A 51,186-nucleotide genomic window follows, 5' to 3' on the forward strand; every position below is an offset into this window, starting at 1 on the left:
GCCGNNNAGGNNGTNGAGGTCNNNCTCGNNGAANGCGTCGCCGACGAGNCCCATCNCGACGTGGNNGTGCTGCTGNAANCCGTCGTGGGTGACGATGCCNGCNGACTCCTGNCCNCGGTGTTGGAGCGCGTACAGCGNGTANTANAGCGGTCGTGCGACGGGTCGATCCTCCAGTGCGATCCCGACGACGCCGCATTTCTCGGTCAGCTCGTCGAGAGACTGGGATGTCGAATCCCGGCCGGGTTCCATACCGTTCCTACTGTCGTCGTTCTCTAAAAAGCCTCGTGTTTGTGTCGTCTCGCCCGTGTCAACGGTAGAATCTATGCACGAACATGAATATTTCCGGCTCTGTCGACCGATTCCATCCACTCACTCGCTGCGTTCAGCGACGAGTGAGATATAGCCGATTCGGCCGTCCTCAACGGCGGCTTCGGCCTCGTGAATCCCGTCCAGGAGTCGCTGGCCGCGGTCGCCCATGAGCCCCAACAGTCCCTCGTAGTCGACACGATCTTGCACTGTTTCCTGCATCGCCAAGAGATCGTCGCGGTGCTCGCGCACGTCGTCGACGACGAAGCCAGCCGCCTCGATTCCGGCGATGGTTTCCTCGCGGCTCCGGCTTTGCTGGAGACAGAGCGCGTTGATAAGTGGCTCAGGCAGGTCAGGGATTTCACCCTCGACGACGACATCCGACAGCGCGAGCCGGCCGCCGGGGTCGACGACGCGGGCGACCTCGCCAAGCGCGCGCTCGCGGTCGGCTGCCAGACACATGACGCACTCGGCGAGCACAACCTCGATACTGTCGTCGGCGACTGGGAGTTGGGTCATCTCCCCGCGGATCGCCGTCGAGTCGCCGGGGTCGCGGTCGAGGCCGACCGCTCGCGCGCCGCGGTCGCGGGCGACCGCCAGCGACTCACCGGCCCCACAGCCGACATCGAGGACGCGGGTGCCGGCATCCACGCCGGCACGATCCAGTAACGCCTCGGTTGCCTCGCGGCCGCCCGGATGCAATGGGCCATCGAGCACCGTGCGGAGCGTTCCCCACGGGTTCGCCAGTGCGGTTTCGGGCAGTCCCTGCATGGTCAGTCGTCGCTGGCGGTCGATTCCTCGGGCTGGTAGGTCGATTCTTCCGTAGGGAGATCGCTCTCGTCGTCGGCTGGCACTGGTTCGTTGACAGCGGGGCGGCCGCCCCAGTCGTTGCGGTTCCGCAGGGCGTACTCGCCGTCGTCGGTCGTCATGTTGTAGCCGCAGAAGGGGACGAGGTCGCCGTCCTCAGTTGGGACCGAAATGCAGCAGTTATCGAGGCGTTCGGCGTCGGCCGCGTCGGCGTCCATGAATCCAGTGAGTGAAATCGGGAGCACACGGTCTAGCATCTCGTCGGCCCCCGCCGGCAGCGAGAGTTCGTCACCGCCGCAGCAACTGGCCGACTTGCAGGCCGCTTCTTCGCCGGCCGGCGTTTTGGCGATCAACTCCATCCAGTCGCTCTCATCGACCATGCCCGAGACGTTGGTGAAGAGATCATCGGAGAGGAACCGCGTTACTGGGATCGGGCCGTCGTCGCTCGGCAGCAGTCCGGTCGCCGACTGGCAGTAGGCCGAACAGCAGGGTACCGGCATCAGATCGCGGGCGTTGAGGCCGTCGAACCCTTCCGCGAGCCGTTTCGCGGCTGTGTCCAGCGAGAATCGGCCCTCGTTTTTCTCGTAGCGACCGAAGTGGGCGACCGGCTGGAAGTTGACCGCCTCCACCACGTCGCGGTTGGCCAGCGCGTAGCGGACGATATCGCCCATCTCGTGGTCATTGGTGCCGGGAACGATGGTTGGGACGAGCACGACCGAGAGCCCGGCCTCGCGGCAGGCTTCGACCGCGGCGCGTTTCGTGTCGGCGAGATCAACCTCGCGGATTGCCTCGTAGGTTTCAGGCTGGAGGCCGTCGAACTGGAGATAGATCGCGGTGACGCCCGCCTCGGCCAGCCGCTCGGCGTAGCCGTCGCGTTCGACTAAGGCGATCCCGTTGGTGTTGACCTGAATGTGGTCGAACCCCATCTCGCCGGCGCGCTCGACGAGTTCGGGCAGGTCGTCGCGGACGGTCGGCTCGCCGCCCGAGAGCTGGATGGGTCGCGGTCCGCCGCTGTCGATGATGGTCTGAAAGAGGCTCTCTATCTCTTCGAAGGGTTTGTGCGTGCCGCCGGGGCCGGAACTCGCAAAGCAGTACGAACACGAGAGGTTGCAGTCCGAGGTGACTTCGACGACGGCCAGACAGGCGTGGTCGTTGTCGACGGTGAACTCGCCGGTGGGGTCGAAGTCGGCGTCGGGCTCGAACCGCTCGGCCCACTCCCAGTGGTCCAGCGAATCCCAGACTTTGCGGGTCGTCTCGCCGTGCTCGTCGCACTCGCGCTGCAGATAGACTGATTCCTCGTCGGTGACGTATTCGCCGGGGACGCGTTGGAGGCAGTCCGGACAGAGGCTCGTTGTTGACGACAGGTGGCGACGCGCGCTCATGGGCCAGCCACAGCCCGGGGTGGCTAATCGCTTGGGCGGTCGTGCAGCGGCGACGCACAGCGACCACACGGGGATATCCGGTGGCGACCTACGTCGTCGCAGATGAGCCAGACTGCAGAGGCAGCCGACGAGTCGGCCGCCTCGATCCCGGTGGCGTCGCTGCTGCCGTGGCGATCGAGCGGCACGGCCGCCGACCTCGAAATCACGGTCTACATCGTCACCGGCTACCACGGCAAACTCCGCATCCCGGAGAGCTTCTGCCGGGAGTGCAATCTGTTCGTTCGCGCGGCCGATCAGGCCGCCGCAGAGGTCGATGCCGACGTGCGCGTGACGGTGCGCTCGTGGTGGACCCACGTTTTGGGCGCGCTCCGCTACGGCGGCTATCACCCGCCGGTGATGGTCGTCGGCGGGAAACGGCTCTGTCAGGGTCACGACGTGCCGACGACCGAGGAAGTCGTCGCGGCGATTGAGGCCGCTTTAGATTGAGAAACACCCGATCAAACACACGATTCTGTGCCGGGAACCAACCGCCTCCTGGCGGACTGAAAGGGCGAGACGGTTTCGGCGAACCCGGACGATGCAAGCACCGCAGGAGTGAGCAGCGCGAACGACGAGGAGCGCAGCGAGTCCCGGGAGCCGAAAGCGTCGAGGGCTTTCTACACCGAAACAGCTCACACAGCTTCTTATCCGAACACCGTCTACAATCACTATGGACAGCCCTCCCACCGATTTCTCGCTGCCGAACGTCGCCAGCGGTCCCGATCCGTTTTCGATCGACGAACTGCCCGATGAGATCGACTTTGTCGTGCTGTTCTTCCAGCGAGATCACTACTGTACGAACTGCCGCAAGCAGGTGCAGACGATCGCTGACCGGATCGAGGAGTTTCACGACCGCGACGCGGAAGTCGTCTCTATCGTTCCCGAGCCGATTGAAAAAGTCGAGGAGTGGCAGGCGAAATACGATCTGCCGTATCCGTTGCTCGCTGATCCCGAGGCAGACGTGGGGGCGGCGTACGACCAGCCCGTTCGCTTCGGGATTCTCGGTCGGTTCAGCGATTTCTTCGGGCGGATGCCCGAGGTCGTGATCCTTGATCGCCGATCATCGCCGCCAGAAGTTGCGTATGTTCACAAAGGGAGTTCGACGTTCGACCGGCCGTCGATTGACGACCTGCTTGGGGAGTTGGATGATTTGCGTTCGGACATGACGGATACCGTAGATGGTGACGATAAAATTTCCGAGCAATAAGTCCAGACGCAGAAATCTCACGGCTGCGAAGATGCGAGGAATTTTCTTTTATTGAATATTTTTGACCCACCCTTTGAGTTCGTCGAGGTGGAGTTCCCATATTCCCTCAGAAGCCTTGAAACGCTTATTTGAAATGAAGTCATTGCCCAACGGGTACCCCTTCCCGGATGCGGTCTGGTCATCAAACGCGTGAGCTGCGAGACTCACTGCTGTGACCGCAGCACTGTTCTTACTGGTCGTGGGGCCCCAATCATGTTTGGGTGTAAATGACCTATCGAGCAACTCAGGACGTGGTGGCACCTTTTCGGCTCCGTGTTTTCCGTAGTAGATGATAACCTGATCCGACGGATCGGGCCGATGGTATCGTGGGACGCCGTAGTAGGCACCTACCCTTAGTTGATAATTACTCAAATGTCGCTCAGGATGCTCTGGACGATCAGCCCGCAATTCGTTTAATCGATCACTCTTATCATACCTAGACCACAATCTCATATCGCGTTTGATTTCTGTTACCTCTGCTGCCCAATTTAACACATCTGTCCGGTCTAATACTCGAACAGAAACGGCGCGATTCGTGCTCGGCCGCTGGTGCCGGTCGGGGAATATTGGCAATCGTGTCGTTGTGAGATCTTCTATAGGGTGGAACCCACCTGTCACAGCACACAAATATTCTCCATCATCACGACGAGCAGCGACTGTTTCCTCATGAAAGCCGTGACCTAGCCAGATTTCAAGGTCGTGTATCCTTTCGGCCGTACAGGCATTGCACTCACCAATACGCAAATTGCGCCTGTCTCTCGGCTCGAACTCTATCCCGCATTCATTACAGTTCCTTTTGGTGTATCCCCACTCGTATAGCAGGATATCAGCGATTCTGGAGGCATATCCTGACTTGGAGGGCAAGATATCTTTTGCTGTTGCGAACATTACTGGGCATATATACAGCTATATTTAAATAACTTATTTACGCTTAATTATATTTCAACCAAAGGTGAGTTGGTCATGTCAGAAAACCACTTGATCTATGCTACAATGTGGATTCGGAGAGCTCTATCTGATCGTATCGAACAATGAGTGATGGGATATGATTGATTAGTTTTAATTAAACGGGGTAAGGCATCGGGGGAAGTCTACACTCTTACTTGATGTAGTGGAGAATAGTCGTTAGAAATACTCAAATCGTCCTTCCCAGCTGTTACAGTATATCAAGACCCTCGTACTCAATAGAATTAGTCAGCTACTGACTCTATTACCGTGACAATGATTACAGCAATAAGCGCACCTACGATGATATTTGGCAGGATTGACGACACAAGATTGATAAATGGACTTGGATCGCCACCAGTTATTGTAGTATAGATGGAGAATATTACAACACCTGCTACTATTAGAGAAATAACATTGACTGCGGCCTCAACCGAATCACTCATTACTTGCTGCTAGTAAGCGTTGATGGAATAATCTACCGCAAGGTGAGAGGAACAGTTTTAGGCGGCTCTACCGTAGATGAGAAGTAATGAGAAAAGATAGTGTTCTATCCATTTCAGCTCACTATCTCAAACAAACGCTTATTTCGACGGTATCGTTAGTTGTATTCTTATTTGTTTTAGGTCTTCCAGTGGTGGTGTTCTCTTCCGGCGTGCCAGAATTCTTCTCATACGTTGTACTGGGAATCGTTGGATGGTCCATATATTTCGGTCAAGAGCTAGCAGTGTGGAGAATGCACACTCCTCCAGAGGAACGCGAAAACACATCTGATGAAGGGTTGTTGACTAAACTGTCTTACTTGCTATACTTCAACGCAGTACTCTTCACTACGATTGTATTCGCCAATACAGCGTACATTGCAGGGAGTGGTCCGGGAGCATTGATAATCGCTCTACTCTATCCTATTTACGAGACAGAGACTGCTTACCATTCCTTGCCAATTAGCCTCGGTGGTCTCGCTTCATTCACTCTATTGGTGACTTCACGACTCTTGAAAGGCCTCGGGAAAACCACCAACGAGATCGATTGGGAGGCTTTGAAACTAGACCAATCACTACTCAATATCTTTCAGACCCTCATTGATGACCTGCGTCCCCGCCCACGATAGGTCCAGAACCTTACGTTTCATTCAGTCTGCGGTTTCGGTTCATCTACAGGAACAATATCACAAAAGCTCTGTTTAAACAGCAGAAGAAATATCCCAATAAATGTTATACTCCCAACTAATTCGGAGGCGAATGGAGAAGAAAAGGAATCCGATATCAGAGTTAGTAGAGCAGATATGATAACTGAGATAATCAAAAATAGACTGCCTTCGACGATTAATTTACCTAAATACCCTACTATCCGATCTGATGGATCTTTTGATGACCAACGCTGTTGTATAATATCGAGATAGGTTCCCATCTACGATAGTTCAAACATTTTGAACATTAAGTAATATTGGTTTCTCTCAGGCAGAAATTCGAAGGGCAAATTGGACACGGAAACCTATTAGCAACAAGACATCAAACAGTAAAATAATCAATGACTGGTGCTTTCTACGGATCTCTCGCCGCCTCCGCCTCCGTCTTTGTAGCTATCCTAACAGCTCTACTCGTGAATAACTACGTACGGATCAAATCCGAACGAAGACAGATCAAAAATGAACTTAAGCGTAGCAGTGAAGAACTGCAAGGACTCAGACCACGTAGAGATACGCATCAAGAAAACGTCGATGAACTTGAAGAAAAAAGAGAAAAAGATTACAACGAACTTGCAGAAGAAAATGTAGATAGTTTCATCGACATCGCCATTCCTCCGACAAATCCGACTCCAATAGAAAATATCACTGTAGATGAACTCTACCAGCAGTTGATAGATTTTGAAGGTAAGGATTCACCGGAGGATCTTGAAAAAGAGCCAATAAAACATCGGCACAGAGATATCTTGGAAGACCGGATGCCGGAGATTGAGGAACAAATCTTGGACAAAATAACCTCTTCATTTGCCGACAAGTACCGAGGAAGAGGTAAAAGCTACGAGGATGACACAGATAGGAAGAGCTTCAGGGAGATGGTGAAAGAAAAAAGACAGGAAAAGCAAGAGGATGGTGATGTCGATATCAATGTTCAATCTGATTTTCCAGAGTCCCTGAGTCTGGAAGAGTTTATCGAGAAATACAAGGAAAAATACGATCTCTCCGAACTGAATGAGAATACTGTAGAAGCATTAGAAACAAAATACGATGAAGTTGTAGATAGTAAGCCCTCGCTTGACACACCTTCTCTATTTGAATCAGACCATGACCCCTCAAAAACATCTTCCTTACTAGAGGATTTATCTGGGCCTGATCCAGTGACCGCCGGTTTAGCTAAAAATACTGTAGGATTGGCAGCTTCGGAACAGAAGAGTCTGGCCGAAGAACAGGATGAGCTTAGGAAATTAGAAACCGAGATCAATATCTTGGAGAACAGAGAAGAACGTCTTAGACGCGATCTGGAAGGCCTGAATCCTGAAGAATTGAAACCTACATTGTGGGCCAACGTAGCTACGATTATTTTCTCAGTCGTTGTACCCATCTTTGCTTACTTAGATACTGTAACAGAGTTCACGATCCCACAGCTTCACTTCATCAATATCTGGATGATAGTCATAAGCTGGCTCCTTGGATTAATCATCGTATTCGGCTCTATTCTCTGGAAGATCAATGAAGGAGACAATGATGACGAAGATGCTCAACAAGAAACGCAGTCAAACGCTTCAGATGCTTCCTCCTGAATACAATTCTGCATGTGAGATGAATTTGAGTTAGAGCACACCCAAACCCCAATTACTAAATAAAAACATCGAACAGGAATTAGATCGGAAATCTCCCAACGTGACGCTTACCATCGATTTGGAACCAACCGGAAGCGACCGGAACAACCTGCGAGAATTTAAACTCTTGATTGGCCGGAGCGGGCTGTATGGCTTCGAACCAACGGCCAGCCACGGTAGTGATACCACTACCGAGTAGTGCGTTCGAAAACCGAGGGAAGAAACAAACCGCGAAAACCGTGGCCGCTTAGTTGTCGCCGGCNTTCNNCTGCCACNCGTAGTCGCGNCGNTTCGCNGANTTNCCGAAGCCNCACGAGGAGCAGACCTTCTTCCGACTGTGGTAGGATTTCTCGCCGCAGCGTCGACACTTGACGTGCGTCGTCTTGTTCTTCTTCCCCTGAGATGGCGTACCNGCNCCGGTCATNGNTNNATCGANACGACGTTNTCGCCGCGNATAATCGTTGTGTCTTCGACCGCCTCGACGGCGATCTCATCGACCGCGCCCTCCGCGGGATCGTCCTCCTCCAGCCCGGCCGGCGGGTCGAGCACGACGTTCATATGCTGGTCGTAGCCCGCAAGCGAGCCGGTGAAGGCGGTGCCGTCCTTCAGCCGGACGGTAACGGGGTCCTCTAGAGACGCCTCAAGAACATCGAGGGGTCGTCCACTCATACCGTCACAGCGTCCGGTTTCGGTATTAAACGTACCGGAACAGTACGCCGGTTGGGGGTTCAATCAGCCGACCAAGCGCGATCCGACGGCCGCCTACTGCCACTCCACGTCCGACAGCGTCCGCTGGACGGCCTCCTCGCCGACCGCGGCCGCCAGCGACTCGAAGCCCGCCCGCTCTGCGCGATCGGAGGCATTGGCGACGAGCCGCGAGACGATGAACTCCGGCGTCGATTTGCCGACCGTCCCGAACCGCGGCTGGTAATCGACGCGGAGATCGAGATCCTGATCCAACCCTTCGGCGAAGATGCCGTCGATCCGGGCGGCCTCCGGCAGCGGGCTCAGATCGTCGGCGAGGTGGGTGACGTAGACGCCGAGGGCCTCGCGGTCAACCGTCAGCGAGACCAGCCCGTNNAGCAGGTCNGCCGCGCGGCCGGGCTCGGTNATCGCCTCGAACTCGTCGACGAGCATCAGCGTCCGNCCNNCNNNNGTNAGCGGCGGCACGANNGANNNCAGCGTCGATTCCANCACGCCGGCGTTGAACGAGGCGTGTCGGCGGTGGAAAACGATCGTATCGAACTGCCCGACTTCGGCCGCCGCCGCGGGAACGGGCAGGCCCATCGCCGTCAGCAACGCGACTTGGCTCAGCGTTTCCAGTAGCGTCGTTTTCCCGCCGGAGTTCGCGCCCGTCAACACGGTCACCCGGTCGCCGGTCGGCGGCGAAATCGCACGGTTCGTGTCGGTGAGGCCGTGGTTCCCGACAGCGTACGTGATCGGCTGCACGTCGCCGTCGAGAAAGAGATTGCGAGCGTTGTGGACGGCCAGTCCGTCGTCGACGAGTGTCGGTCGCTGGAGATCGAAGGCGGCGGCGAACCGACCCAGCGAGAGCGACAATGCGATGTCGCCGATCGCGCCGACAGCCGCGTCAACGTCGTTTTCGGCGTCACCGATCCGCGCGCGGAGGTCGTCAGCGACGGTCGCTTCCCGATCGGCGACCTCGCTGTCGAGTTCATCGACAAGCGAGCGCAACGTCTGGGAGACGAAATCCGCCGCGTCAACGGCGTCGTCGGCCGCAGCCGACCGAATTCGGCTCTGTGTAATCCCGGTTTCGGCCGCGATGTGATCGACCACACCAGCCTGCAGGGCTTCCATATCTCGGACGCCGTCGCTACGAACCGTATCGATGATGTCGAAAGCGGCGTCGTTGAGGTCGGCGGCCGCCTCCCGCTGGTCCCGCAGCCCGTCGAGTTCGTCGTCCGCGCCCTCGATCACTTCAGGGCCGTCATCCGTTTCACGAATATAGCCGAGCGCGCCCTTCGCCTCCCGCAGGGCGTCGTCGTCGATGTCGGCCAATGCGTCAAACGTCGCGCCCGCCAGCCCGACGGCTTTGAGTTCGAGGGCGGCCTCAACGGCCGCGCTGTCGGTGCCGCCGGCCTCGTCGTAGGCATCGAAGGCGTCAGTAACGCGTGCGCGCTCATCATCAGTGAGTGCGAGCCACGCGTCTTTGGCCGCCAGCACGTCGTCCAGCCGGTCGGCCATCGCTTCGCGGCTCGTCAGCGGCGTCATCACGCGAATGCGGTCAGCGGCGTGGTCAGTGACAGCGTACTCACTGGCCAGCGCGAGCAGTTCGTCGTAGACGCTGCGCGTGTCGCTGGTGCCTAACACGTCGATGCCGGCAGTTCCCTTCGCTCGCCGGAGAATCCTGACCGCCCGGCCGCGGGGGAGGCCGGCCGCCGTGAGCGTCCGGATGTCGGCGTCCTCGATGGCCGCGATGGCCTCGGGTTCGCCGAGTGACTCCCGAAGCAGCTCGGCCGTCTTCGGGCCGACACCCCAGTACTCCTCAAGTCGCATACGAGGGAGTCCGACGCCGAGGGCTTAGGGTTTGCCACTCGATTTCAAAAACGGGAAACCTACCTGTCTCGCTACCATCATCCCCTGCATGGAGCCGGATTTCAGCCCGCTGGCCGAGCACCTCGCCGACCGCGGGATCGACGCCTATCTCATCGACGCCGACGGCGACGACGCCAACCAACGGTATCTCTCGGGGTTCGACGCCCCCGACCCGTTTTTGACCTGCTATCGACCCGACGGGATAGCCCTCCTCGTCTCCGGGCTCGAATACGGCCGCGCGGTCACCGAGAGCCGCGCTGACACCGTCGAGCGACCGGCCGACTACGACCGCCAGCAACTCGTCGCGGACCACGGCGCACGCGAGGCCGACCGCCGCGTCCGGGCCGCCTTCCTCGCTGACAAAAGCGTCGAGAGCGTCCTCGTTCCCGAACGATTCCCGCTGGACACGGCCGACGGCCTCCGCGATCACGGGATCACGGTCACCGTCGATAACGACGACCGGCTGATGCAGCTTCGGGCAGTCAAAACACCGACCGAACTCGACTACATCCGCGACACACAGCACGCGAACGAACGCGCGATGGACGCCGCAGAGTCGTTGCTTGCAGCCGCCGACGTCGATGCCGATGGAACGCTCGTCCACGACGGCGAGGCCCTGACCAGCGAGCGCGTCAAACACGAGATCGAGGCAACGCTGCTGGAATACGGCTGCGGGCTCGATTCAACGATCGTCGCCGGCGGGCGACAGGCCGCCGACCCCCACGAGCGCGGCAGCGGGCCGCTGCACGCCGAGGAGGCGATCATCATCGACATCTTCCCGCGCGACAAGGAGACCGGCTACCACTCAGATATGACGCGGACGTTCTGTGTGGGCGAGCCGAACGACACGCTGCAAGAGTGGTACGACCTCACCGAGCAAGCACTCGACGCCGCACTCGATGCGGTCGAAGCGGGCGCGAGCGGCGCGGACGTGCATGCCGCCGCCTGCGAGGTCTACGAAGAGGCAGGCCTGCCGACGTTCCGCACCGACCCGACGACCGAGGTGGGCTTCATCCACAGCACGGGCCACGGCGTCGGTCTCGCTATCCACGAATACCCGCGGCTCAGCCCCGAGGGCGGCGACCTCGAAGCCGGGCAAGTCATCACCGTCGAGCCCGGGCTCTACGACCCCGAGGTGGGCGGCATCCGGATCGAGGACATCGTCATCGTCACCGAGGACGGCTACGAGAACATCACCGACTACAGCCGAGCGTTCGTCGTCGGATAGCCGGATCGAAAGCCACAGGCCCCCCGCGGCCAACCCCAGCATATGACCAGCGAAGGCGAAACGGCGACCGTCCGTGTCGTCGTCAGCGAGGCCGAACGCGGCGTCCAGAAGTACACGGCGCGGGTCGCCTGCGACGCCGCCGACATCGAATCCGTCGAGGCGGGCGCACTCCAGCGATACTTCGAAATCGTCGAGGGCGGCGAAGGCGCGAGTTTCGTCCGCGCGCGAGCCGTCGATATGACGGGCGAGGCCGGCGAGATCACCGATCCAACGGCGTTGTTTACGATTCACTTTACCGAGCCGGTCGCCCCCGCGTCGGTGACACTGACGTTCGAGACGATTCTCGGCCACGACGGAGAGACGATTCCGGACGAGCGACTGCGGTTCGAAGCGGTCGCCTAAGCAGGCGGTATTTCAGTCCTACAGCAGCGTCGAAAGCAGGTTTCGCTCCGCTCGCTGAAGATGTTCAGTGACGGTCGAGGCATCAAGCGCCAATTCGGCCGCGACAGCATCGGTCGAAACCGACCGCGGGACATCGTAGTATCCCATCTCCCACGCCGTCTCGATAACCTCGCGCTGTCGCTCAGTGAGGTCAGCGAGTGGGCTGGCCGTCCCTGTATGATCGGTGAGTCCCTGGAGATCCGGCGAAACGCCGGCTGATTCGTATTCGGTGACCAGCTGCGCAATCGCAGTCTGCGGGCCGACGAGTGACATGGTTGCACCGTCAGCACCAACACTCGGTTCGCACGTCCCAATCAGGGCCTCGGCTGCGTCGCCGACGGCGTCCGGAACGTCCGGTGCGGTGAAGGAGATGACGTACACATGAGCGTCGTCTCGTGCCGCGATATGAGTCCATGTTTCGACGTAGTCGAGATCATCGAGAGCCGCCTCGTCGTACCGCGTTTCGACCGTCGATTGGATGACGGCCCCACCGCCGCGACAGGAAAGTTCCTGCAGCTCAACGAGTCCCGCGGCCCGCGTGAGCGACAGGAGATCGCCGATCCCCATCGCCTCGAACGACGACTCGGGGATATGGAGGTCGGCTTCGCGCATGGATAGTGGCTCGCGTGAGTCAGGCTAAACTCTTGGGTCCGGTGCGGCTGTCGCGTCGCTACTCGACGAGCGCGGCAGCGATATCGGTCGCCCCGGACAACGGGAGGGCGACGGTATCGGCGTCAACGGTTCCGGCCCACTGCTCGTAGGCGGCCGCGTCCGGGAACGCCTTGACGTAGGGACAGCCGGCCGAGTACATCGTCTCGATTGACGGCTCGTCGGGCGCGGCGGTGGTGCTGTACCCGAACGAGAAGACGGCCGATTCGGGCTCGACAGTCAACGCGTCGGTGCCGACGGCGGTCGCTTCGATTCGCTCGCCGCTCGGGCTTTCAGTGTGAATATCGACGGGGTCGTCAGCGAGAGCTGCAAGGATCACAGCATCGTAAAAGCAGATGAAGTGATACCGTTCACCGTCGAGTTCGCCCCAGTGTGGGGTTTCCTCGTCGGCGTGACAGAGTTCATCCATGGAAATCGGCCCCGCATCCGTGTGGGTGCGGACTTCGGTAATCCACGCTGCGAGCGTCTCGACTGAGTCGGTGCCGAGGAAGTCGCCGAGTGTCGTCTGGAGATCGATCGGGAGTTCGGTCGTGAGCGGGTCGTCGCTGATGATTCGGTCGTGGGTTTCGTACATGTCGACACCGAGTACAACGGCTGAAATCGTACTGACCGTTATGCCCAGTATATTGGGTGTGTTTTTATGGCCGATATGAGCCGTCCGATGCAGGACTCGACGCGCCGCGCGGAGCCACTGACTGGCGTCGACGCCCCCATCGAACACCTTTTGAGACGGCGACCGAAAACGCGGGTATGCACCTACTCGTCGTCGGCGCGGGGGAGATGGGTCGGTGGGTCGCCGACACCGTCGACGCCGCGGTCGCGTTCACCGACGCCGACCCCGCGGTCGCCGCCGATGCCGCGGCCGACCGCGAGGCCCGAGCGGTCGATCCCGACACCGACGAGTCCTTCGACGCGGTCTGTCTCGCCGTCCCGATGTCCGCGGTCGCCGACGCGGTCGCCGACTACGCGCCCAACGCCGAGCAGGCGATCTTCGACATCTCCGGGATTATGGCCGACCCGCTGGCGGCGATGGCCGATCACGCTCCCGACTGCGAGCGGGCGAGCATGCACCCGCTGTTCGCGCCGCCGCGCGTGCCCGGCAACGTCGCTGTCGTCACCCAATCCGACGGCCCACTACTGGAATCGATCCGCGAGGACATGACCGCCGCCGGCAACACGGTCTTCGAGACGACCGCCGCCGAACATGACGAGGCGATGGAAACAGTACAGGCCGGCGCGCACACGGCCGTTCTCGCCTACGCGCTCGTCGCTGACGACATCCGTGAGGAGTTTGCGACGCCCGTCTCGGCCCAGTTGACTGACGTTGCGGGGACCGTCACCGAGGGCACGCCCGAGGTCTATAGTGAGATCCAGTCGGCCTTCGACGGCGCGGAGGCCATCGTCGACGCCGCCGAACGGATCGCCGATTCTAACCCCGACGAGTTCGCCGCGCTCTACGACGAAGCGAAGGACAACGTCGGCACCGACGAGCGGGTGAGACACGAGTGATCGACCGCGAGGCCGTCCGCTCGAACGCGAAGTACCTCCGACAGGTCCGACCGATCGACCCCGACGAGATCTGCGAGTACATCGAGGGCCAACCCCACCCCGCAGTCGTCCGCCAGACCCTCCGCGAGGAGGCCTTCGATCTCGGCCTCGTCGAGCGCGACGACGGTGCGTTCGTCCCGGTTGCGGAGGGGCCCGCAGCACACCGCGAGTGGGCACCCGACTCGTTCCCGAATCGCTACAGCATGACCCTGGAAGACCTGCTGGTCGAGCGGTACGGCGCGAACTGGCATCGCGGGGAGTCCGGCAGGAATCTCCGGACGGCGATCCGCGAGCTGAAAGCCGACTACCTCGACCGCGAGGCCGTCGAGTACGACGACCGCACGGCCGCTGGCTACGCGGTCTACCATTTGCCCGCGTACTACGCCACCGTGGGCTACGTGTTGGCGACGCTGACCGAGCGAGGACTGCTACCGCGAACGCTTCGAGTCCTCGATGTCGGTGCGGGAGCCGGCGGGCCGGCTCTTGGCCTGCATGATTTCCTGTTCGGCGTTGATGGCGACAGCGACGATGGTGACAGTGACAGCGACGACGGCGACAGCTACATCGACGACGGCGACAGCTACATCGACGAACTGGCGGCGAGCGTTGACTACCACGCCGTCGAGCCGAGCGGGGCCGCCGACGTGCTCGACCGGCTGCTCGACGAAACAGCCCGTAACTTCCGGCCAACGATTCACCGGACGACCATCGAAGAATTCGACTACGACAGCGTTGAGAGCAGCAGTAACGACGGCGACACCGACGATTCAGGCACCTTCGATCTGATCCTCTTCGGCAACGTCCTCAACGAACTCGATGACCCCGAGAGTGTGCTCGACACCGCACTCGATCAGCTCGCACCTGACGGGAGCATCATCGCCTTCGAGCCGGCCGATCTCAACACAGCCACCGGCCTCCGCGAAACCGAACGGGCGGTCGCCGACGACGGCGACGTGACAATCTACGCGCCGACGCTCCGTCTGTGGCCCGATGAAACGCCGAGCGACCGCGGCTGGTCCTTCGACGTGCGGCCCGACCTCGAAGCCCCACCGTTCCAGAACCGACTCGCCGAGGGCCACGAGGCGAGCGAGGCCGACGTTGAGCCGGACGCCTACCGCAACACCGACGTACAGTTCGCTTACAGCATCCTCCGGACCGACGGCGAGCGTCGCTACCCGTTTCAGGCGAGCCGCGACCGCCACGCGAAGATGGCCGATATGGACGACCATGTCACCGAGCGGATCGACCTGCTGGCGGTCAAACTCAGCCACGACTTGAGCGACGGCGACAACTCTCTCTACCACATCGGCGACGGTAGCCAGGCCACCGATCACTACGCCGTTCTGACGAAGGAATCCGGGCTCAACCGCGATCTGGCGGCCGCGCCCTACGGCGCGGTGCTGTCGTTCGAAAACGTCCTCACGCTGTGGAACGACGACGAGGCAGCCTACAACCTCGTTGTCGACGCCGAGACGGTCGTTGAATCGCTGACCGGTCGGTGAAACAACAGAAACAGTGCCGACCGATTTTTTAGCCGGCGCGTCTATGGAAGGGTGTGAGCGACGACGACGAGAGTCTGGAAGCCAAGGGGGACTACTGGGACTTCGAGGTCGACGACGAACTCCCGGACGCGGTGACCGAGGACGACGATGACGAAGTCACCGAAGCCGACCTCCTTCGCCGACGAGCCGGCGACGAACAGTGGACGACGACCACCGGCGGGCTCGGCGGCTCCTCGCCGACGGTCGTCGGCGGCTCGGTGTTCCTCGGTGGCGACGACGACAGCGTCTATGCGTTGGACGCCGCCACGGGCGAGGAGCAGTGGCGGTTCCAGACCGGTGATTTCGTCGAATCCGCGCCGACAGTCGTCAGCGGTGCCGTCTTCGTCGGCAGCGACGACCGCCGCGTCTACGCCTTGGACGCTGCGACCGGCGAGCAATACTGGGCGTTTCAGACCGGCGGCTTCGTCGAGTCCTCGCCGACAGTCGTCAACGAGCGGGTCTACGTCGGCAGCGGCGACGGCAGCGTCTACGCGATGAGCGCGGAAGTCGGCAACAAACACTGGGCGGTCCCGACTGGGGGCGCGATCCACTCCTCGCCGACGGTCGCCGGCGGCACCGTCTTCATCGGCAGCGACGACGGCTGTGTCTACGCGCTGAGTGCGGACTCCGGCGAGGAGCGGTGGACGTTCCAGACAGACGGCGCGGTGCGCTCCTCGCCGACGGTCGCCGACGGCGTCGTCTACGTCGGCAGCGGCGACGGCAACGTCTACGCCATCGACGCGAAGTGGGGCGAAAAAGAGTGGTCGTACGCGACCGACGATGTCGTCCACTCCTCGCCGACGGTCGCCGACGGCACTGTCTTCATCGGCGGCGACGACGGCACCGTCTACGCGCTGGACGTGAAATCCGGCGACCGGCTGTGGAGTTTCGATACCGACGACCGGGTGTGGTCGTCGCCGACGGTCGCCGGCGACGTGGCCTTCGTCGGCAGCAACGACGGCTACCTCTACGCGCTGGATATCAACACTGGCCGCCGCCGCTGGATGTTCGACACCGGCGACTGGGTTGACTCTGCGCCGACAGTCGTCAGCGAAACGGTCTTTTTCGTCAGCGACGACGGCACGGTCTACGCGCTGTGTGCCGGCATCAAAGGCTCCTCAACGGGCTCGCGCGTCAACCTCGGGACGCTGGGCCATCACGGCGGGTGGACCGGCGGCGACTGATCGAGCCGTTGAGACGACCGTAGCTTTGTAGCCGCCTGAGCCCTTACTGAGACTATGGCCACAGCAACGGCGACGTTCGGCGGCGGCTGTTTCTGGTGTATCGAAGCCCCGTTCAAGGAATTAGAAGGCGTCGAGTCGGCCGTCTCCGGCTACGCCGGCGGCGACACACCCGACCCGAGCTACAAGGAAGTCTGCTCCGGGACGACCGGCCACGCCGAGGTCGTCCAAGTCGAGTACGATCCCGACGTGATCAACTACGGTGACCTGCTCGAGGTCTTTTTCACCGTGCATGATCCGACCCAACTCAACCGACAGGGGCCGGATGTCGGCACGCAGTACCGCTCGGCGATCTTTACCCACGATGACGACCAGCAGGACGCTGCCGAGGCGTTCATCGCTGAACTCGACGCCAGCGACGCCTACGACGACGAGATCGTCACCGAGGTCGAACCGCTTGATACGTTCTATCGTGCCGAAGAACACCATCAGGACTACTACGAAAAGAACCCCTCACAGGCCTACTGCTCGATGCATATCCCGCCGAAACTCGATAAGGTGCGCGAGAAATTCGCCGATCGGCTCCGCGAGCAGCCCGTTCACTGACGCTGTTTTCCTCACACCTCGGCTGGGGACTGTGTCGGTGACGACGACTCCCGCGTCAGCCGCCGCACCGCAGGCAACGCGAACAACGCGATCCCGATCTCAAGCCCGCCGACGACGAGAAACGCCGTCAGATAGGTCGTCGCATCGGCAACGACCCCGCCGAGCAGAAAGCCAGTGAGAAAGCCGAGACTCCCGAAGACGTTGAAGCCGCCCATCGCCACGCCGCGCTCGGCGGGCGCGCAGAGATCCGAAACGAGGGCCATCGTTGCGGGGGCGACGAACGCGCCGGCGACGCCGACCAGCACCATCAACGCCATCGCCACCTCGACGATCGGGGCCGCGCCGACGGCGATGATCGCAATCCCGTAGCCGATCGAGCCGACGACCACGGGGATGAACCGACCGATCCGATCCGAGAGGCTGCCGAGCGGGTACTGCAGGAGCGCGAACGGAAGGAAGAACAGCGCGAGCGCGACGCCGACGCCGGCGGCATCAAGGCCGAACACGTCGCCGAAGTAGAAGACGCCGACCAGCGAGAAGAAACCCGCGGTCAGCCGATCAATAAAGCCGAAGGCGTAGGGAACAGCGAGCGACGGCCGCGAGCGGAGCGTGGCGAGAGCGACACCGAGCGATGGGGCCGTGAGGTCAGCATTGCCGTTTCGGTCGGCGTCGCTGTCGGCTGTGCCGACCGTCGCCTCCGCGGCGACGGTATCTCGCACGGTTGCCGCTACGCCTGCGGCGGCAACGAGAACGACCGCGCCGGCGTAAACGGGCGCGAAGGAATCGACGGCCGCGAGTTGGCCGCCGACCACCGAGCCGAGCGCGGCCCCGAGGCCGATAGCGATGCCCGCCGCACCCATGTTCCGCCCGTTGCCGCCGGCGAGATCCATCAGCATCGTGATCCCCAGCGAGAACGCGCCGATAGTGAACGCACCACCGAGTACCCGCAGCAGGAGGACACCGCCGAAGCCGACGCCGAGTGCGGGCAGTTGCGGCAACAGGAGATAGCAGGCCGCGCCGCCGAGCGCGCCGGCGACGACCAACGGCGTTCGCCGGCCGAGGCTGTCGCTGGCGGCACCCCATGCGACGGCGAAGGTAACGAAGGCGGCGAACTCGGCGACGAGGAACCACATCCCGGCGCGGATGCCGCCGGGCGCGCCGAGGGCGGCGATCAGGCCGTCGAGTCCCGGGTACAGCAACACCTGCGAGACGAGGACCGCCCAGACGACGAGGGCGAGCCTGACGCGTGGTCGGGCGAGCCGGTGACTCATTGGGAAAACGTTGGTGCGGCGGCGGAATAGCTCTGTGGCTCGTGCCGGTGATCGACGACACAGCAGAACGGGGACCGGCGATACAGCAGAAAGCGGGCGATCGTTAGCGGATCGGGTTCTCCGGGCCCCGACCGAGATATTCAGAGAGGAACGCATGCACTGTCTCGGGGTCGTAGTCGTCCATTGTCAGCCGGTGTTGCCACGCCGTGAGGACGTAGTCGGCCTGCGGCTCATCGGCCGGGTTCGGGACGACGATCACGCTGCCCCACTGGTTCGTGTGGGTCGCCGCGAACTCCCGGAGGCTCTCGGTCGGCGTCTCGTCGTCGCCGGCCGTTCCCCCCTCGGCTGCCGGATCGTAGTAGATAACGACCGCGCCGTGTTCCAGCGCGTGAACGAGATTGCCCGCCGATTGCGTCGACTCGTAGTAGCCGCCCGTCGTCGGCGTGTTGTAGTGCGGGCCCGACAGCGGCGGCGTCTGTGCGTTGTCGATCTCGGAGCCCGCTTCGACGTGCTGGGTGCCTTGGCTCTCAAAGGACTCGACAGCCGAGAGCCGGTCGGCGTCACCCCGTTGGTCGAGTGCGGCGGCTTCGATCCCGTCCGGCGAGACGCCGCCGCTGAGGACGACCGCGTAGAACCCGCCGCCAATGACGATCGCGGCGACGAGCCCGACCGCGAGCAGGCCAAGCGGGAGGCCGCCGTCGTCGCTCGTTCGGTTGTCGATCCGGCGTTGGTCGATGAACCCCACCTCGTCGGCGTGGTCGGCGGCGAGGTGATCGAGATAAGCGTCCTCGCCGTCGAAGGAGTCACTGCAGTAGTCGCAGTCGGGCATTGCCGACCGTTCGGCACCGATCGGTTTGAACGTAGTGAAAGGGGTAGCTCTTTGGGCCGGCCGGCCCTATGGCGATATATGCCAACGGTTCAGTTCCGCGGTGAGGAAATCGAGTGTCGGGAGGGCGCGAACCTCCGGGACGTGTTGTTGGGTGCCGGCCTGACGCCACACAACGGGAAGTCGAAGACGTTCAACTGTCACGGCTTCGCCAGCTGTGGCACCTGTGCCGTCCGCGTCGAGGGCGAGGTCAGCGATGTCGGTATCCGCGAGAAAGCGCGGCTGCTCGTCCCGCCGCATCACCCGAACTACCGGCTCCGGTTGGCCTGCCAGACGAAAGTCGAAGGCGACGTGACAGTCGAGAAGTATCCGGGCATGTGGGGCACCGATCTCGCCGCAGAACCGCTGCCGTCGGTCACCGACGACGACGATGCAACCGCGACAGCGAGCGACGAGCCGTCGGCAGCCGACGCCGACGCTGCCGAACCGCAGAACGCCGACTGATCGTCGGCGAAGCCGTCTGTTTTCCTTGACCACACAGTTTTGACAGCCGACGCTGTAGCATCGCTGTGACCGATGACGACTTCCTCGCGTATCTCGATGCGAAGCGAACGGTCGACGACCGCGCGCTCCACCGCCCGACGTTCGATCGGCTAACGGCCGAACTCGAGGGCCGAGCGACCGCCCGCGGCGACGCCCCCGTCCGCATCCTCGAAGTCGGCTGCGGGGTCGGGACGATGCTCGACCGACTCCGCGAGTGGGACGCCCTGCCGGTGGCTGTCGAGTACGTCGGCGTCGATGTCGCCGAGACGAACATCGAGGAGTTCGCCGACCGCCTCCGAGAGGGCGAGTTTCGAGCCGTCGGCGACCGCCAATTCAAATTCGACAGCGACGACGCTGACACTCAAATCGACGTATCGCTGCACGCCGCCGACGCCTTCGAGTTCGCAACCGAGCAGGAAGCAGAAACCGACGACGTGCCAGCGTTCGACCTCCTCATCGGAATGGCGTTCCTCGATATCGTCGCCCTCGACCGTGCGCTCGACGCGTTGCTCCCGCTCATCGACGGCGGCGGCCTCGGCTACTTCCCGATCACGTTCGACGGTGAGACGGCGTTCCGACCGGTCGAAGATGCCGACCGCGAGCGACGGCTGATGGCCGCCTACCACGCCGCGATGGACGCACCGGATCGGCCGGGCGGCAGCACCACCGGCCGCCAGCTGTTCGACCGGTTCAGTGCGGCCGGCATCAACGTGTTGGCAGCCGGCGGCTCCGACTGGGTCGTGACGCCGACCATTGACGGCTATCAGGCCGACGAAGCTGTGTTTCTCAGGCACCTCGTCGAGACGGTCGAAAACGCGCTTCTTCATGAGGCACCAGCGTCGGCGACCGAATCAGTCACTGATACAGAAGTGAGCGAGTGGGCCAAGCAGCGACACGAGCAGATCGACCGCGCTGACCTCGGCTATCTCGCGCACAATGTCGATTATCTCGTCGAAAACCCGTAGAAAATCAGAGAATTAGGCGCGTCGATTACTGGCCCGCGGCGACGTAGAGGACGACGACGAGGAAGATCCAGACGGCGTCAACGAAGTGCCAGTACATCGAGGCCGTACTGACCGAGAGGTGTTTTTCCGCCGAGTACTGGCCCAACAGCCCCCGAAGGAAGACGATACCGAGGATGACCGTCCCGAGCGCGACGTGGAGGCCGTGGAGGCCGGTCAGCCCGAAGAACGCCGAGCCGAAGATGCCCTCGTTCCACGTAAAGCCGTACTCGCCGATGAATTCGAAGTACTCGAAGGCCTGCCCGCCGAGGAAGACGACCGCAAAGAGGATCGTCAGCCCCATGCCGCGCAGGAAGTTGGTGCGATCGTTGTTCCGGAGCGCGACGTGTGCCCAGTGGAGCGTAAAGGAGGAGGCGACAAGGATGGCCGTGTTGGCCAAGATCAGCGAGCTAATCAGATCCGGCGTTGCCTCCGGAAGCGTCCAGCCGGCTCCCGCCCGGAAGTAGAAGTAGTAGCTAAAGATCGCGCCGAAGGTCGCCAGCTCGGAGCCGAGGAAGGCGATCATCCCCCATCGGAGGGAGGCGTGGCCGTGTTCGCTCGTCTCTCGAGTCCAGAACTTCGTGATAAAGGCGTGATACAGCCAGCCGTAGATGCCGACGAGGAAGAGGCCGACGCTGCCGGCGACGGCTGCCGGCCCGGCCAGCGGGCCGACGATGTCGTTCATGATCCAGAGTGCGACGCCGATGTAGATGCCCGCGCCACCCAAGGCGGTCACGAACGGCCACCAGCTCGCCTCGCCGAACCCGCGCGGCCAGTCCTCGACCGCCGGCAGGTGATGGTGGTGGTCGTCGTGGCCATCATCCGTTTCGGTGCTCATACCCTCTCTTGCGAGCGTGTCACTAAAAATCCTCTTACCTTGGCCCACCGCCGCACCGAAACCGATGGCACGCCGAGCCATTGACCCCGTTTCGCAAGCTACTCCTGTCGGCTGCCGTTACGGTCGATAATGGATCGCCGACCCGCTGTGTCGAGGTGGCCGCTCGGCCTGCGAGCCCTGCTCGTCGGGCTGGCCGCCGTACCTGTCCTGCTGGCTCTCTCGGAGACGGCCCTCGCCCACGCGGCCGCGCTCCGTGGCTCGACGACGACCGTCGACGTGCCCACGTGGCTCTTCTTGGCGACCGGCGGCGGAGCCGTCGGTGCCTCCTTCCTGCTCGCCTCGTTCGTCACCGACCGGACGTTCATCAGAGCGATTCACGAGTGGGGCCGAACGCTGCCCGCGCCGGGGCACCTCCTCACGCTCGGCGTCCGGCTGCTCGGCGTTGGGTTGCTCGCCGGCACGGTCGCCGTCGGCTATCTCGGACCGCCGACTGGGTTCCGGAACTTCGCCGTCTTGCTCGTCTGGGTCGTCTGGTGGGGCGGCTACGTCGCCTCGACGTATCTCATCGGGAACATGTGGCCGACGCTGAACCCGTTTCGGACGCTCGCCGGGCTTGTACCGTCGGTTGAGCGACCTTACCCGGATCGGCTCGGTACGTGGCCGAGCGTCGTCGGGCTGTTGGGCCTCATCTGGCTGGAGGTCATCAGTCCGCTCGCCGACGACCCGCGGCTGCTCGCCTCGACGCTGGTCGGTTACACGCTCGTGACCGTCGCCGGCAGCGTCGTCTACGGGACCGAAACGTGGTTCTCGCGGGTCGATCCGATCGCCCGGGCGTTCGCGCTCTTCGGCCGGTTCGCGCCATTTGAGCGGACGACCGAGGGGATCGAACTCCGCCTGCCGGGGACCGCACTCAGCGAGGCCGGCGTCGCCGACGGCCGCGACGAAGTGGCGTTCGTCGTCGGTCTGCTGTACGTGACGACGTTCGACGGCTTCGTCGCCACGGGGCTCTGGAGCGACGTTGCGACCGCGGTCGTCGGTGTCGGCGTGCCGCCGCTGGCGACGTACCTACTGGCGTATCTCGGTGGGTTCGCGCTGTTCCTCGGGGCGTTCTGGTGGTCGATGGGGATTGCCCGACAGTACGGCAAAACGTACATCACTCGCACCGCCCTCGCCGAGCGGTTCGCCCCGTCGCTGGTGGCGATCGCCGCCGGCTACCACGTCGCGCACAACCTCGGCTTCCTGCTCGGGCTTTTGCCCTCCGTCACTGCTGTCGGCGCGGCACCGCTGTCGCCGCCGCAGCAACCCCCCGTTGTCGCCGCGCTGCCGGGGTGGGTCTCGGGGATCGAACTCACGCTCGTGTTGGTCGGGCATTTCGTCGCAGTCTGGGTCGCCCACGCCGCAGCCTACGAACTCCTGCCGGGCCGGCTTGAAGCGATCAAAAGCCAGTACGGGATCACGCTTGTCATGGTCGCCTACACGATGATCAGCCTCTGGATCGTCACCACGCCAACGGTCGCGCCGCCGTTCCTCGGTGGGGGTGGCGTATGACTGGCGTTGCTGACGACGATGTCGATTCTGGCACCGATGTCGAGGTCGGCAACGATTTCGATTCTGACGACGAGTTCGAGGACAGCGACGATTCGCTACCCGAGACGGAGCTACCGGCCGACGCCGAGCCGCTGACCTGTCCGTACTGCGGGTTCGACCTCCCTGAAGAAACGCAGTACCGACTTCACCTTGGCCTTGAACACTACGGCCGACTCGACGAGGCCGAACAGGAGGGGTTCAAAGAGAGCTATCGCAGCGAGAACGACGCGCTCGATCGGTTCCGGATCATCGCTCTCGGCGGACTCGTGCTGCTATATTTCGGCTTCCTCGTCGTCTACGCGCTGTTGGCAGCCTAAAGGTCACTGAAACTGGAAGTGCAAAAGGCTATAATCGTTCGCACCCTAGCCGTTGGCACTCCGCCGCCCCATGTCCCAGCACTCTATCGATGATCCGACCGTCCTTGTCGTCGACGACGAACAGGACGTGGCTGATCTCTATGCCTTCCGACTGAACGACCGATACAACATCAGGAAAGCCTACAACGGCCAAGAAGCACTGGATAAGGTCGACGACGACGTCGACGTGATCCTGCTTGATCGCCGGATGCCCGGCCTCACCGGCGATGAAGTGCTGAAATCAGTTCGGGAATCCAACCACGAGTGCCGGGTCATCATGGTGACCGCCATCGATCCCGACGTGGATATCGTGGACATGGAGTTCGACGACTACCTCTGTAAGCCGATCGGCAAGGAGACGCTCGTCGAAGCCATCGAGCACCAACTCACCGCCAGAGAGTACGGCGACACTGTCCAAGAGCTGTTCAGCGCGACCTCGAAGATCGGCGTGCTAGAGGCCGAAAAGTCACCCGAGGAGCTGGAAGCCTCAGAGGAATACCAACAGCTCAAAGACCGGATCGAGGAGCTTCGCGCCCAACAGAACGAACTCATCGACGAACTCGACGACTTCGAGGCCGCGTTCAACGCGATCGATCGCGCCCCCCAGGAGTCGGTCTAGGCGACCGCAGTTTGTCGACGGCGACACCGCAACCGTATTTAATTACCTAGAGTTCTTGTACCAACTATGACGACTGACCTCCCGGATTCGCTGTCCGGCTTTATCGACGAGGTCGACTCCCCGGAAAAGACGCTGCTGTTGATTAACCGAACCGAGCCCCAGCCGCTCGTAAACCTGCTGGACCGGGCCTTCGAGAACCAATCGGTACGGATCGAAGAGCGACACGTCCCCGAGGGCGACACCGATCAAGTCTGTCTGGTCGAGGACGGACGCGTGACGGCGACAACGTCGTTTACAGACCTCAGCGAGACGTTTCTGCTCGTCAACGCCGACCGCTACCGGACCGGGACCGGTCGGTCGTCGACCGGTTCGTTTCCCGCCGTGCTGACCGGACTGGACGATGTCGAGTTCACGGTTCGCGGGTTCCCGGAATCGAATAAGGAGAAACTGCTGTTGATCGTTATTTCGCGGTTCATCGAGGACCGCGCGCTGTCCTGCGGAAACGGAGTGCTTCACAGCACGTTCCAGCGGCTCTCCCGGCTCGACGACGAGTACGGCACCCGCAAGATGTACAAATGGCTCGGGGAGAGCGACGTCGATACCCATGTCTACGGCGTCCGCGACGACCCCGACGCCGTCGATGGGCTCGACCTGACGGTACATGCGGGAACAACCCACGAGTACCGCCGGTCGTGGGTCGTGTTGTTCACGCCGGACGCCGAGCAGGGAGACGCCAGCGGCGACGACATCGCCGCAGTTGACGCCTGCAACCCCGTCGCACTCGTCGCGATGGAGACCGGGAAAAACGTGTGGCGCAGCATGTGGACGTACGACCGCGAGCGTGTGGAACGGATTCAAAGGTACGTCCAGAAACACTTTTGAGCAGTAACCGATGGATATCGGCGTTGTCACGGATTCTTTCAGCCCGAAATAGCTGAACAGAGCGTCCGACGCTCCGGAAAGTATTTTAGTCGTCTCGGCGAGGGTATAATAAATGGATAGTCAGATAACCGACGCTGTCACCGAATGGGAGACGGTCCCCTTCGCTGGCGGCTACGACGGGCTCCAAGAACTCGCTGACGACGAGTTCACCGGCGCGGTCACTGCGGGGACCGCGTGGGGATTCATGCTTAACGGGCGACTCATCGGGATCGTCGACGGGTCGCTGCCGGACTTCGAGGCCGCCGAGGGCACGGCCTACGAAGCCCCCGATCCATCGCTGCCGCTGCTGTACACGATGCAGGAAGGCGACAGCGAGGAGCAGGCGGAGTACTATACGAAAGACACCCCTATCGCCGAAGCCGACGAAACCCTCTCGGAGGGCAACTTCACCGGGTTCATCGAACTCTCGAAGAACGTCCACTCCGGGGACTACTACATCGTCTACTACGGCGGCCGCTCGATGAGCGTCGCCTTCGTCGGCAACAGCCGGCGACTCCTGACCGAAGACGAGGCCTACGACCGAGCGAACGACGAGATCGGGATCTACAACGTCTATGCCGCCGATATCGACGTGATCGACATCCCCGAGACCGACAGCGGAGCCGGCAGCGACGCAGCCGCGGACACCGAGGCTGCCGACGACGACACGACGGAGACGGGGACGGACATCCCCGATGCGGATGCAGTCGATCCGACCGGCGCAAGCGCGACGCCGTCGTCGACGGGATCGACCGACAACAGCGACTCCACGGCTACAACAGGCAGCGACCCAACCGACGGGACGACACCCGAACCCGCGTCGAACGGCGGCACGACCGCGGGCGACGACACAACTGCGACGGCTGACACGGGCAGCACAACCCCCAGCAGCACCGCCGACAGCAGCACCGATAGCTCACTGGGAACCGAGAGCGTTGACATTCCGGACGCTGCGACCAGCGGCTCGGAGAGCACATCCGCCGACACCACGACGCAACCGTCACCGGACAATAGCGCGACAGCCGGCAGAAGCGACTCTGACGGAAGCCCGTTCAGCGAGGAGGCCGAGTGGCGCAACACGACCACGATTCCGTCGCTCGATCCGAGCGACGACGGCAACCGGAAACAGCGTGGCGGTGGCGGCCAACAAGCACAACAGCAACGACGACAACAGCAAGAAAACGGTGGCACCCAACTCTCCCGCCAGCAACTCACCCAACGGCTCCAACAGGCCGAGGAGGTCATGGAAAAAGCGGAAAACCGCCATCAAGAACTCCTTGAAGAACGCGATGCGGCCATCGAAGAGCGGGATGCCGCACGCGAGGAACGCGACACCGCACGCGAAGAGATCGATGCACTGGAGTCGGAGTTGGCCGAAGCACGAGCGAAAATCGAGGAGTTAGAAGAGCAGTTGGCGGCAGCCGAGGAACCGGCCGAACCGACACCGGCAGCAGCCACCGAAAGTGCTGCCCAGACCGGCCAAACGCTCGATCCGGCGTCGGCACTGGAGGGGACCAGCCTCTTCGTCAGATACGACTCGAAGGGGGCGAGCACGCTCCAGACGGCCCACGACCAGGGCGTCGATCCCAACGAGGTCAACGAAAACCTCCGGCTCGAACACCACACCACCTTCGAGACCGACGGCCTCACCGTCGACGGCGAGCCCTACGAGGCGTTCCTCGAAGACCGCATCGAGTTCGCCTTCGCCGACTGGCTCGTCCGCGACCTGCTGTTCGAGATTCAGGCGACCGGTACCCAAGCCGGGATGCGCGGGATCTACGATGCGATCCCGAAGATCGACCGGATCGAACTCCGCGGGACCGTCGATCTCGGCACCGACGAGGACGACGAGCCGATCACACACGACTTCGACCTCATCACCCGGGACAAACACGGCAACCCGCTGTTCGTTGCCAACTTCGACGAGTCGAATCAGCCCGTCAGTCCGGAACCAGTCGAGGGGCTAATCGAGAGCGGCAGTGAGATCCGCGGTCGCGAGAAACACTTCATCGCCGGCTTCGGCGTGACGACCAGCTACTTCAGCCCCGAGGCATTGGATGCGGCTGAGTCCGCCACCGGCAGCGGCCTGCTGAGCCGGAGCAAGAAGAAGAGCTACGTCAGCCTCTCGCGGAAACGTGGCTACCACCTCTGTTTGGTCGACCGCATCGACGACGGCTTCGATCTCCGCGTGCCGGAACTGTAGGCGTCGTCGCTGTCGACGGTCTTTTTACCGATTTCTGTTGCTGCCGACAACGCGAAAACAGCGTCGCTGTCGACAGATCAAAACAGCGTCGCTACCGACAAGTGAAGCCAGCAGAAACGAGGAAGCGAATCAGTTAGCCTTCGATTTCGGCGGTGTCGTCGATGCGCATCGTCCGCAGTTTGTCGACGATGGAGTCGATCTTGTTATCGAGGTCGTCGACGAACTCCTCGGTGTGGTCGGTCTGGATCGCGCCCTGACTGGAGGGCTCGATGAGGTTTTCTTCCTCAAGCACGCGGAGGGAGTACCGGACCTTGTGGTGCGGATACCCGGTCTCGTTCGACATCTTGACGATGCCGATCGGCTCGTTTTCGATGACCATCCGAAGCACCTGGAGGTGCCGTTCGAGCATGTCGACTTCTTTTTCGAGTCGGTCAATCATGACATATGCTAACTTGTCTTGTGTTGATTTAAGTGTTGCTGTCGTCGGCAACAGCGGCGGGTAGTCGGACGGTTGTCGTGAGAGTAGTTAACACTTCGGTTCTCGGGCATCTGCGCGGGTGCACAGCCGAAACACGGGGTCGCCGAACGGTGGACCGTAATCGGTTTACCGGCCGGTAGTAAACCGACAGTCGTTATGACCGTAACTATCGTCGGGTCCCAGTTGGGCGACGAGGGCAAGGGCGCGCTCGTCGACATCTGGGGCGGCGACGCCGACGTCGTCGTCCGGTATCAGGGCGGCGACAATGCTGGCCACACCGTCGTCCAAGATGGGACGGAGTACAAGCTCTCCTTGGTCCCCAGCGGTGCGATCCGCGGGAAGGTCGGCGTGTTGGGCAACGGCTGTGTCGTCAATCCCGAGACGCTGTTCGACGAACTCGATACCCTCCGTGAGCAAGGACTCGATCCCGACGTGCGGATCGCCCGCCGAGCACACGTCATCCTCCCCTATCACCGTGTTCTCGACGGCATCGAAGAGGAGGTCAAAAGCGACTCCGATCTCGCCGCCGGCACCACCGGTCGCGGCATCGGCCCGACCTACGAGGACAAAGCGGGCCGCCGTGGGATTCGGATCGGCGACCTCCTCGACCCCGACGTGCTGCGGGACCGCCTCGAATACGCGGTGCCGCAGAAGCGAGCCCTCGCCGAGGAAATCTACGGGCTCGATATCGAAAACTCCGAGCACGCCGACGCGTTCGACGTTGACCACCTGTTTGAAACCTATCGAGAGTACGGCCAGCGACTCGAAACCGAATCGATGACCGTCAACGCCGGCGAGTTCCTTAGCGACAAACACGACGGCGGCGAGGAACTCCTCTTCGAAGGTGCGCAGGGCACGTCCATCGACATCGACCACGGGATCTATCCCTACGTCACCTCCTCGAATCCGACCGCCGGCGGTGCGGCCGTCGGCACCGGCGTTGCCCCGACGGTCGTCGGACAGGGCGAAGTCGTCGGCATCGTCAAAGCCTACCTCTCCCGAGTCGGCACCGGCCCGCTCCCGACGGAACTCGATGGGACTGCCAGCGAGGAGGAACTCGCTGACTTCATCCGCGAGAAAGGCGGCGAGTTCGGTACTGTCACCGGTCGGCCGCGACGCATTGGTTGGCTCGACATGCCGATGCTGCGGCATGCTGCCCGCGCCAACGGCTTCACTGGCATTGCGGTCAATCACATCGACGTACTTGCTGGCCTTGAGGAGATCAACGTCGGCCACGCCTACGACCTGAACGGCGAGGAACTGCTCACGATGCCAGCGACGACCGAACGCTGGGGTGAGTGTGAGCCGGTGCTGAAAACCTTCGAGCCGTGGGACGAGGTCGACTGGAGTGCGGTCGCTGATGAGGGCTACGACGCGATCCCGGCCAATGCCCGCGCGTATCTCGACTACATCAGCGATGAGGTCGGCGCGCCGATCTACGCGGTCGGCATCGGTCCCGGCCGCGACGAGACGGTCGTTCTCGACAACCCCTTCGAGAAGTAGCTGACAGCGACTGTTTGCTGACTGCTGAGCGGACAAAGTAACACTTACACGCGGCCCGCGGTCTTTCTCGGGTATGAGCGAAACCGTGCTGTTAGTCGGCGGTGGCGGCCGCGAACACGCGATCGCCCGCGCGTTGGCTCCTGACTGTTCGCTGTACGCTGTTGCCGGCAACCGTAACCCCGGCATCGCCGAACTCGCCGATGGGTTCGAACAGATCGACGGCACCGACGCCGAAGCGATCCGCGAGTACGCCGAAGAGATCGACGCAAGCCTCGCTATCGTCGGCCCGGAAGCCGGCTTGCAGGCCGGCGTCGCCGACGAACTCGACGCGGCGGGGGTCTACACCTTCGGNCCACAGGCNGNNGAGGCNCGCATCGAGACGGACAAGGNGTTCCAGCGGGAGTTCATGCAGGACAACGACATCCCCGGCTGTCCGGTCTTCGAGACGTTCGACGACATGGACGCAGCCTGTGATTTCATCGACGACTACGACGGCGATCTCGCTGTCAAACCAGTCGGGCTGACCGGGGGAAAAGGTGTGAAGGTCATCGGCGATCAGGTGACCAGTGAGGAGGCCAAAGCCTACCTGCAGGAGTCCGACTACGAGAGCGTCGTTCTCGAAGAGCGGCTGATCGGCGAGGAGTTCACGATTCAGGCGTTCGTCGCCGACGGCGACCTGCGAACGACGCCGGCCGTCCAGGACCACAAACGCGCTTACGAGGGCGACGAAGGACCGAACACCGGCGGCATGGGCAGCTACAGCGACACGGGCTTCCAACTGCCGTTCATGAACGACGGCGACTACGAAGCCGCCGTCGATATCATGGAACAGACCGTCGCAGCGATGCCCGACTACAAGGGCGTGCTCTACGGCCAGTTCATGCTAACCACCGAGGGCCCGAAAGTCGTTGAGTTCAACGCCCGGTTCGGCGACCCCGAGGCGATGAACACGCTGCCGATCCTCGACACGCCCTTCCTCGACGTGCTGACCGCCGCCCGCGACGGCGACGACCTACCGGAGTTGGAGTTTGCGGGCCAAGCAACAGTCTGCAAGTACGCCGTTCCCGACGGCTACCCGAGTGATCCGGACGCGGGCTCGAAAATCGAGGTCGACGAGGAGACAGTCGGCGACGGGCTGCTGTTCTACGCCAGCGTCGACGCCCGCGAGGACGGGCTGTACACGACGACTTCCCGTTCGTTCGCGGTCGTTGGCCTCGCCGACAGCATTGCCGCCGCCGAGGAGATCGCCGAGGACGCGCTGGCNNGGCTGCGGGCGAAGGCTTCCACATCCGCCACGACATCGGGAAAGCCGATCTCGTCCACCAGCGGATCGACCACATGAACGAACTGCGCGGCGAATAGCGCGGTCGGGTCGCTGTCTGGGTGACTTCTACAGCGTCAGCGTGTAGAGTTGTTTTCTGGCGTCTCTGAACGAGACGCGAGACTCGACAGCTCCGACTTCTTCGAGCCGGCTCACGGCTTGTCGAACCGTTCGCGTCGACAACAACGTGACCTCAGCGAGTTGACTCTGTGTGAGGGTATCGTGGCGATCCAGCTCCTTAGCGACGAGCTTCGCACTCGGTGGTAGTTCGCGGACGGGGTCCCAGCGATCAGCCGATTCCTGTGTGGGTGCAGCGACAGTGGCACTCATTGTATCTGGGAGTAAAGGATTCCCTATAATAATACTTTCTACTTAGAAAATAACTAATGAACATATATAGCCGGCAGTAGATCACCTCCGGACAGAATCGAAACCAGACCCGCTCACTCCAATAAATACCTTGCGTGGTTGCGGGTCGGCCACGAACGGCCACGCCGTTGTTAATGAGGTACTGGCCGGAGTGATACTCGCATGTCGACCGCAACACAGACAGAACACCCGACGGCGACCGGTGGCAACTGGAAAGCCGGCGTCGTCGGTGGTATCGTTGGTGCAATCGTCATGGGCGGCCTCGTCCTCGCTATGAACACGCCCACGCTGGCCGTCGCCATCCCCTCGCTGTACACGCTCGCGCCGCCGGCCAACCCCGGCCTCGGCCTCGCTGTCCACCTCTCGCATGGCGCGGTGCTCGGCGTCGTTTTCGCCGGCATCGTCGATGCCTTCGAGTTGGACTCGACGGCGACACAGATCGGAGCCGGGATCGGCTGGGGCGTCGTCACGTGGGTCGTACTGGCCGCACTCGTGATGCCGGTCTGGCTGAGTGCCGTCGGCTCGCCGGCCTCGCCGCCGCTGCCGAACTTCGCGCCGCCGTCGCTGCTGTGGCACGCTGTCTACGGTGCTGTGCTCGGTGGCGTCTACGCCGCCGTCGCCGACCGGATCTAATCCTCGCGGAACAGCGTCCACGCCGGCTCGTCGTCGATGTCTGCGATGGAAGCGACTTTCTCCTGTCGCAGCGTCCCTATCTTTTCGGTCGCGCCGTGAACCCACGTCACGAACGCGGCCGTCAGCCGCTCGTGGACTGTCTCCGGTGGAACCGGCTGGTAGACGTAGACGTGGCCGCCCTGTTCGATGAGTCGCCGCTGTTTTTCCACGACGCCCAACTCGGCGAGATGGTTGAGATGCCGGGAGATCACGCTCCGGTCGTAGTCGATCCGTTCGGCCAACTCCTTGACCGTCATCGTGCCGCCCTCCATCACACAGAGGCAGACTTCGAGTTCGGTATCGGACATCTGGAACACGTCACGCAGGAGGGCTTCGAGGTCGGGCTTAGCGACGGCATCGACCGGTTCGGCCGGCGTCATCGTCGTCTCACAACAGGTGATCGAGCCGGTGCCGACCGCGAGGTTGCCACACTGGTCACAAGACAGTAGCTCGGGTGGCTCCTCGGAGGACATGGTTGGATATCAGCCGAATCGCCAAAGAGCGTTCCGCGGTCGGGTAGCCGCGACACACGGTCGATTGAAGCGACGACCGCGAGGCAGTTCCAGATACGAGCAGGCAAGCGGGTGGGTCGGCCGACCAACCAAACCACGGCCTGGCGGACTGAAAGGGCGAGTCGCTCTCGGCGAACCCGGACGACGCAAGCACTGCAGGAGTGAGCGTAGCGAACGACGAAGCGCGCAGCGAGTCCCGGGAGCCGAGAGCGACGAGGGCTTTCTACATCAGCTAGTCCCTCACAACTGCTTGTCTAAACACGATCACATACTAGAGCCGAAATCGATTTGCTCGTTGCGCCGCAAGCACCGATATGGTACTCAAAGAGTCCGATTCGGAACTCGCTCGCGGCGACACCGCCCCCGATTTCGCGCTCCGCGGCACCGACGGCGACCACTACAGCCCCGAGGACTTCGCCGACACCGACGCCCTCCTCGTCGTCTTTACTTGCAATCACTGTCCGTACGCGAAAGCCAAATTCGACCACCTCAACGAACTGAGCGAGGAGTTCGACGACGCCGCAATCGTCGGGATCAACCCCAACGCGAACAAGGAGTATCCCGACGACTCCTACGAGAACATGGTCGAACTCGTCGCCAACGGGACAATCGACTACGACGCCTACCTTTTCGACGAAACCCAGAACGTCGCCCGCGAGTACGGCGCGGTCTGTACGCCCGACCCGTTCCTCTTCCGCCGCGAGGACGACGAGTGGCGGTTAGCCTATCACGGCCGCCTCGACGACGCGCTCGATCCGGAATCGGAGCCGACGGAGTTCTACGTCGAGGAGGCCATCGAATCGATCCTCGCCGGTGAGGACGTCGAGCACCCGGATCGACCCTCCCGCGGCTGTTCGATTAAGTGGCGCGAGGAGTAGAGAGTCGTCGGTCGCCTATTCAGTGTCGTTCTCGCCCGCCAGCTGAATCGCCTCGCGGGCGTTGGCCACCGCTTTCTCGTGTTTCGCCGGATAGGCCTCGACTTTCGCCCGGAGCGTGATCCCCTCGCCCAACCGAACGAGGCCATTGAACGCAGCCTGTTTGTCGAGCCGGAGGAAAAAGGAACAGTTGTCGTCGACGCGCTCGTCGAGTTCTTCGAGTACGCGGTCGATAGCGTCGAGTGCGGCCAACTGATCGAGGACGACCCGCATCCCGTCGGCGGTTTCGACCCGTGCCGAGAGGATGACGATCCGGTCGCCGTGGTGGCCCGTGTTCTCGACGCGGTCGATCTCGAACTCCTCGGGGAGAAACTGCCGGAGGGCCTCCTCGACCCGCTTTTCGTCCTCGGTCGCATAACAGAAGGTGCGGAGATCGATGTAGTGAAACGGGACTCGCGGCATACTCGCCCTTCGAGAGCAGCCCGAAAAAGGGCTCTCATCCGCCGCGAGCGAAAGGGGAGGGATATAGGCCCCCAGAGGAGCAACGGCCTGTATGAGCGATCAGTCCACCGACACGGGGTGGTTCGCCGGCCGCACGGCCGACGACGACCACCGGGCGGCGATCAGAACCGGCTCGGCCGACGCGCCCGCCGACTGGCCGACCGCGGCCGTCGACGTCGGCTTCGCCGCCGACAATGACGACTACTACGCCACACTGCGGGAGACGACTATCGAGGCAGCCCGCGAGGCCGTCACCGAACGCGAGGGAGCCGACGACCAGCAACTCCTCCACGCAGTTCGCGCGATGGACGACGCGACCCGGACGGCTAACGAACTCGCCGAGCGATGCCACGAGTGGGCGGCCACACAGTTCGACGATGTCGACAGCGGCATCGAGGGAGCCCGCGATGTTGCCACCCGCGAGTCGACCGATCCAGTCGAAGAGCGGATCGTTTCACTGGCCGAGCGCATCGACGACCTCACAACCGAAGCCGACGAACTCCGCAGCTTCATCGAGCGACTCGCCCCCGAGGTCGCGCCCAACCTCGCGGAGATGGCCGGCTCCGTGTTGGCGGCGCGGCTCATCTCGCTGGCCGGCGGCCTCGACTCGCTGGCGAAGAAACCCAGCGGCACCGTCCAAGTCCTCGGCGCGGAGGACGCGCTGTTCGCCCATCTCGCTGGCCGCGGGCCTTCACCGAAACACGGGATCATCTACACGCACCCGTACGTCAACGGCACCCGCCCGGAAGACCGCGGCTCGGCGGCCCGCGCCCTCGCCGGCAAGCTCACGATCGCCGCCCGAATCGACCACTACAGCGGCGATTTCCGGCCCGAGATCCACGACGAACTCGACGACCGGATGGCGACGATCCGTGCGCGAGCGGACGATGGCGACGGTGGCGGCAACGTCGACGGCGACACGGAGGGGAGCCAATGACCGACCTCCCCGACGGAATCCAGCGACGCGAGTTCGACGGTCGAACCCGACTGGCGACACGCGGCGAACCGGTCTACGGCGAGCCGACCGACGGCGAGTGGCGGTGTTGGGACGCTGGCCGCTCGAAACTCGGCGCGATGCTCGAAAGCGGAATGGATATCGACCTCACTGGCGATGAGGGTGTGCTGTATCTCGGCGCGGCCAGCGGCACGACCGTCAGCCACGTCGCCGACTTCGCGGGGCCGACCTACGCCGTCGAGTTCGCGCCGCGACCGATGGGCGACCTGCTTGACGTGGCCGAGGCCCGCAACAACCTCTTTCCGCTGCTCAAAGATGCCCGCAAGCCAGAGACCTACAGCCATGTCGTCGAGAGCGATCTCGACTTGCTCGTCCAAGATGTCGCCACCCGCGGTCAGGCGAGCGTCGCTGTCGACAACGCTCGATTCCTTGCCGACGACAGCCAACTCCTGTTGGCAATCAAGGCGCGCAGCGAAGACGTGACCGCCGACCCCGAGACCGTCTTCGACTCGGTTTGTGATGAGCTAACCGAGGCCTACGAGATCATCGACCGCCAGCGGCTCGAACCGTCCCACGACGACCACCTCGGGGTCGTCGCCCGCAAGCGGTGACACCGGCTGTGCCGGTCGTCTCTCAGTGGTAACACCAAGTAATAACGTTTTAATTAGTAGGGTCGTAGCGACAGGTATGAGTCATTCAGCAGCGACGGGGAACAGATCGCTCGGCGAAAAGATCTCGGAGTTGGGGCCGACGTGGCTGGCCGGCGCGATCGCCGCAGGGCCGGCGTCGATGGCAAGCCTGCTCAGCGGTGGCGCGAGCTTCGGGTACACGCTACTGTGGGTCGTTGTCATCTCGGCCCTCTTCGGCGCGCTGGCACAGTACCTCGCAACGAAACTGGCGTTGGCGACCGGGGAAGGCCTCGTTGAGACGGTCGAACGCCGCCTCGGCGAGAAGTGGGCGTGGCTGTTGGTCATCGATGTCGTGCTCGTCTCGGGCTTCGCACAGTTGATCATCATGAAGACCGTCGCCAGCGTCTCGGGGCTGTTGACGCCGTTCGGTGCCCAACTCTGGGCAGTCGCGTGGGCGATCTTCCTTGCGGTCGGGCTGGCCGGCGGTGGCTACCGGATCGCCGAACTCGGCGCGAAACTCGTCGTCACGGCAGTCGTGATCGCCTTCGCCGCCTCGCTGTTTATCGTCCCGATTGATGGGGGTGCCGCTGCAGGCGGCCTCGTGCCGAAGATCCCCTCCGGCGGGGCGATCGCCGCCGCCGGGATCCTCGGTGGCGCGGTCCACATCACGATCATCACGATGCAGACCTACAACGTGAAGGCCCGCGGCTGGACGCGCGGCGACGCCGACCTCGCACGCTTCGATATCAGCGTCTCCATGCTCGCCGCCTTCGGGATTTTCAGTATCGCCATCTTCCTCGTTGCGGCAGGGGCGTTGTTCGGCAACGTCGACGGCCAAGGGCTGCGAGCCATCGGTGCGGCCCAGGCACTCGAACCGATCGCTGGTCCGTTCGCCCAGCGGCTCTTCCTGCTCGGCCTGCTCGGGGCAGCGGTCTCGACGCTCGGCGGCAACACGCTCGTCCCGCCGTACGTCGTCGCCGACAAACTCGGCTGGGCGACTGACGTGAGCGACACACGGTACCGCGCGCTGCTGGCCGGGACGGCCCTCGTGAGCGGCCTCGGCGCGTTCATCCCCGGTGCGTTCCTCGGACAGCTGGTGCTCGTATTGGCGGTCGGCACGGTCGGGACGCCGTTCGCGCTCGCGCTCGTGCTCGTCCTGTTGAACGATCCCGAAACGGCCGGCGAGGCACCGAACGTCGCGCTCAACCTCGGTGGCGTCGTCGTCTTCGGCGTAGCGAGCGTGCTGGCCGGCAACTTCGTCGCCGGACAGCTCGGCAGCGGGCTCAGCCTGCTGTCGGGCAGCGTGTTGGCCTTCGCCGCGGTGCTCGCGTTCGCAACGCTGTTGCTGATCGGCTCGCACCTCCGGACGCAGTTCGGGGATACCAACACGGCGGCCCTTTCGGAGTAGCCTCGCCCATACCGCCGGCTTCAGGAGGTATTTAGGAGTCCGTTGCATACGGCGGCCTGATGGAGACAGGCTCGGCGGACGTATTCAGCCAATCGGGGACAATCGGCATCGAAGAGGAGTTTTTCATTGTCAACGAGGATGGTCGCCCCGTATCGGGCATCCAAGAGCTGATCTACGATTCGGAGCCGCCGGAACCTCTGGAAGATCGACTCGACCACGAGCTGTTTCAGTGTACGATCGAAACCCAGACGCCGATCATCGAGACCCCAAGCGACGCCGACTCGGCGTTGGCGACGATCCGTGAGGCCCTGACCGACCACGCCGAAGCCCACGGCTTTCGGATCGCCGCCGCCGGGTTGCATCCGGCCGCCAAATGGCGAGAACTCGATCACGCAACCAAACCCCGATACAAAGCCCAACTGGAGCGGATCCAGTACCCCCAACACCGCAATACGACATCTGGACTCCACATCCACATCGGCGTCGACGACGCCGACAAGGCGGTCTGGATCGCCAACGAGTGCCGGTGGTACCTCCCGCCGCTGCTCGCTCTGTCGGCGAACTCGCCGTACTGGAACGGGTTCGACACCGGGTTGGGATCGGCTCGGGCGAAGATTTTCGAGAACCTCCCCAACACCGGGATTCCGGGCTCCTTCGAGGATTTCGAAGCCTACGATCGTTACGAACAGCGCATGGTCGAACAGGGCTCGATCAACGACCGCGGCGAACTCTGGTTCGACGTGCGGCCGCACACGAGCCACGGTACCGTCGAGATCCGGACGCCTGACGCCCAGTCCGACACCGATGTCGTCCTCGCGTTCGTCGAGTACGTCCACGCGCTCGTCGAGGACCTCGCGGCGCGCTACGAGGACAACGAGCCCGCGAACGACCTGCGCCGAGAACTGCTCGATGAAAACAAGTGGCGAGCGATCCGCCACGGCCACGACGCGAGTTTCATCACGCAGGACGGCACCGACACGATCGAGCTCGCCGAGTTCGTCGACCGCGAGTGCGACCGACTCGGAGTCGACGGGCTTCGCTCCATCTTCGAGCGCGAAAGCGGCAGCGAGCGGCAGCGACGACTAATGCACGAGAACGGAATGGACGCGCTGTGTGAGTCCCTGCTGCTGTAAGCCCTGATTCGTTCTTTCAGAGCCGACAGAAACCCTTTTGCGGCCACAACCCCGAACTCGGTAGTATGAGCGAAACGCCGAGCGACGATACAGGAGAGGAAACCGATACCAGCGAGTTCGACGCCGAGGACGCCTTCGACGACGATGAGTTTGAGGAGGGCGGCAGTGGCGGCGCACGGAAGGAACTCCAGAAGACCAAACAGCGGCTCGAAGAGGAAGCCGACCGCGCCGTCTCGGAGTTCGACGAGGGCGTCGTCGACCTGCTGGCGTGGCTGTTGGATACCGAAACGCGGGCCAGGATCTACGTCTATCTCCGCCAGAATCCCCACAGTACCAGCGACGAGATCGCCGACGGGACGGGGCTGTATCCGAGCACCGTCCGAGAGGCGGTCGCCGACCTCCACGAGGAAGACACCGTCCGCCGGCAGAAGCGCGACAGCGACAGCGCGGGTAACAACCCCTACGAGTACGAGGCGATCGCGCCGAGCAACCTCGTCCGCGGCGTTGTCGGCCAAGTCCAGCGCGAACTCAACACGGTGTTCAATCTCGAAGACCGCTTCGGTGACGACGATGACGACTGCGGCCCGGTGACGATCACGGTCGACGGCGACGAAAGCGACAGTGATGACGCTGGCGACGACGCAACCGACGAGGACGCGGTCGAGATCGACATCGAGGACGCAGAAGCCGAGGACGATATGAGCGAAGACGGCGATGGCGACGACGAGAAGGACAACTGAGGATCGAAGGGGACGGACGTTTAAGCCTGCAGTCCCCAACCGGATCGTATGAACGTCGCGCTGGGCGGCACCTTCGACCCCGTCCACGACGGTCACCGCGCGCTCTTCGAGCGGGCATTCTCGCTCGGCGATGTGACCGTCGGCCTTACGTCGGATTCGTTGGCTCCGAAGACCAGAGACGTCGATCGCCCGATCCGCTCTTTCGAGGAGCGGAAAGCCGATCTCACTGCGGAACTCGAAGCGCTGGCCACAGAGCACGACCAGGAGTTCGAGATCCGAACGCTCACCAAGCCAACCGGGATCGCGGTCGAACCACAGTTCGACGCCCTCGTTGTCTCACCGGAAACCGTCGCCGGTGCCGAACGGATCAACGAGATCCGCGCCGAGAACGGCCACGAGGAACTCCGGATCGAAGTCGTCGATCACGTCGACGCCGATGACGGCGAGCGGATCTCCTCAACGCGGATTCTCAAGGGTGAAATCGACCGCCACGGCAACCTCACGCCGGAGGCTGCCGGCCGGCAGAGCGACTGAATCGTTCCTGTCGCTGCCGCGTCAGGCTACCACGTCGGCGGCTGGAAGCCGGCGTCTTCGAGCAACGGTTTCCACCGCGACTGGACGCTGAGCCGCGACACGTCCATCGCGTCGGCGACCGCCTGTTGGGAGCGTTCCTCCCCGGCGATGAGCGAGCCCGCATAGAGGCTGGCGGCCGCGACTGCCCGCTTCGAGCGGTCGTCATCGGGGATATGCGAGAGAAAGAGGTCAGCCGCGCTGGACCGGGCTTCTTTGCCGAGGTCGAGATCGGCCGCAGCGTCGTCGATGCGGTCGAGCCAGTCTTGGTTTTCGACCCGGTCCCGCGCGCTGTACATACGCGGATGCAGGACCGCTGTCCTCCTTAATCCATCGGCAGCGCGGACGAACAAATCTTTGCCGCCTGCTGTAAAAGCCCGGATATGGCGAAACAGCCGCATCTCTTGGTGGAATCGGCGGACGTACACGAAACGGCGATCATCCCCGGCGACCCCGGGCGTGTCGAGCGGATCGCCGACCAGTGTGAATACGTCGAACACGTCGCGGAGAACCGCGAGTACACCGTCGTTAACGCCGAGTACAACGGTACGTCGCTGACGATCTGCTCGACCGGGATCGGCTGTCCCTCGGCGGCGATCGCCGTCGAGGAACTCAACGCCGTCGGCGTCGAGACCGTCATCCGCTGTGGAACGACCGGCGCGCTGCAGACCGGCATCGAGATCGGTGATATGGTCGTCGCCACCGCCGCCGCCAAAGAGGAGGGGACGACCAAACGCTACGAATCGGCCGTCTACCCTGCCGCGCCGGATTACGGCGTCCTCAGCGCGCTCGTCGACGCCGCGGAGGACAATGACGAGGAAGTTCACGTCGGCCCCATCGTCTCCGATGACGCCTTCTACGCCGAAAGCGAGGACTACGTCGACGACTGGGAGGCCGCAAATCTGCTGGCCATCGAGATGGAGGCTGCCGCCGTCTTCTCGCTGGCCCGGCGTAAGGGCATGAACGCCGGCGCGATCTGTACCGTCGATGGCAACCTCGTCGAAGGCACCCAGAAGGGAGCCGAAGGAGACGAGGAACTGCCCGAAAAGGCGAAAAACAACGTCGAGCGCGCGATCACGATTACGCTTGAGGCGGCGACGACGCTGTAGCCGCCGGGGTAGTGACTGACCGAATCCGCCCGACCGAAGCGTTTAGGCTGACACATCGCCTCGTGAGCCCAATGAACCGACGAACCCTGATGGCAACGGTTGCTGCCGGCACGACCGGACTCGCGGGCTGTCTCGGCGGCGACGGCGGCGGTGGGTTCGGCGGCGACGACGAAGCGGAGACAGCGAGCGAAGAGGACGGGGAATTTTCTGATCTCTCGGCGACCCAGCAGTCGTTTGTCGGTAGACTCGACGAAAAACTGGACGTGAATGCGGCGCGCGCCGCCACCGAGGCGTTCGTCGTCGACGTCCAGACGACCGGCAACAGCGACGAGGACATCCGGCTGGCCGCCGAGGCCTACGTGAACTTCGTCGAGCAATTGGCACTGGATCTCCGCGTCCACGTCGAAGACCGGGGGCTCCGCCAAGCGACGTTCGTTATCGAAACGGCGTGGGCCGAGCAGTTCAAGAGCGGCGAGATCGATGACAGTGAGTATCTCGCCCGGATCGCTGAAACGCGGACGACGTAAGCTCGCCATACTGGCCGGCAACGATCTCGAACGCAGAACGTGGCGGAAATCATACAGAAGCGTTTTGTTTTTCGTGTTACCAACCCACACTATTTTGCGGTGGGACCGTAGCTTTTCGAAAATCGATAGACAGCGGGTAGGTTCAGGCAGTGCCTGAGCCGAAATCAGGGTGTCCCAGCCGGATTTCAGGCAGGGCCTGTCGCCGGTTCAGGCAGCATCATACAAAGTAGGTAGGGACTAATAGTACAGTTGCAATGGGAATTTCACGCAGAAATGCACTTATCGGACTTGGGACAGTTGCGGCAGGGGCAGGCGTGGTCGGAGCCTCCGGCGCGTTCACATCAGTGAGCGCGGACCGTGAGATATCGGTCGAATCATCCGGCGATGCGGACGCGAACGTCCAGATCGTCGTCAACGAACAGCAAGGCCTGACAGACTCGGGGGAGGATGTCATCGGCCTCAGCTTCAGTGGACTCAACCAAAACGCAGTCACGCGGTTCAACAACGCGCTGACGATCACGCCACAGGGTGGCAACGGACCCTACGACGTCAGCATCGAGGAGGACCTCGGACCGGTCAGCTTCGAAGTCGTCGACGGAACGAACGTTAGCGGAGGGACAGCGGTCAACGTGAACGTCGTCATCGACCTCACTGGCGAAGCGAGTGCCGAGGACATCCCGACGGACGCGACGATCACCATCTCGGTCACGCAGAGTGCCTAAGACGGTATTCGAGCTGTAACGGGCGCAGTAGGCACCCCGCACGTGACGAAACGCGCAACGGTCAAATTCGAGCAAGGGGACAACGAACCGGGCACAATCGGGCTGTACACAACGGGCAACTATCACGCAGGAACTGGGCCAGCAACACGATACTAAGTGGTTGTGGCCCCTACACACACTATGGGACTATCACGACGGAACACGATCATCGGCATCGGCACCCTCGCCGTGGGCGCGGGCGTTATCGGCGGGAGCGGTGCCTTCGACTCGGTCGAGGCGAACCGCTCCTTCGAGGTCGGTGTCACGGGCGACGATGCGGCACTACTCGGGCTCGAAGCCACGAACGACATCATCGCGGGCACCCAAAGCGGCGGCTCCGGCGAGAACGATATCATCTACTTCCGGATCAGCGAGGAGGGGTCCGGCGGCGATGCCGCACTCAACGAGAACGCCACCACGGTGTTCTTCGACGCGATGCGCGTAACCAACAACGGGAACAAATCCGTTCGGCTCAGCTTCGTCTTCGACGGCGGGATCGACGGCGTCGCGTTTACGCTGGCCGAAGAACGCAACGACACGAGCCGGACCGACCTCGTCAGTGAGGGGTACGTCCTCACGCCAGGGGAATCGATCTCGCTGGACCTCCGGATCGACACTACCGCCGACGGCGGCTACGTCGAACCGGCGGACGGCGAGCCGTACCAAATCACGATCCAAGCTGTATCGACTGAATAGAACCGCGAATATCGAGCGAGACCACCCACATAACACAGACCAATGGTAGAACGAAACCGCAGACGAATGTTGATCGGGATCGGCGCGCTAGCCGTCGGAGCCAGCGGCTTCGTCGCCAGTGGGGCGTTCTCGCTCGGCTCGGATGGTAGCCTCGGCGACGACTGGGTCCAAGTCGAGGGGACGAACCAAGCAGTGAGCTTCAACCCCACCCAATCACAGACCGGCGACGGCAGTACCGGCGGTGGAGGCGGCGGTGGCGATGGTGGCGACGACAGCACTGACGGCGACACAACCGACGAAGAAACCGACAGTGAAGAAGAACAGCCGACCGAGGAGGAAGAGCAGCCACCCGAAGAAGAGCAGACGGAAGAAGAACAGCCGACCGAGGAGGAAGAGCAGCCACCCGAAGAAGAGCAGACGGAAGAAGAACAGACCGACGACAGCGACACTGAGACGGAGACGCTCACAACGCGCGTCCAGGTCGTCACCGACCCGAACAACTCCAGCAACGCGGTCAACGGCTCCGGCTCGGCCCGCTGGAACGGAACGGTCTTCGATACCGATCTCGTCCTCGGCACTTCTGAGGGCTTCTTCCGCGGCGTTGCGGCCGAGAACGTCAACGCAAACGCGGTGTCGACGATCGGCGATACCGACACGAACGGCTATCCCAATGGCCGCGTCGCGTTCATCATCGCCAACGTCGGGCCCGAGGGCGGCGGTCCCGGCGCGACCGTCCGCGTTTCGGGCCAGCTGTTCGCCGACGGCGAGGCGATCTCGACGGACCAACTCAGATTCCCCTACCGCGTCGTCGACAACGATGGGAATGCAGTCAGTCGAGGCGGGAACCTCCTGTCAGGCAGCGGCGTGCGGCTCCAGAACAGCCACGTCATCGAGGTCGTGATCGTGATCGACACCCGCGGTGGTGTCGACGATCTCGAACGCATCGACAACCTCCGGTTTACCGCAGAAGGGGTGAACTGAGATGCCACCCAAATCGCGCGGCGGCTCGGGCGGACTCAGCCGGCGAGCAGCCCTCGCGCTGATCGGCGGCGGCGGCCTGCTGGGGATCAGTGCTTCCGGCGCGTTCGACCAAGTGGGCGCGCAACGACCGTTCGATCTCGCTGTCGACGACGACAACGCCTTGCTCGGCATCGAGACGTTCGGCCCGATCGAGGTCACCCAATCGGACGTGACCGTCGACGTGATGGAACTCCACAACCGGTTTCCGGACGCAGTCTTCGATTCGGTGTCGGTGACGACGGATAGTTCCATCCTCTCGATCAGCGACCCGCTGGAGCGCGGCGAAACGCTCGCCAACGACGAACGGCTCACCGTCCGTGGCCGCGTCGAGAGCGACCGTAGCCGAACCGCCAACGTCGAGTTGACGATCACGGTCAGCGGGAGCTCCGAACGGATCGAAACGACGCGCACGATCACCGTCGCGGTCGATCTGCGCGGCCAGCTCCCCGAGGGCTGCCCGGTTTCGCTGGATATCTCCGTATCGGTCGGCGACGACGCGCTGGGCGAGCAGACCAGCGACGGCGATCTCAGTCTCACGAACGAGGAGGTCGACGGCAGCGTCACGACGACCGCCGGTAGCGGTGGCAGCCTCGATATCCGGAACACGACGATCACCGGCGACGTCATCGCCGATGGCGATATCTCGCTCCGGAACGCGACGGTCGGCGGCGATGTCCGGACCCGCGAAGACAGCGAGGGCACGATCTCGCTGGAAAACACCACTGTCGGCGGCAGCATCGTCGGCGACAGCGACGTGACCAGCCGCAACTCGAACGTCGACGGCGACCTCCGAACCCGTGAGGACAGCGAGGGCGCGATCACCGTCCGCGGGCAACGGACCACCCCCGCGACGGTCGTCGGCAGCGTCGTCGGTGACGGCGACGTTGAGATCATCGCGGCCCAGATCGGCGGCGAGGTCCAAACCCGAAGCGGCAGCGAGGGATCGATCACGATCACGAACGCGACCGTCTGCAGAGCGATCGACGCCGACGACGATCTGACGATCACGAACGCCGAAGTCGGCGCGGTAACCGCCGACGGCGACATCCAAATCAAGCCGAATTCGACGGTCTTCGGGACGGTCAACGCGAGCAACAACGTGACCCTGTCGAGAAACGCCACTGTCAAAGGCGATATCAACGCCAGCGGCGACGTGACCGTCGACGGTACCGTCGAGGGGGGCGTCTTCGCCGGCGGGACCGTCGACGGCAGCGGGACGATCAACGGGAACGATCCGCGGCCGAGCAGCGAAAACGGCAACGGCGGCGGGCAAGGTCGGTAGTGCGCCGCCGGGACACACCCGAATCGATAACAGCACCCGGCCCCACAAGGAGAGTAGGAATGGGCTCGCCCCCGGATGCTGCGTCACCGCCTGATGAACCCACCGCAGCGACAGCATCGTCGAAAAACGGCGAGGCAACAGGGGAGAATGGCAAGAAGACGGAGGAGAAATCGGAGCGTCGGCCGCTCCGGATCGGCCTCTGGGAGCCCGGCGCGACCGCGATCGAACAGGAACTCGAAACCGAAATGAGCGATGGCGAGGTTTCGATCGTCGGTCCGGAGTCGAACCCGCTTGAGATCCACGCTGTCGACTGTCTCGTCGCCGACTGTTCGGGTGTCGAGACACAGGCCGCAACCGTCTACGAGGCGATCCGCGACGCCTATCCCGAGAAACCGCTTGTCGTCATCACGCGCGGCACCAACGAGACCCAACGCGAGCGGATCGCCGACAACGAGTACACCTCTCACGTTCCACGGACCGAAAGCGGCCTGCCGGTCCCGCTGGTGGTCGCGCGGTGTAAACGGCTGGCGAAACGCCCGTTGGCCGAGACCGACAGTGAGGACGAAGCGGAAGCGGCGTCGCCGACGATCACCCAAACGGTGAGCCTCTGGCTGTTGTGGGGGATCGCCGTCCTGACCTACGGCGTCGGCGACGTGGTGTCAACGATCATCGCCGTCTACTTCGTTCAGGGGCTCGGCGAGAGCAACCCGCTCGTCTTGTTCCTCCTTTCCGAGTTCGGGATTCGCGGGCTGTTCGCGCTGAAAATCGCGGTGTTCGTCATCGCGGTCGGCATCAACCTCGGCTTCCGCAAGCGGGGCGACTGGCTCGGCTACTACGGCCCGCCGGTGTTCGTCGCTGTCCTCGGGGCGTTTCTCACGATCTCGAACCTACTGGCGATCAACGCGGCCTGAGAATTGGCCGATCGGCGACCGTTAACTCTAATTACTCTCGTTGGTCGTGTTGCCGCCGACACCGCCGGTTCGTGGAATCACTTCGAGCGTCCACGTCGTGAAGCTCTTGAGATCGAGATAGCCGACGCCGCCGATCGCTCGCAGCGCGGAACGGGAGCCGGCGGTCGAGGCCTGAACGAGTGACTCCTGGACGGCTCCGGTCCGGTCGACGAGATCGAGGCGATGCCGAGAGTCCTTGTCGACCTCGAAAACGAATTCGACGGGCGATTGCTCGCCGAAATCGATCGGACCGACCACCGTATCCAGCCCGTCGGCGAACGCGAACGGCGGTTCCATGCCCGTCCCGACTTCGTAGACCGGGAGATCGTATATCGTCGCCTCCCAATCACCGGATGCGTTGAGTACGGAGAGCTCGTAGCTGCCGGGATCGACGGGCTGGACGTTCGTCCGACCGGTGAACGGGCCGCGTGCTTGAATCACGCCACGGACCGTCTCATCGGTGGTCGACCGTAGCTCGACGTTGTAGATATCGTCGGAGCTGTGATCGACGTTGGTATCGATGATCGTCGGTCCCTCGTTGACGAGTTCGAAGGGCTCGCTGGTGCCGGTCCCGCTGCCCGACCGTTCGATTGTCTCACTGTTTGGATACGGTGGAAACTCGGCTTCAACCATCGCTGGCGGGCCGTCGTTGCCGCCCGAGCCAAGAACAGTGTAGGCACTCACACCAGCCACGCCGACGACCCCCCCTGCTGCAGCCGCACCGAGATACTGTCTGCGCTCCATACCCCCGCGTTGTCCCCCCGCCGTCTAAGTCCATCGCTCCGATTCTCAGCACTGAAACGCCGCCAGGGTTGTGGGTTGGGCTGTTCGGGGCGTCGCCGCTCGCAGTTCGTCAGGGAAACCACGGGCCTGTCGTAACGCCTAAGAGTCAAACAGCCCTTCCACTGAACAATGAATCAGCGAACGCGTTCGTCTTGGAGGGATCTTCATGGGGGTTGAGATCAAGGAGTCGGCGGTTACAGACGAGGAGTTGGCGGCGATGGAACAGTTCGTCTACGACTATCTCGACGCCAGCGTCCAAAACGAGGACGACGGCGGCCGAATGCGCTGGTACCCCTGGCACAGCGCGGAGTACCGGTTCAACCACATCAAAAACGTCGCGGAACTCGGCCAGCAGATCGCCGCCGGCGAGGGAGCCGATCCCGACATCGTCACCGTCGCCGCGCTTTTCCACGACGTGGCGAAACTCGACGCCCCGCAGGATACCCACGCCGAGGAGGGCGCGGCCGTCGCCCGCGAGTACTTGGAGAGCCACGGCGACTACCCGGCGTCGTTCATCGACTCGGTCTGTCAGGCCGTCGCCGACCACTCCTTTCAGGGGCCGCTCTCGGAGGTCTCACTGGAGTCCCGCTGTATGATGGAGGCCGACATCCTCGATAAGGTCGGGGCCAACGGGACCGCGCTCATGCTGTTGCGGATGGGGTATGAGTCCCGCACCCACATGGACGCCGCCCAGATGGTCGACCGCGTGCTCGAACGCGGGAAAGACCACCTCGACCGCGTCGAGTCGGATACCGCCGAAACGATCGGCCACAAACGCCTCAAACGCGTCAAGTGGTTCCGGGAATGGCTGGAATCCGAGGTCGCCGACATGGAAGTCGACCGACCGGGCAAACCGGGCGAGCCTGAGGAGCCGGCCGAGTAGTCGACCCGCTTTTCGACGACCCCGACAACGAGACAAGGTTTAGGGAGCCGACCGCCTACCACCGACAACCAATGCAGTATCCGCTCGTCCACGTCGGTTTCGTCCTGTTGCTCGTCGGCACGCAAGCGGTTTTTACGCTGCTGTCGGTGCTGAACGTGCGACACGCTGACCGGCTGCTCGACCGCGAACAGGAGTGGGTCGAAACGGCCCTCGGCGTCGACGACCTCGATGAACTCCGCGGCTACCACCGCCTGACATCGGCGTTTTCGGAACTCCAGTCGTGGGTCGGCCTCGGCGTTCTCCTCATCGTTCTGTACGCCGGCGGGCTCTCGTGGGCCGTCGAGCTGCTCGCTGCGACCAGCCAGTCGGTCGTCCTGCAGGGAATCGTCTTCTTCGTCGGCCTCGCGGTCGCCGCACAGCTGTTTTCGATCCCGTTCAGCGTCGTCTCGACGTTCGGCATCGAGGAGATCTTCGGGTTCAACAACCAAACCGCGAAGCTGTTCGTCCGCGACACCTTGGTGCAACTCGGCCTTTCGGTCGTTTTCGTGGCGATCCTCGGCGGCGCGGTCCTCGCCTTTATCGAGTGGCTGCCAACGCTGTGGCCCGCGGCGGCGTGGGGACTGTTCGTCGTCGTCTCGCTGGTGATGCAAATCCTCTATCCACGCGTCATCGCGCCGCTGTTCAACGACTTCGAGCCCGTTGACGCCGGCGAGTTACGCGAGGCCGTCGAAGATGTCTTCGAGCGCGCTGGCTTTGCGACGAGCGATATCTACACGATGGACGCCAGCCGGCGGTCCTCGCATCTCAACGCCTACTTCATCGGGTTCGGCCGCACCAAACGCGTCGTGCTGTTCGATACACTCGTCGAAAAGATGGACCTGCCCGAACTCCAGAGCGTCCTCGCCCACGAGTTGGCCCACTGGAAGGAGGCCCACATCTGGAAGCAGTTCGCCGCGGGCGTGGTCCAGATGGCCGTCGTCGTCGCCGTCCTCGGCTGGCTGGTCAGCTTCGATCCACTGTACGCCGCCTTCGGGATTCCGGCGTCGGCGACTTATGCCGGCCTCCTGTTGGCCGGGCTGCTCGTCGGGCCGCTGCTGCAGTTCACCGCGCCGCTGTCGAACAAACTTTCGCTGGCCCACGAGCGTGAGGCCGACGACTACGCCGCCGAGATCATGGGCCCCGCGCCGATGATCGATGCCTTGGGCCGGCTGGCCGGCGAGAACCTCGCCAACCCCTTCCCGCATCCGTGGTACGCGACGTTCCACTACAGCCACCCGCCGATCCCCGAGCGCATCCGACGCTTGCAGGAACGAGGCGATAGCGACGTCGCTGCGTCGGCTGATAGCCCCGAAAACATCGCGCCCGGTACTGACTGAGATGGCTGCAAAGGGCAGCTACGTGCTCGTCGTCGAGTGCGACGGTCCGGTCATTGTCGAGGTCGGCGCGCTCGGTGAGATCACGTTCGACGGCACCTACGCGTACGTCGGCAGCGCGTTCGGGACCGGCGGCCTCTCGCGTGTCGATCGCCACCGACGCGTCGCCAGCGGTGAGCACGACGTGCGACACTGGCATATCGACTACCTGCTTGGTGCGTCGGCAACGCGGCTCGCGAGCGTCGAAACGTATCCCGACCGCGACATCGAGTGTGCGTTGGCGACAGCCCTGCGCGAGGCGGGCTGTAAGCCCGTAGCGTGGTTCGGCGCGTCCGACTGCGACTGTGGCAGCCATCTCTGGGGAGTGACCAGCCGCTCACAGCTGTCAGCTATCAAATAAAAAGTGGTTCGCGGGAAGATCCCGTGTCTGGCGATTAGACTTCGCGGATGTGTTCTTTGATCGTTTCGATGGTTTCCTCATCCAGTTCGAGACCCGGATGAGCTTCCTCGGCGTGTTCGGCAGCTCGTTCCAGTACTTCCTCTTCGCTTCCTTCGCTGATTTCAGCGTCGCAGCCGTCGATGACACAGCTGAGTTCGTGTGACATTGCAACTCGATATACCGGAGGATTGGGATTAGGTGTTATTTTGGTTATGACCAATCACGCGGCTCACTGCGTGAGTTCCGCGGCGAACTCGGTGGCGAGTGCCGCCTCAGCCCGCGAAAGCCGGTACTGCACCGTCGACTGCGGAATATCCAGTTCGGTCGCAAGCTCCTGTGTCGTGATTGCCCGCGGCGTTTCGTAGTAGCCCCGCTCGACAGCTTCGGTGAGGATGGTCCGCTGTTCGTAGGGGAGGTCTGCCAGTGAAATACCGCTCTGTGCCCACTGTGTCACCCCGGTCAGATGCTCGAAATCGAGGGAGACGCCGTCTTTGAGATCCGCCCGGAGCGTGTCGTAGAGACTTCCGATCTGGGCGTCCTCAGGCACGAGCAGCCGCCATCGATACTCGTTGCCCTGTCGTTTGGCGTCGTACAGCAGGCCATCACCGAGATGGGCGGTTGCGAGCATCGGAATCGAATGACAGTTCTTGCCGTCGGTCCCGTAGGCGTAGACGGTTCGGCTCGTCGGACTGTTCGACAGCAGTTCGTAGCTCCAGGTTGACGGACAGACCGTCGCGTCGAGACACTCGTTGCAGTGGGTTGGATCGAGAAAGATATCGTCCAACTTCGCAAGCGCTTCCTCCGGGCCTGTGATATGGTTGAAATGCCAGATACTCTCGTTTGGCACACTCGCCGACAGCGACGTCAACGTCATCACGACATCCGGATACTCGATGAAGATATCCGCGATCGGATCGCTCTCCGGCTCGTATCTGACGGTAAACACGAACTCTTGCATGCGTCTCGACCGAGTGGTCGACCGCCGGCCCCCTTAGGGCTTGGTTGGTTATAACCAAACGGCCGCTTTTCTCATGGCGAAGGGAGCGCACTCATCGGGGAAGATAGAACGGATCGCACAGCAAGAAAACAGCAAGTGACTGAAGCCGCTCAGTCGTCGCTTGAGACGGCTTCGGTGTCGAGGCTGGCTTCGGCCGCCGCGGTCGGCCGCTCCGGCCGCTCCTCGCGCACGTCGTCGGCACCCTTGTTCTCGATGGAGTTGCGGTAGGCCTCCGGGAAGATCCGGACGAAGTTCTCGACCTCGGTAGCCCACTCATCGAGCAGTTCGGCCGCACGGTCGCTGTCGGTGTACTCGGCGTGGTTCTCGACCATCCGCGTCAACATCCGCTCGTCTTTCTCGGTGAGACTCTCGGAGAACGTCACCATCTCCTTGTTGAGTTTGGATTCGAACTCGCCGTCGGGATCGTAGACGTAGGCGACGCCGCCGGACATCCCGGCAGCGAAGTTCCGGCCGGTNTCNCCGAGNNNGNCGACGACNCCGCCGGTCATGTACTCACAGCCGTGGTCNCCGACGCNNTCGACGACNGCNTTNACGCCGGANTTGCGNACGNCGAACCGCTCGCCNGCNANGCCGTTGATGTAGGCCTCGCCCTGCGTTGCTCCATAGAGCGCGACATTGCCGATGAGGATGTTGTCCTCGGCGGCGTAGGCCGCGTTTTCGGGCGTCTGGACGACCAGTTTCCCGCCGGACATCCCTTTGCCGACGTAGTCGTTGGCCGCGCCAGTGAGGTCCATCGTCACGCCGTTGGCGAGGAACGCCGCGAAGCTCTGGCCGGCGATCCCGTCGAAGTCGATGGTAATCGTATCGTCCGGCAGGCCATCGCCGCCGTACTGCGTGGAGATCTCATTGGAGAGCGTCGCGCCGACCGCGCGGTCGACGTTGGCGATCTCCTTGTCGAGGGTGACCGACCGCCCGGACTCGAGGGCGGCTTCGGCGTCCTCGATGAGTTCCCAATCGAGTTGGTCGTCGATGTCGGCGTGTTTCTGCTCGCGGGTTTTCCGCCGCTGGTCGCCAGCGGTCGGCGCGATGACCGTCGAGAGATCGAGGTGTTTGGCCTTCGGGTGGTCGGTCTCCCGCTGGCTGAGGAGTTCCGGCCGGCCGACCATCTCCTCGATGNNNGTNAAGCCGAGNTCGGCCATGATCTCNCGCAGCTCCTGGGCGATGAACGTCATGTAGTTGATGACGTGGTCCGGCTCGCCGGGGAACCGNTCGCGGAG

54 protein-coding genes and 5 pseudogenes (2 of these 59 cut by a window edge) are annotated in these 51,186 nt (G+C 62.8%); 37 read left to right on the forward strand and 22 right to left on the reverse strand.

Annotation, left to right across the window (positions count from 1 at the left end):
• The 3 genes and pseudogenes from purF to EGH24_RS09855 all read right to left on the reverse strand — a co-directional run.
• Positions 1-249 (reverse strand): annotated as a pseudogene (gene purF / locus EGH24_RS09845) (amidophosphoribosyltransferase) (it extends 1,269 nt beyond the left edge of the window).
• Between the two features lie 120 nt (positions 250-369).
• Positions 370-1,077 (reverse strand): class I SAM-dependent methyltransferase, encoded by a 708-nt coding sequence (locus EGH24_RS09850; RefSeq protein ID WP_142979983.1) that lies wholly within the window; start codon positions 1,075-1,077, stop codon positions 370-372.
• Between the two features lie 2 nt (positions 1,078-1,079).
• Complete coding sequence (locus EGH24_RS09855) at positions 1,080-2,495, reverse strand: radical SAM protein (protein ID WP_246057962.1); 1,416 nt, start codon at positions 2,493-2,495, stop codon at positions 1,080-1,082.
• Between the two features lie 102 nt (positions 2,496-2,597).
• On the opposite strand from EGH24_RS09855, the gene EGH24_RS09860 reads away from it, so the two are divergent.
• Together EGH24_RS09860 and EGH24_RS09865 are read left to right on the forward strand one after the other, a co-directional pair.
• Positions 2,598-2,981 carry a hypothetical protein gene (locus tag EGH24_RS09860; RefSeq protein ID WP_246057963.1) on the forward strand — a complete coding sequence of 128 codons (384 nt, stop codon included), beginning with the start codon at positions 2,598-2,600 and terminating at the stop codon, positions 2,979-2,981.
• A 223-nt stretch (positions 2,982-3,204) separates the two neighbouring features.
• Positions 3,205-3,741 carry a peroxiredoxin family protein gene (locus tag EGH24_RS09865; RefSeq protein ID WP_142979984.1) on the forward strand — a complete coding sequence of 179 codons (537 nt, stop codon included), beginning with the start codon at positions 3,205-3,207 and terminating at the stop codon, positions 3,739-3,741.
• Between the two features lie 48 nt (positions 3,742-3,789).
• On the opposite strand, the gene EGH24_RS09870 is transcribed toward EGH24_RS09865, so the two are convergent.
• Positions 3,790-4,668: a hypothetical protein gene (locus EGH24_RS09870; RefSeq protein ID WP_142979985.1), complete on the reverse strand. Its 879-nt coding sequence runs from the start codon at positions 4,666-4,668 to the stop codon at positions 3,790-3,792.
• Positions 4,669-4,970: 302 nt separating this feature from the next.
• On the reverse strand, positions 4,971-5,171 hold the full coding sequence (locus tag EGH24_RS09875; RefSeq protein WP_142979986.1) for a hypothetical protein: 201 nt from the start codon (positions 5,169-5,171) through the stop codon (positions 4,971-4,973).
• A gap of 86 nt (positions 5,172-5,257) precedes the next feature.
• Here EGH24_RS09875 and EGH24_RS09880 point away from each other — a divergent pair, with 86 nt between their 5' ends.
• Positions 5,258-5,836 (forward strand): hypothetical protein, encoded by a 579-nt coding sequence (locus EGH24_RS09880; protein WP_142979987.1) that lies wholly within the window; start codon positions 5,258-5,260, stop codon positions 5,834-5,836.
• Between the two features lie 419 nt (positions 5,837-6,255).
• Positions 6,256-7,488 (forward strand): hypothetical protein, encoded by a 1,233-nt coding sequence (locus tag EGH24_RS09885; RefSeq protein WP_142979988.1) that lies wholly within the window; start codon positions 6,256-6,258, stop codon positions 7,486-7,488.
• Positions 7,489-7,774: 286 nt separating this feature from the next.
• Here the strand turns inward: EGH24_RS09885 and EGH24_RS09890 are convergent.
• From EGH24_RS09890 to EGH24_RS09900, 3 genes and pseudogenes are all read right to left on the reverse strand, one after another.
• Positions 7,775-7,951 (reverse strand): annotated as a pseudogene (locus EGH24_RS09890) (50S ribosomal protein L37e).
• Positions 7,948-8,196, reverse strand: a complete 249-nt coding sequence (locus tag EGH24_RS09895) for an LSM domain-containing protein (protein WP_142979989.1) — start codon at positions 8,194-8,196, stop codon at positions 7,948-7,950. Before EGH24_RS09895 ends, EGH24_RS09890 begins: the two are co-directional and overlap by 4 nt.
• A 93-nt stretch (positions 8,197-8,289) precedes the next feature.
• Positions 8,290-10,044, reverse strand: a complete 1,755-nt coding sequence (locus tag EGH24_RS09900; protein ID WP_142979990.1) for a DNA mismatch repair protein — start codon at positions 10,042-10,044, stop codon at positions 8,290-8,292.
• Between the two features lie 88 nt (positions 10,045-10,132).
• On the opposite strand from EGH24_RS09900, the gene EGH24_RS09905 reads away from it, so the two are divergent.
• Both EGH24_RS09905 and EGH24_RS09910 read left to right on the forward strand, forming a co-directional pair.
• Positions 10,133-11,311, forward strand: a complete 1,179-nt coding sequence (locus EGH24_RS09905) for a M24 family metallopeptidase (RefSeq protein ID WP_142980232.1) — start codon at positions 10,133-10,135, stop codon at positions 11,309-11,311.
• A gap of 42 nt (positions 11,312-11,353) precedes the next feature.
• Entirely contained in the window at positions 11,354-11,713 is a 360-nt protein-coding gene (locus EGH24_RS09910; RefSeq protein WP_142979991.1) for a hypothetical protein, read from the forward strand.
• Between the two features lie 18 nt (positions 11,714-11,731).
• Here EGH24_RS09910 and EGH24_RS09915 read toward each other — a convergent pair whose 3' ends face one another.
• Together EGH24_RS09915 and merB are read right to left on the reverse strand one after the other, a co-directional pair.
• On the reverse strand, positions 11,732-12,364 hold the full coding sequence (locus tag EGH24_RS09915; protein WP_142979992.1) for a helix-turn-helix domain-containing protein: 633 nt from the start codon (positions 12,362-12,364) through the stop codon (positions 11,732-11,734).
• A 58-nt stretch (positions 12,365-12,422) separates the two neighbouring features.
• Positions 12,423-12,995, reverse strand: coding sequence for an organomercurial lyase (gene merB / locus EGH24_RS09920; protein ID WP_142979993.1), 573 nt, complete (start codon positions 12,993-12,995; stop codon positions 12,423-12,425).
• Between the two features lie 176 nt (positions 12,996-13,171).
• Here merB and EGH24_RS09925 point away from each other — a divergent pair, with 176 nt between their 5' ends.
• From EGH24_RS09925 to msrA, 4 genes are read left to right on the forward strand one after another with little or no spacing between them, the layout of a single operon-like run.
• The gene (locus EGH24_RS09925; RefSeq protein WP_142979994.1) at positions 13,172-13,930 is read left to right on the forward strand and encodes a prephenate dehydrogenase/arogenate dehydrogenase family protein; all 759 of its coding nucleotides are present in this window, start codon (positions 13,172-13,174) and stop codon (positions 13,928-13,930) included.
• Positions 13,927-15,471, forward strand: a complete 1,545-nt coding sequence (locus tag EGH24_RS09930) for a methyltransferase domain-containing protein (RefSeq protein ID WP_142979995.1) — start codon at positions 13,927-13,929, stop codon at positions 15,469-15,471. The genes EGH24_RS09925 and EGH24_RS09930 overlap by 4 nt, the downstream gene beginning before the upstream one ends.
• A gap of 53 nt (positions 15,472-15,524) precedes the next feature.
• Complete coding sequence (locus tag EGH24_RS09935; protein WP_185903296.1) at positions 15,525-16,694, forward strand: beta-alanine-activating enzyme beta-propeller domain-containing protein; 1,170 nt, start codon at positions 15,525-15,527, stop codon at positions 16,692-16,694.
• Between the two features lie 54 nt (positions 16,695-16,748).
• Complete coding sequence (gene msrA / locus EGH24_RS09940) at positions 16,749-17,297, forward strand: peptide-methionine (S)-S-oxide reductase MsrA (RefSeq protein WP_142979996.1); 549 nt, start codon at positions 16,749-16,751, stop codon at positions 17,295-17,297.
• An 11-nt stretch (positions 17,298-17,308) separates the two neighbouring features.
• Here the strand turns inward: msrA and EGH24_RS09945 are convergent, their stop codons facing one another.
• The gene (locus EGH24_RS09945) at positions 17,309-18,568 is read right to left on the reverse strand and encodes an MFS transporter (protein WP_142979997.1); all 1,260 of its coding nucleotides are present in this window, start codon (positions 18,566-18,568) and stop codon (positions 17,309-17,311) included.
• Between the two features lie 103 nt (positions 18,569-18,671).
• A complete protein-coding gene (locus tag EGH24_RS09950; protein ID WP_142979998.1) occupies positions 18,672-19,397 on the reverse strand; it encodes a DUF3105 domain-containing protein in 726 nt (241 codons plus the stop codon).
• Positions 19,398-19,475: 78 nt separating this feature from the next.
• Here EGH24_RS09950 and EGH24_RS09955 point away from each other — a divergent pair.
• Together EGH24_RS09955 and EGH24_RS09960 are read left to right on the forward strand one after the other, a co-directional pair.
• Positions 19,476-19,778: pseudogene (locus EGH24_RS09955) on the forward strand (2Fe-2S iron-sulfur cluster-binding protein); the annotation flags it as partial.
• Positions 19,779-19,963: 185 nt separating this feature from the next.
• The gene (locus EGH24_RS09960) at positions 19,964-20,902 is read left to right on the forward strand and encodes a class I SAM-dependent methyltransferase (RefSeq protein ID WP_142980000.1); all 939 of its coding nucleotides are present in this window, start codon (positions 19,964-19,966) and stop codon (positions 20,900-20,902) included.
• 25 nt (positions 20,903-20,927) lie between these two features.
• On the opposite strand, the gene EGH24_RS09965 is transcribed toward EGH24_RS09960, so the two are convergent.
• A complete protein-coding gene (locus EGH24_RS09965) occupies positions 20,928-21,776 on the reverse strand; it encodes a cytochrome c oxidase subunit 3 (RefSeq protein WP_142980001.1) in 849 nt (282 codons plus the stop codon).
• Positions 21,777-21,905: 129 nt separating this feature from the next.
• Between EGH24_RS09965 and EGH24_RS09970 the strand changes: the two genes are divergently transcribed.
• The 5 genes from EGH24_RS09970 to EGH24_RS09990 all read left to right on the forward strand — a co-directional run bounded on the left by EGH24_RS09970 (position 21,906) and on the right by EGH24_RS09990 (position 27,462).
• Positions 21,906-23,324: a hypothetical protein gene (locus EGH24_RS09970; protein ID WP_142980002.1), complete on the forward strand. Its 1,419-nt coding sequence runs from the start codon at positions 21,906-21,908 to the stop codon at positions 23,322-23,324.
• Positions 23,321-23,680, forward strand: a complete 360-nt coding sequence (locus EGH24_RS15510; protein ID WP_221886732.1) for a DNA-binding protein — start codon at positions 23,321-23,323, stop codon at positions 23,678-23,680. The genes EGH24_RS09970 and EGH24_RS15510 overlap by 4 nt, the downstream gene beginning before the upstream one ends.
• Before the next feature lie 70 nt (positions 23,681-23,750).
• Entirely contained in the window at positions 23,751-24,338 is a 588-nt protein-coding gene (locus tag EGH24_RS09980) for a HalX domain-containing protein (RefSeq protein WP_142980003.1), read from the forward strand.
• A 66-nt stretch (positions 24,339-24,404) separates the two neighbouring features.
• Complete coding sequence (locus EGH24_RS09985; RefSeq protein WP_142980004.1) at positions 24,405-25,220, forward strand: histidine kinase; 816 nt, start codon at positions 24,405-24,407, stop codon at positions 25,218-25,220.
• A 112-nt stretch (positions 25,221-25,332) separates the two neighbouring features.
• Positions 25,333-27,462 (forward strand): DUF7527 domain-containing protein, encoded by a 2,130-nt coding sequence (locus EGH24_RS09990; RefSeq protein WP_142980005.1) that lies wholly within the window; start codon positions 25,333-25,335, stop codon positions 27,460-27,462.
• A gap of 133 nt (positions 27,463-27,595) precedes the next feature.
• Here the strand turns inward: EGH24_RS09990 and EGH24_RS09995 are convergent, their stop codons facing one another.
• A complete protein-coding gene (locus EGH24_RS09995) occupies positions 27,596-27,901 on the reverse strand; it encodes a hypothetical protein (RefSeq protein ID WP_142980006.1) in 306 nt (101 codons plus the stop codon).
• 195 nt (positions 27,902-28,096) lie between these two features.
• Here EGH24_RS09995 and EGH24_RS10000 point away from each other — a divergent pair, with 195 nt between their 5' ends.
• Entirely contained in the window at positions 28,097-29,443 is a 1,347-nt protein-coding gene (locus EGH24_RS10000; RefSeq protein ID WP_142980007.1) for an adenylosuccinate synthase, read from the forward strand.
• Positions 29,444-29,516: 73 nt separating this feature from the next.
• Positions 29,517-30,805: pseudogene (purD, locus tag EGH24_RS10005) on the forward strand (phosphoribosylamine--glycine ligase).
• A 28-nt stretch (positions 30,806-30,833) separates the two neighbouring features.
• On the opposite strand, the gene EGH24_RS10010 reads toward purD, so the two are convergent.
• On the reverse strand, positions 30,834-31,094 hold the full coding sequence (locus tag EGH24_RS10010) for a MarR family transcriptional regulator (protein ID WP_142980008.1): 261 nt from the start codon (positions 31,092-31,094) through the stop codon (positions 30,834-30,836).
• A 201-nt stretch (positions 31,095-31,295) separates the two neighbouring features.
• Here EGH24_RS10010 and EGH24_RS10015 point away from each other — a divergent pair, with 201 nt between their 5' ends.
• Complete coding sequence (locus EGH24_RS10015) at positions 31,296-31,766, forward strand: DUF6789 family protein (RefSeq protein WP_142980009.1); 471 nt, start codon at positions 31,296-31,298, stop codon at positions 31,764-31,766.
• On the opposite strand, the gene EGH24_RS10020 is transcribed toward EGH24_RS10015, so the two are convergent.
• On the reverse strand, positions 31,763-32,278 hold the full coding sequence (locus EGH24_RS10020; protein ID WP_142980010.1) for a helix-turn-helix domain-containing protein: 516 nt from the start codon (positions 32,276-32,278) through the stop codon (positions 31,763-31,765). The two genes, EGH24_RS10015 and EGH24_RS10020, sit on opposite strands and share 4 nt — an antisense overlap.
• Positions 32,279-32,631: 353 nt before the next feature.
• Here EGH24_RS10020 and EGH24_RS10025 point away from each other — a divergent pair, with 353 nt between their 5' ends.
• On the forward strand, positions 32,632-33,195 hold the full coding sequence (locus tag EGH24_RS10025) for a thioredoxin family protein (RefSeq protein ID WP_142980011.1): 564 nt from the start codon (positions 32,632-32,634) through the stop codon (positions 33,193-33,195).
• A 15-nt stretch (positions 33,196-33,210) separates the two neighbouring features.
• On the opposite strand, the gene EGH24_RS10030 is transcribed toward EGH24_RS10025, so the two are convergent.
• The gene (locus tag EGH24_RS10030; RefSeq protein WP_142980012.1) at positions 33,211-33,654 is read right to left on the reverse strand and encodes an RNA-binding protein; all 444 of its coding nucleotides are present in this window, start codon (positions 33,652-33,654) and stop codon (positions 33,211-33,213) included.
• Between the two features lie 91 nt (positions 33,655-33,745).
• Between EGH24_RS10030 and EGH24_RS10035 the strand changes: the two genes are divergently transcribed.
• From EGH24_RS10035 to EGH24_RS10060, 6 genes are all read left to right on the forward strand, one after another.
• On the forward strand, positions 33,746-34,630 hold the full coding sequence (locus EGH24_RS10035) for an NOP5/NOP56 family protein (RefSeq protein WP_142980013.1): 885 nt from the start codon (positions 33,746-33,748) through the stop codon (positions 34,628-34,630).
• Entirely contained in the window at positions 34,627-35,259 is a 633-nt protein-coding gene (locus EGH24_RS10040; protein WP_142980014.1) for a fibrillarin-like rRNA/tRNA 2'-O-methyltransferase, read from the forward strand. Before EGH24_RS10035 ends, EGH24_RS10040 begins: the two co-directional genes overlap by 4 nt.
• A 76-nt stretch (positions 35,260-35,335) precedes the next feature.
• A complete protein-coding gene (locus EGH24_RS10045; protein ID WP_142980015.1) occupies positions 35,336-36,685 on the forward strand; it encodes an NRAMP family divalent metal transporter in 1,350 nt (449 codons plus the stop codon).
• A gap of 59 nt (positions 36,686-36,744) precedes the next feature.
• The gene (locus EGH24_RS10050; protein ID WP_142980016.1) at positions 36,745-37,818 is read left to right on the forward strand and encodes a glutamate--cysteine ligase; all 1,074 of its coding nucleotides are present in this window, start codon (positions 36,745-36,747) and stop codon (positions 37,816-37,818) included.
• A 65-nt stretch (positions 37,819-37,883) separates the two neighbouring features.
• The gene (locus tag EGH24_RS10055; protein WP_142980017.1) at positions 37,884-38,558 is read left to right on the forward strand and encodes a winged helix-turn-helix domain-containing protein; all 675 of its coding nucleotides are present in this window, start codon (positions 37,884-37,886) and stop codon (positions 38,556-38,558) included.
• 48 nt (positions 38,559-38,606) lie between these two features.
• The gene (locus EGH24_RS10060; protein WP_142980018.1) at positions 38,607-39,092 is read left to right on the forward strand and encodes a phosphopantetheine adenylyltransferase; all 486 of its coding nucleotides are present in this window, start codon (positions 38,607-38,609) and stop codon (positions 39,090-39,092) included.
• A 26-nt stretch (positions 39,093-39,118) separates the two neighbouring features.
• Here the strand turns inward: EGH24_RS10060 and EGH24_RS10065 are convergent, their stop codons facing one another.
• Entirely contained in the window at positions 39,119-39,427 is a 309-nt protein-coding gene (locus EGH24_RS10065) for a transcription initiation factor IIB family protein (RefSeq protein ID WP_142980019.1), read from the reverse strand.
• An 84-nt stretch (positions 39,428-39,511) separates the two neighbouring features.
• Between EGH24_RS10065 and EGH24_RS10070 the strand changes: the two genes are divergently transcribed.
• From EGH24_RS10070 to EGH24_RS10100, 7 genes are all read left to right on the forward strand, one after another.
• The gene (locus tag EGH24_RS10070; RefSeq protein ID WP_142980020.1) at positions 39,512-40,237 is read left to right on the forward strand and encodes a nucleoside phosphorylase; all 726 of its coding nucleotides are present in this window, start codon (positions 39,512-39,514) and stop codon (positions 40,235-40,237) included.
• 71 nt (positions 40,238-40,308) lie between these two features.
• A complete protein-coding gene (locus EGH24_RS10075) occupies positions 40,309-40,764 on the forward strand; it encodes a hypothetical protein (protein WP_142980021.1) in 456 nt (151 codons plus the stop codon).
• A gap of 314 nt (positions 40,765-41,078) precedes the next feature.
• Positions 41,079-41,486: a hypothetical protein gene (locus EGH24_RS10080; RefSeq protein WP_185903297.1), complete on the forward strand. Its 408-nt coding sequence runs from the start codon at positions 41,079-41,081 to the stop codon at positions 41,484-41,486.
• Between the two features lie 180 nt (positions 41,487-41,666).
• Positions 41,667-42,221, forward strand: coding sequence for a hypothetical protein (locus tag EGH24_RS10085; RefSeq protein ID WP_142980023.1), 555 nt, complete (start codon positions 41,667-41,669; stop codon positions 42,219-42,221).
• Positions 42,222-42,263: 42 nt separating this feature from the next.
• Positions 42,264-43,202 carry a hypothetical protein gene (locus EGH24_RS15380; RefSeq protein WP_185903298.1) on the forward strand — a complete coding sequence of 313 codons (939 nt, stop codon included), beginning with the start codon at positions 42,264-42,266 and terminating at the stop codon, positions 43,200-43,202.
• 1 nt (position 43,203) lies between these two features.
• Positions 43,204-44,523 (forward strand): polymer-forming cytoskeletal protein, encoded by a 1,320-nt coding sequence (locus EGH24_RS10095; RefSeq protein WP_142980024.1) that lies wholly within the window; start codon positions 43,204-43,206, stop codon positions 44,521-44,523.
• A gap of 59 nt (positions 44,524-44,582) precedes the next feature.
• Positions 44,583-45,434 carry a hypothetical protein gene (locus tag EGH24_RS10100; RefSeq protein WP_142980025.1) on the forward strand — a complete coding sequence of 284 codons (852 nt, stop codon included), beginning with the start codon at positions 44,583-44,585 and terminating at the stop codon, positions 45,432-45,434.
• Between the two features lie 27 nt (positions 45,435-45,461).
• Here EGH24_RS10100 and EGH24_RS10105 read toward each other — a convergent pair whose 3' ends face one another.
• Complete coding sequence (locus tag EGH24_RS10105) at positions 45,462-46,217, reverse strand: hypothetical protein (protein ID WP_142980026.1); 756 nt, start codon at positions 46,215-46,217, stop codon at positions 45,462-45,464.
• Positions 46,218-46,422: 205 nt separating this feature from the next.
• Between EGH24_RS10105 and EGH24_RS10110 the strand changes: the two genes are divergently transcribed.
• The 3 genes from EGH24_RS10110 to EGH24_RS10120 all read left to right on the forward strand — a co-directional run bounded on the left by EGH24_RS10110 (position 46,423) and on the right by EGH24_RS10120 (position 48,912).
• The gene (locus EGH24_RS10110) at positions 46,423-47,139 is read left to right on the forward strand and encodes an HD domain-containing protein (RefSeq protein ID WP_142980027.1); all 717 of its coding nucleotides are present in this window, start codon (positions 46,423-46,425) and stop codon (positions 47,137-47,139) included.
• Positions 47,140-47,210: 71 nt separating this feature from the next.
• Positions 47,211-48,515: a M48 family metallopeptidase gene (locus EGH24_RS10115; RefSeq protein WP_142980028.1), complete on the forward strand. Its 1,305-nt coding sequence runs from the start codon at positions 47,211-47,213 to the stop codon at positions 48,513-48,515.
• A gap of 1 nt (position 48,516) precedes the next feature.
• A complete protein-coding gene (locus EGH24_RS10120) occupies positions 48,517-48,912 on the forward strand; it encodes a GIY-YIG nuclease family protein (protein ID WP_142980029.1) in 396 nt (131 codons plus the stop codon).
• Between the two features lie 34 nt (positions 48,913-48,946).
• Here EGH24_RS10120 and EGH24_RS10125 read toward each other — a convergent pair whose 3' ends face one another.
• The 3 genes and pseudogenes from EGH24_RS10125 to gltB all read right to left on the reverse strand — a co-directional run.
• The gene (locus EGH24_RS10125) at positions 48,947-49,117 is read right to left on the reverse strand and encodes a DUF1059 domain-containing protein (protein ID WP_142980030.1); all 171 of its coding nucleotides are present in this window, start codon (positions 49,115-49,117) and stop codon (positions 48,947-48,949) included.
• A 63-nt stretch (positions 49,118-49,180) separates the two neighbouring features.
• A complete protein-coding gene (locus EGH24_RS10130) occupies positions 49,181-49,909 on the reverse strand; it encodes a helix-turn-helix domain-containing protein (RefSeq protein WP_142980031.1) in 729 nt (242 codons plus the stop codon).
• Positions 49,910-50,058: 149 nt separating this feature from the next.
• Positions 50,059-51,186: pseudogene (gene gltB, locus EGH24_RS10135) on the reverse strand (glutamate synthase large subunit) (it continues 3,420 nt past the right edge of the window).

The organism is Halonotius terrestris, from assembly GCF_006861665.1.
GTDB lineage: Archaea > Halobacteriota > Halobacteria > Halobacteriales > Haloferacaceae > Halonotius > Halonotius terrestris.

Excerpts from the sequence above, each read along its gene's own strand:
- EGH24_RS10035 (WP_142980013.1), top strand. The coding sequence starts at position 33,746 with ATGAGCGATCAGTCCACCGACACGGGGTGGTTCGCCGGCCGCACGGCC.
- EGH24_RS10015 (WP_142980009.1), top strand. The coding sequence starts at position 31,296 with ATGTCGACCGCAACACAGACAGAACACCCGACGGCGACCGGTGGCAAC.
- EGH24_RS09965 (WP_142980001.1), bottom strand. The coding sequence starts at position 21,776 with ATGAGCACCGAAACGGATGATGGCCACGACGACCACCACCATCACCTG.
- EGH24_RS09995 (WP_142980006.1), bottom strand. The coding sequence starts at position 27,901 with ATGATTGACCGACTCGAAAAAGAAGTCGACATGCTCGAACGGCACCTC.
- EGH24_RS09945 (WP_142979997.1), bottom strand. The coding sequence starts at position 18,568 with ATGAGTCACCGGCTCGCCCGACCACGCGTCAGGCTCGCCCTCGTCGTC.
- EGH24_RS09980 (WP_142980003.1), top strand. The coding sequence starts at position 23,751 with ATGTCCCAGCACTCTATCGATGATCCGACCGTCCTTGTCGTCGACGAC.
- EGH24_RS09880 (WP_142979987.1), top strand. The coding sequence starts at position 5,258 with ATGAGAAAAGATAGTGTTCTATCCATTTCAGCTCACTATCTCAAACAA.
- EGH24_RS09905 (WP_142980232.1), top strand. The coding sequence starts at position 10,133 with ATGGAGCCGGATTTCAGCCCGCTGGCCGAGCACCTCGCCGACCGCGGG.
- EGH24_RS10065 (WP_142980019.1), bottom strand. The coding sequence starts at position 39,427 with ATGTACAGCGCGCGGGACCGGGTCGAAAACCAAGACTGGCTCGACCGC.
- EGH24_RS10030 (WP_142980012.1), bottom strand. The coding sequence starts at position 33,654 with ATGCCGCGAGTCCCGTTTCACTACATCGATCTCCGCACCTTCTGTTAT.
- msrA (WP_142979996.1), top strand. The coding sequence starts at position 16,749 with ATGGCCACAGCAACGGCGACGTTCGGCGGCGGCTGTTTCTGGTGTATC.
- EGH24_RS09885 (WP_142979988.1), top strand. The coding sequence starts at position 6,256 with ATGACTGGTGCTTTCTACGGATCTCTCGCCGCCTCCGCCTCCGTCTTT.
- EGH24_RS10050 (WP_142980016.1), top strand. The coding sequence starts at position 36,745 with ATGGAGACAGGCTCGGCGGACGTATTCAGCCAATCGGGGACAATCGGC.
- EGH24_RS10125 (WP_142980030.1), bottom strand. The coding sequence starts at position 49,117 with ATGTCACACGAACTCAGCTGTGTCATCGACGGCTGCGACGCTGAAATC.
- EGH24_RS10085 (WP_142980023.1), top strand. The coding sequence starts at position 41,667 with ATGGGACTATCACGACGGAACACGATCATCGGCATCGGCACCCTCGCC.
- EGH24_RS10070 (WP_142980020.1), top strand. The coding sequence starts at position 39,512 with ATGGCGAAACAGCCGCATCTCTTGGTGGAATCGGCGGACGTACACGAA.
- EGH24_RS10115 (WP_142980028.1), top strand. The coding sequence starts at position 47,211 with ATGCAGTATCCGCTCGTCCACGTCGGTTTCGTCCTGTTGCTCGTCGGC.
- EGH24_RS10020 (WP_142980010.1), bottom strand. The coding sequence starts at position 32,278 with ATGTCCTCCGAGGAGCCACCCGAGCTACTGTCTTGTGACCAGTGTGGC.
- EGH24_RS10100 (WP_142980025.1), top strand. The coding sequence starts at position 44,583 with ATGGGCTCGCCCCCGGATGCTGCGTCACCGCCTGATGAACCCACCGCA.
- EGH24_RS10130 (WP_142980031.1), bottom strand. The coding sequence starts at position 49,909 with ATGCAAGAGTTCGTGTTTACCGTCAGATACGAGCCGGAGAGCGATCCG.
- EGH24_RS10120 (WP_142980029.1), top strand. The coding sequence starts at position 48,517 with ATGGCTGCAAAGGGCAGCTACGTGCTCGTCGTCGAGTGCGACGGTCCG.
- EGH24_RS10095 (WP_142980024.1), top strand. The coding sequence starts at position 43,204 with ATGCCACCCAAATCGCGCGGCGGCTCGGGCGGACTCAGCCGGCGAGCA.
- EGH24_RS10060 (WP_142980018.1), top strand. The coding sequence starts at position 38,607 with ATGAACGTCGCGCTGGGCGGCACCTTCGACCCCGTCCACGACGGTCAC.
- EGH24_RS09850 (WP_142979983.1), bottom strand. The coding sequence starts at position 1,077 with ATGCAGGGACTGCCCGAAACCGCACTGGCGAACCCGTGGGGAACGCTC.
- EGH24_RS09875 (WP_142979986.1), bottom strand. The coding sequence starts at position 5,171 with ATGAGTGATTCGGTTGAGGCCGCAGTCAATGTTATTTCTCTAATAGTA.
- EGH24_RS09990 (WP_142980005.1), top strand. The coding sequence starts at position 25,333 with ATGGATAGTCAGATAACCGACGCTGTCACCGAATGGGAGACGGTCCCC.
- EGH24_RS09950 (WP_142979998.1), bottom strand. The coding sequence starts at position 19,397 with ATGCCCGACTGCGACTACTGCAGTGACTCCTTCGACGGCGAGGACGCT.
- EGH24_RS09970 (WP_142980002.1), top strand. The coding sequence starts at position 21,906 with ATGGATCGCCGACCCGCTGTGTCGAGGTGGCCGCTCGGCCTGCGAGCC.
- EGH24_RS09910 (WP_142979991.1), top strand. The coding sequence starts at position 11,354 with ATGACCAGCGAAGGCGAAACGGCGACCGTCCGTGTCGTCGTCAGCGAG.
- EGH24_RS15380 (WP_185903298.1), top strand. The coding sequence starts at position 42,264 with ATGGTAGAACGAAACCGCAGACGAATGTTGATCGGGATCGGCGCGCTA.
- EGH24_RS09870 (WP_142979985.1), bottom strand. The coding sequence starts at position 4,668 with ATGTTCGCAACAGCAAAAGATATCTTGCCCTCCAAGTCAGGATATGCC.
- EGH24_RS09855 (WP_246057962.1), bottom strand. The coding sequence starts at position 2,495 with ATGAGCGCGCGTCGCCACCTGTCGTCAACAACGAGCCTCTGTCCGGAC.
- EGH24_RS10105 (WP_142980026.1), bottom strand. The coding sequence starts at position 46,217 with ATGGAGCGCAGACAGTATCTCGGTGCGGCTGCAGCAGGGGGGGTCGTC.
- EGH24_RS09925 (WP_142979994.1), top strand. The coding sequence starts at position 13,172 with ATGCACCTACTCGTCGTCGGCGCGGGGGAGATGGGTCGGTGGGTCGCC.
- EGH24_RS10010 (WP_142980008.1), bottom strand. The coding sequence starts at position 31,094 with ATGAGTGCCACTGTCGCTGCACCCACACAGGAATCGGCTGATCGCTGG.
- EGH24_RS09865 (WP_142979984.1), top strand. The coding sequence starts at position 3,205 with ATGGACAGCCCTCCCACCGATTTCTCGCTGCCGAACGTCGCCAGCGGT.
- EGH24_RS09915 (WP_142979992.1), bottom strand. The coding sequence starts at position 12,364 with ATGCGCGAAGCCGACCTCCATATCCCCGAGTCGTCGTTCGAGGCGATG.
- EGH24_RS15510 (WP_221886732.1), top strand. The coding sequence starts at position 23,321 with ATGACTGGCGTTGCTGACGACGATGTCGATTCTGGCACCGATGTCGAG.
- merB (WP_142979993.1), bottom strand. The coding sequence starts at position 12,995 with ATGTACGAAACCCACGACCGAATCATCAGCGACGACCCGCTCACGACC.
- EGH24_RS10025 (WP_142980011.1), top strand. The coding sequence starts at position 32,632 with ATGGTACTCAAAGAGTCCGATTCGGAACTCGCTCGCGGCGACACCGCC.
- EGH24_RS10110 (WP_142980027.1), top strand. The coding sequence starts at position 46,423 with ATGGGGGTTGAGATCAAGGAGTCGGCGGTTACAGACGAGGAGTTGGCG.
- EGH24_RS10055 (WP_142980017.1), top strand. The coding sequence starts at position 37,884 with ATGAGCGAAACGCCGAGCGACGATACAGGAGAGGAAACCGATACCAGC.
- EGH24_RS09985 (WP_142980004.1), top strand. The coding sequence starts at position 24,405 with ATGACGACTGACCTCCCGGATTCGCTGTCCGGCTTTATCGACGAGGTC.
- EGH24_RS09860 (WP_246057963.1), top strand. The coding sequence starts at position 2,598 with ATGAGCCAGACTGCAGAGGCAGCCGACGAGTCGGCCGCCTCGATCCCG.
- EGH24_RS10075 (WP_142980021.1), top strand. The coding sequence starts at position 40,309 with ATGAACCGACGAACCCTGATGGCAACGGTTGCTGCCGGCACGACCGGA.
- EGH24_RS10000 (WP_142980007.1), top strand. The coding sequence starts at position 28,097 with ATGACCGTAACTATCGTCGGGTCCCAGTTGGGCGACGAGGGCAAGGGC.
- EGH24_RS10040 (WP_142980014.1), top strand. The coding sequence starts at position 34,627 with ATGACCGACCTCCCCGACGGAATCCAGCGACGCGAGTTCGACGGTCGA.
- EGH24_RS10045 (WP_142980015.1), top strand. The coding sequence starts at position 35,336 with ATGAGTCATTCAGCAGCGACGGGGAACAGATCGCTCGGCGAAAAGATC.